Here is a 57,671-nt window from a genome sequence, read left to right on the forward strand (position 1 = left end):
CGAAGAAAGCGATTCAGGTACTGAAAAAAACGGGAATTGTAGTACAGTATGTCATCGTATTTCTGGCCATCCTGATCACATCCAGTATTCGGTGGATGTTTCGGACGTGGACAAGCCTGAATATGAATGAGCTGATGTTTCACCTGCAGTCACCGGTAGAAGGAACCGACACGGGAATCATCAAAAGCTATATCGTATCCTGCCTGCTGGTTTCGGTTGTACTGACCGCAGTTCTGGTTTTTCTTTACATAAAAATCAAAAACAGACGGCGCATTGTTCTGGGAATCAGCCTGGGCTGTATGATCTGCATTGCAGCTGTTACGATTAGATATATGTGGGAACGTCTTGGAATCACAGCCTATGCAAAAAACCAGACAACAAGTTCCAGATTCATCGAGGATAATTACGTAGATCCCAATTCGGTTTCGCTGACATTTCCGGAGAAAAAGAGAAACCTGATCTATATTTTTCTGGAATCGATGGAAAATACCTATTCCTCGGAGGAATACGGCGGAGCTTTTCCGGAAAATACGATTCCGGAGCTGACAGAGCTTTCCCTCGAAAATGAAAATTTTTCCGGCGATCAGGAAACCTTAAACGGAGGGGTTCCGCTGACGGGAGCAACCTGGACGGTGGGGGCGATGTTTGCGCAGACTTCCGGCCTTCCGTTAAAGATTCCGATTGAAGGAAACTCTATGGATACGCAGAAAGAATTCTTCCCAGGTCTTACGACACTTGGAGATATCCTCGATGATGCCGGATACGACCAGACGCTTCTGATCGGATCCGATGGTACATTCGGCGGAAGAAAGCTGTACTTTGAAGAACATGGAAATTATGACGTAATGGATTATAATTACTGCGAACAAAACGGGCTGATTCCGGAGGGATACCGTGTATTCTGGGGATTTGAGGATAAAAAGCTGTTTGATATTGCAAAAGATACCCTGAAAGAGAAAGCAGCATCCGATGAACCGTTCAACCTCACGATGCTGACGGTCGATACCCATTTTGAGGATGGCTATGTGTGCGACGAGTGTGACGACACATTTGGTGAAAATCAGTATGCAAACGTCATGGCGTGCTCAAGCAGACGCGTGGCAGAGTTTGTGAAGTGGGTGCAGAGCCAGGATTTCTATGAGAATACAACGATCGTAATTTCCGGAGATCATCTGACGATGGACAGTGATTTCTGCGAGGATGTGCCGGATACGTATGAGAGAAAAGTCTTTACGACGTATATCAATGCGCCAGTGCAGCCGACCGACACCACGAAATACCGGGAATATTCTACCTTTGATCAGTTCCCGACAACGCTGGCAGCACTTGGCGTTTCTATCGAGGGAAACCATTTGGGTCTTGGAACCAATCTGTTTTCGAGTGAAATTACGCTGATTGAAAAATATGACAAAAATGTAGTAGATGATGAGCTGGAAAAACAGTCTGACTTTATGGATGAGATGACGAAGAACATCAAACAGGTAAAGAAAGAAGAAACATCGGATAACGATGATACGACAGAGGAAACAGAACAGACAGAACAGACAGAAACGCAGGATCAGCCACTGGCTGAGATTGAGGTAACGCCATACGATTACCACAAGGGCTACTATACCATCACCGTACAGAATATTGTGCCGGATGATGTCCACACCGTGCGGTGTGCCATCTGGCAGGAAGAAGACCAGAGCGATCTGATCTGGTATGAGGCAGAGCACGAGTCAGATAATACGTATGTTGTAAACAGCATGGCGAGAGATTTCGGCTATCGGCCGGGAGAGTATCAGATCCATGTTTACGGTGTTACAGATGAAGGAGATCCTGTTTTGCTGGGAAGCTCGATGGGAGAAATTGTAAAATAAAAAGAGGCGGTCGCTCTTATGATCTGATATGCTCCCTTCCGGGAAGACAAGTAATAGAATAAAAACTTGTTACCCGGGAGGGAGCATATCCATTTTTGACGGCAGAAAAATTTTACCGGCAGAGGAAGTTTGTGCTTTTTTGATGGCCTGTTTGGCAGGAGAGGTTCACATTTTCGGAACGCTTTGTCAGGAACATCTTTCTTTCCGGTAATAGAAGAGGATGAACAAAAGAAAAATCAGAAACAGGATAGCGTCCGAACATGTATAGGCAAGTGCGGTGCCCATCAGTCCCATGCTTTTTACGAGAACCGGGGAGAGTACAGTGGCAAAAAGGCTGGCAAGACCAAAGCCCCAGAGCATAGCATATTGATGACGCATGATGGTAAGAATTACCTGGTCGATCACGGCAAGGGCAAAGAAACCGCCGCCGATCAGAAGTACATCCAGAACGGCAGAATACGAATTCAAATTCACACCGAAAACAAGAGAGAGAACCGGGCAGCCAAGAATTGCGCCACCAAGAAGGATCACAAGAGAGATTCCAAGTGCGGCAAGATGCATCAGAAAACAGTATTTTAAAAAGGCCTGATTTTTTTTCTGTTCCCAGAGAACCGTGAGCTTTACCAGCACCGGCTGAAGAACGAAGCCCACCAGCAGGTTGATGACAAAGCATGGCATGAAAAGATAGGTGTAATATGCCTGCATTGTACTGCTCAGGTACGAGTCAATCGCATATTTCGGTGCATTTCCAAGATAGATCAGCAGAAAAGCGCCGAGGCAGAGCGGGAAGCATTCCACCAGAAGGCGACCGATCGAAGCCATGGAAAAGGAGCGGACGGAAAAAGAAAAGGCATCTTTTGTAAGGAGCAGAAGAAAAACCAGCATCAGCACCGAGACCAGAATGGAAGCGAGGATGGCTGTCATAACATTTCCGGAAATCAGCAAAACGACAAGAAAAGCGGTGCAGTACGCAAAAACACGCAGGAAAAGAAGCTTTCCGCTGATATCAAGACGTCCGTTCCGCTGGAAGAAGCCTCCGTATAAATCATCCACTGCGTCAGTTACCTTCAGAAGGCATAAGAAGACAACAATCAGTGCCTTTTCCGGATAATAGCCCTTGACGATGACAAACAGAATCGAGATGATCATCATGGCAGTGCTTGTCAGAATACGGGAACCCAGATAAGTGCCAAATGCGTATTTGTCTTTGATGTCTGTTGACTGAAAGTTGCGCATGCCGTAGTTTCCGATACAGAGCATCATTTGTGCAGTGGAAAATCCGAGCGAAAAAATACCGGCGTCCTCGGTGCCGGCGATTCTGGTGACAAACAGCAAAAGAATAATGGAGACGACCGAGTTCAGACCGCTGGCCATCAGATTCCAGAAGACAGCAGCTTTTTCCGTCCCGCTTTTCGGGTATAATAGAAATTTTTTCATATGAAAATCTCCTGTGAAGTTGTTTTTGATATCATCTGGCATTTTAACATATCCGGTGTGCAAAGTAAATACAGGAAAGTTGTGATGGAACATTATTGACTACTTTGCATGGGCATGATATGCTAAAAAGCGATTACACGATTAAGGAAAGGAAGGCAGATGAACAGGTGAAGGTTCAAAAAGGAAGGCTGATAAAGGAAATTATTATTGTACTGCTGTGTATGGTTCTTGGAAGTACATTAATAGAACTGGGGGCGAATATCAGATCCATTGGAAAGGGAAAACAAAGTACAGTAATTCCAGATGAAAGTATAACATTAGAAGGCTTTGCCAGCGAGGGCGGTGGATATTATTTACAAAGTGGTGAGGGAGTATTAAGATGCGAGTTAAATGGTGAATATCTTAAAAAGTTCATCTATGATTTCGATAGCAAAGATTTAGTTGATGCTAAGATTACGGTCGGATACGATAATTCGATGGGAAAAGAAGAAACCATAACAATAGAGGACAAAAATCCGATTTTGCTGACCAGATCTGTTGTGAATGTTGGGAAAAAGGCAAAGTGGATTCAGATCTCGTTGTCAAATATTGAAAGCGGATTCTTTATCAGAAATATAGAAGTAAGCAATTCGTTTGAGCTGAATAAATATAGAGTTTTCAGCAGTAATATTCTGATTCTGGGAATTTGTCTGCTCGTTATTTTTAGAAAAAAAATAGGAAAAGAAATAGAGTATGGGTTTGCTATTATAGCATTAGCTCTTGGAATTGTTTTTGTGATTTCTATTCCGACAAATAAAATCGGATGGGATGAAGAAACACATTTCAAACGGGCGTATGAGATGTCTTTATATCCGGGGGAAGAACAGGTTTCAAGCGAAATAGCAGCTCAGTTCCGCGCAGATACCGTTTATAACTATCCATATTTTCAGCCGCAGTCCTATGAGGAAAAGCAGAATCTGAATGGGCTTATGAATTATTATTATCAGGATGGTGATCATGCAGTAACAGTAAAAGGCAAACTGTGTGGAGTATACACGCCGGGACTGGTACTGCAGGCACTGGCAATGAAAATTGCACGGGCGATGGGAATGCCGTTTGACTGTATTTTTCTGGCTGGAAGATTTGCGGAATTGCTGCTTTATGTTTTTGTTATGTTTTTTACGATCAGGATCATTCCAATGGGAAAAAGAGTACTAACTTTTATTTCACTTACTCCAACATCGCTTTTTCTGGCTGTGACTTACACGTATGATACAGTTGTTTTCTGTTTTATTTCGCTGGCGTTTGCAATTATGATGAGGGAATGGCTGGTTGAAAAAGAAAATGTGAATATGAAACGGATGTTTCTTGCGAATGTATTTCTGATCATTGGATGTCTGCCGAAAGCGATTTATGCACCGGTAGCTCTGATCCAGACATTAATTCCGACAAAACGATATGAAAATAAGAAAAAGAGAAATCAGATGATGGTGGTGGCAGGTATTGTGTTCCTGCTTTTACTGGCATCGTTTGTTATCCCGCAGATGTTAAATCCGAGTGCGATGGAAGACGTAAGAGGGGGAGCAAATGTGGATTCCGGCCAGCAGATGAGTCTGATTTTGACGCATCCGTTTGCATATGCAGGGATTGTATTAAAGAACATTTGGACCAGTTTTGCAGATTATGCTTTTGCAGAAGCATGTTACAGACTTCTGGGCCATCTGGAGCCGGCACCGTTTCGGTATCTTATTCCAATTCTGGTGGTCTTTCTGATTGCAACAGACTATACAGAAAAACTGAACAGGAAGATAAACTGGAAACAGAAAACGGGAATCTTAATTTTCATTGGAATGTCAGTGGTTCTTATCTGGACGGCACTGTACGTTGCGTTTACTGCGCTGGGAAGTACCAGTATAGGTGGAGTTCAGGGAAGATACTACAGACCATTACTATGGATGCTGTATCTGGTTTGCAGCAGTAATTTCGTTGAAATAAAGGCATCGAACAGACAGTATAATCGCTTTGTGTTAGGAGCAGGTATGCTGGTCTCGGGAGTTACGATCTGGCGGATTTTTCATATGTTCTGCATTTGAGAGATCATAAATCAGGGGGAGGGGAACAGGTAACCTCCCTCTGTTTATGCTATTTGGAAATATGGGGATTCTTGACAAAATCAGAAAAATACGTTAAAGTATGCAAAGAGTTAATGAAAAAAATAATGTGAGGGTAGTTTTTATGCAGTATAAAGGATCAGATCATACACTTGTTATTTGCGCTTACAAAGAAAGTCCGTTTCTTGAGGAGTGCATCGTGTCCCTGAAAAAACAAAACATACAGTCTCATATCATTCTTGTCACATCGACGCCGAATTCGCTGATACAATCACTGACAGACAAATATGAAATCCCATTTTACATTAACACGAAAGAAAAAGGAATTACACAGGACTGGAACTTTGGTATGGAGTGTGCCAGGACAAGCCTTGTCACAATTGCTCATCAGGATGATACGTATGAGCCGCAGTATGTAGAGACGATGCTACGTGAGGTCAACCGGGCAAAGCAGCCGCTTATTTTTTTCTCTAATTATGGGGAATTGCGTGAAGGAAAAAAGGTAGATGAAAATAAACTTTTGAAAGTAAAGCGTTTGATGCTGAAGCCGCTGGAGGTGTCCGCATTCTGGAACAGCATTTTTGTCCGCAGAAGAATTTTAGCGTTGGGCGCACCGATCTGCTGTCCCTCTGTGACATATGCAAAAAATAATCTGAAGCTCCCGGTATTTCAGGCAGGCTTTCGAAGCTGTGAAGACTGGGAAGCCTGGGAGAAACTTTCCAGAGAAAAGGGTTCGTTTGTGTACAGTAAGGAAATTCTGATGCACCACAGGATTCATGCGGGATCCGAAACATCTATTATTCTCGGGGATTCTGCCCGCAAAGCAGAGGATTATCAGATGTTCTGCAAATTCTGGCCGGAATTTCTGGCGAAAATCCTGGTCAGAATTTATTCCACAAGTGAAAAATCAAACGAATTGGAGAAAAAATGAAAAACCTGATTATTATTCCTGCCTACAATGAGCAGGAGAGCATTGAAAAAACGGTAGAAGACATCAAGGCAAATGCGCCGAGATTTGATTATATTGTGGTCAACGACTGCTCGAAAGACAATACGGGAAAGATTTGCAGAGAAAAGAAATACAATGTTATCAATCTGCCGGTTAATCTTGGAATTGGCGGTGCAGTACAGACCGGATATCGGTATGCCTGGAAGAACGGCTATGAAACAGCTGTGCAGGTGGACGGCGACGGACAGCACGATCCGAAGTTCCTGGAAATGATGCTGACATATCTGGAAAAGGAAAATGCCGATATGGTGATCGGATCCCGCTTTATTACCAAAGAAGGATTTCAGTCATCAGGGCTCCGACGCATGGGAATCCGGTATTTTACCTGGCTGATTCATCTGTTGACAGGAAAAACGATTACAGATCCGACTTCCGGTCTGCGCATGGTAAATCGTTCTGTGATCCAGCAATATGCATCCTGCTATCCGAAAGACTATCCGGAGCCGGAGAGCGTTGTAACAATCCTGAAAGAAGAGAAAAAAGTGAAGGAAGTTCCTGTCATCATGCGGGAGAGAGCCGGAGGTGTTTCATCGATTTCTCCAATGAAATCCATTTATTATATGATTAAAGTTACACTTGCGATTCTGATAGAAAAAATAAGATAAAAAGAAAATACAACGAGGAGGAAACTATGCAAGTTCGATTACAGATTGTATTTGGAGTTGTTCTGTTGCTGTTCATGATTGCGGTTGTGCACATGATTCGAAAAAGATACTTGGAAATTAAATATACACTTTCCTGGTTTATGACATTAGTGTTTTTGATGATTGTGGATGTTTTTCCTGGAATTCTTTCTTTTATAACAGCATGGGTTGGTGTAGAATTGCCATCGAATATGCTTTTTATTTTAGGCTTTTGCTTCTTGATGGGAATTGTATTAAATTTGACGGTGGAATTGTCAAAACTTTCTGTTCAGAATAAGACATTGATACAGGAAATGGGAATTATGGAAAAGAAAATTCGTCAATTGGAAGAAATTTGAAATACTTATATCGGTATGAAAAATCCCGGATTCACAATAGAGTCCGGGATTTTTCAAAGTCAAAAATTTTTATTTTCTGTGGTTTTTCCTGCGTCTGCGTTTCCGTTTCTTTCTGCTGCGCTGAATCACTGCAAAGATCAGAACCAGAATAGCGGCAGCATTCAGACCGAGCAGAATATAAAGCGGGGAAGAAAGGGAACCGGTGGAGGAAGCGTCATCTCTGTTGGCTTCCGGTGTCACGATTCCGGTTGGAGCTGTTTCGGAAGAAGAGGAGGAGCTGTCGGAAGAAGAGGCTTTTTTGGAAGAAACCTCTGCGGTTCCGATCGGATGGCCGTCGTAAAAATACTGACGGGTGAAGCTTTCCAATTCTGCGGCATCATCCGGGTCTGTGTAGGTAGCACTTTTTAGATTGGCATCTTTTGGAAGCGATATCGTTCCGGAAAGCGACTCCTTTTTGGTGTCTTTTAAGGTATGGTGCGTAAAATGCTGGAATCCGTAATCAAACAGAGAACGGGTGTCGGTAATATAATCGAGGTTATCGCACGTTAAAACAACGCAGATTAAAGTAACGTTATTTCTCTTTGCAGCAGTAACCAGGGTATTGTGTGCCTCATCGGTATAACCGGTTTTTCCTGCAAAAGCACCCTGATAGCCATAGGTAGGATCCTCCTGAAACAGCATAACATGATGATTCTGAAGCGGACGCGGAGAAGCGGTCATATTGGTCGGCGGAATCGTATAGGACAGATCGGATTCCACGCGGAGAAAGGTTTCGTTTTTAATTGCTTCCTGCATAATCAGGGCCATGTCGTGTGCTGTGGTATAATGATTCGGATCCGGCAGACCATTTGGATTGGTAAAGTGCGTATTTGTGCAGCCAAGTGCGGCAGCACGCTCATTCATCATGTCGGCAAATGCTTCCACGCTTCCGGCAATATCAATGGCAAGCTGGGTACAGACTTCGTTGGCAGAGGCAAGAAGAATGGCATGAAGCGCATCTTCTACGCTGATCGTTTCTCCAAGCTGAACGTTGATTCGGGCATTTCCCGGAATGGATTCGCTGACGGCCTGTTCTCCAAACGTGACCTGATCGGCAGGCTGTTTGTTTTCGGCGACAAGTAATGCAGTCATGACCTTTGTGATGCTCGCCGGATAGCGCTGCTCGTCCATGTTGGCGCCGAAAAGAATGGCGTTGGTGTCGGCATCCATCAGACAGGCGGCACCGGAATTGATGGCAGGGGCTTCCGGCCAGGCGACGGAAGGCTTCTGATCCGAAGCGGCGAGAAGCGGCTGTGCTGAAAAGACAGTCATAAAAACAAATGTGAGCAGCAGACACAGGAACGTGCGCACTGCATGGGATTTTCTGTACATAATCACTCCTTCTGATCCGGCAGGCCGGAGATTGCGTCCGGCGGCAGATCTTTCTAAAGATATAAGACACACTTTCTTCATTATAACATAAATCGAATAGGGAAGAAATACATAATTTCTTAATATTTTCAGTCGGGATTTGCAAAATGCAGTAAAATAGAGTATAATGCGAACGAGTTCATACGGAAAAAACAAAAAAACTGAAAAACAAAAAACAAAAACCCCAAGGAGTTAAAAAAGTGTCAGATATGAAATGGCTCCGTTTGATACGGAAACTGAAACCATATAACATACAAAAGGGACTGCGTTACTTAAAACATTACGGAGTAAAAGAATTTCTGATCCGTCTTTCGGAGCGGATGGAGCCGGAGGAAGTTCCATACGGGCCGTGGCGGGAGCAGTACTGTGTAAAAGAGGAGGATCTGGTACGTCAGAGAAATCACAGATTTTCCTGCAGTCCTAAAATCAGTGTCGTCGTTCCTGCTTACCGTACGCCGGAAGTTTTTCTCCGCCAGATGATAGAATCACTGGAACGGCAGAGCTATCCGAACTGGGAGCTGGTGATCGGAAATGCCAGCCCGGAGGACGAGACAATGGCGCGTGTGCTGAAAGAGTATACCGAAAAGGATACTCGCGTGAAAAATATTCTGATTCCGGAAAATATCGGTATTGCTGAGAATACGAACGCAGCGCTTGCTGCAGCGACAGGAGAGTTTGTCGGATTTATGGACCATGATGATCTGCTTTCTGCGGATGCGCTCTTTGAGATTGCGATCCGTCTGGAAAAGGATCCGTCCATTGATGTTTTTTATACCGATGAGGACAAGGTACGGACTGATCTTTCCGAATATTTCCAGCCGCATTTCAAACCGGATTTCAATCTGGATCTTTTGCGATCCAACAATTATATCTGTCATTTCTTTGCTGTACGTCGGAAAATTGCAGAAAAAACCGGTGGTCTCCGTCCGGAGTACAACGGTGCGCAGGATTATGATTTTATTTTCCGCTGTACGGAGATGGCGGGAAAGATCGTACACGTTCCGCGGGTACTGTACCACTGGAGAGTCCACAGTGCTTCTACGGCAGACAACCCGGCGAGCAAACTGTACGCGTACGAGGCGGGAAAAAAGGCGATCGAGGGCAATCTCCTTCGCTGTGGCGAGACGGGAACCGTTACACTGCGGTCGGATTACGGCTTTTATGATGTGGAGTATCAACTGCAGGGAACGCCTCTGGTTTCCATTCTGATTCCGAATAAGGATCAGGCCGATACCTTACGCACCTGTATAGAATCCATCCGGAAAAAATGTACGTATCCGACGTTCGAGATTCTTGTCATCGAGAATAACAGCACGGAGGAAGCAACGTTTTCGTATTACAAGGAGCTTGAAGCACAGGGGATCCGCGTTTTACAATATCCGAAACAGGGCTTTAACTATTCTGCGATCAATAATTTCGGCGTCCGGGAGGCGAAGGGAGAGTATCTCCTGTTTCTGAACAATGACATGGAAGTGATCACGCCGGATTTTATGGAAAAAATGGTATCCAATCTGCAGAGACCTCAGATCGGGGCGGTCGGCGCAAAGCTGTATTACCCGGACAATACGGTGCAGCATGCGGGTATCATCCTTGGCATCGGCGGTATCGCAGGTCATGCCTTTTTAGGGCTGGCACGTGGAAGAAGCGGCTATCTGCATAAGGCATCACTCCAGATGAATGTAAGCGCGGTGACGGCAGCATGCATGATGATGAAGAAGGAAGTATTTGAGAAGATCGGCGGCTTTGAGGAAGAACTGTCTGTCGCATTCAATGATGTAGATCTCTGCCTTCGGATCGGAAAAGCGGGCTATAAAATTGTATACAATCCGCACGTGGAGCTCTACCACTATGAATCAAAGTCCAGGGGAGCTGAAGACGATGAAAAAAAGGTACGCCGTTTCCAGTCGGAGATTGAGTTTATGCGCAGCCGCTGGATTGGGCTGTTAAAGGCAGGAGATCCCTGCTACAATCCAAATTTAACACTGGCATCGTGGAACTACGGACTGCGTGCCGACGGCAGGGGAGTAAAACCATGGACAAAGTAGCAGTTGTAATACCAAATTATAATGGGTACCGATATCTGGAGACATGCTTTGCAGCACTTGCAAAACAGACCTTTACCGAATTTACTACCTATTTTGTGGATAACGGTTCACAGGATGAAAGCTGTGCATTTGTGCGGGAGCATTATCCAAAGACAAAAATCATCCGGCTGGATGACAATTACGGCTTCAGCCGTGCGGTCAACGAAGGGATCAGCCGGTCAGAAGAGCCGTATGTGATTCTTCTGAACAATGATACGGAGGTGTTTCCTGATTTTATTGAACGGCTGTATGAGGGTATCAGCAGACGGAAAAATGCATTTGCATGCAGCGCAAAGCTGATTTCCTACCAGGAGCGTGATAAAATCGACGATGCCGGAAATTACTATAATATGCTTGGATGGGCGTTTGCCAGAGGAAAGGGAAAACCGGTCAGCGAGTTTGAAAAAGCAGACCGCATTTTCGCAGCCTGTGCCGGTGCGGCGATCTACCGTCGCGAATTTCTGGAAAAAACAGGACTTTTTGATGAAGAGCATTTTGCGTACCTTGAGGATACCGATATTGGCTACCGCGCGCGGCTCTTCGGATATGAGAACTGGTACGAGCCGGCGGCAAAGGTTTACCACGTTGGAAGCGGAACGAGCGGTTCACGGTATAATCTCTTTAAAATCCGCTATTCGTCCCGAAACAATATTTATCTGATCTATAAAAATATGCCGGTTCTGCAGATTCTGTTTAATCTGCCGGCTTTTGTCCTGGGCTTTACGGCAAAGCTGGTCTTCTTTGCATCGAAGGGATACGGAAAAGAGTATCTGGCAGGAATCAAAAATGGTTTTTCTATCTGCAGAAAACCGGAAAACAAAGCGAAAAAAATCCGTTTTTGCTGGAAACGCCTCGGTACGTATCTGGTGATTGAATGGGAACTGTTTCTCAATGTGTTCCGCAGATTTCTGGACCGTGCGTAAGACAGAACGCGCACGAGAAGGAGAACCAAAGATTACAAAATGGTTAAAAATTTTACAAAAATAATAAAATTGTTAGAAAAACAGGATTGCTCTTTTTTATAACTTATTGTATAGTTAACAATAAGGGAATTTTTAAGTTCCGAAAAAAACAGATAAGGTGAACAAATTTGATCAACGATAATCAGAAATATTTTGACCGGATGCATGTCCTGATCGATGCTGTTGTACTTGCACTTTCCTACGTACTTTCCTGGTACTGTTATGTAAGGCTCGGTGTTATGAATACGCATCCGGAAAGGGGAATTCTGCCGCCGGCGACGTATATGATGGCATTGCTCTATATCGTGCCAGGCTATCTGCTGCTTTACTATGCATTCAATCTCTATGCATCCAAACGTTTACAGGGAAGACGTCTGGAGTTTGCAAATATTTTAAAAGCGAATACGGTTGGATTTCTGGTCTGGCTGGCCATGCTTTACATGGTTCGCCAGGTGCACTTCTCCCGTGGTATGCTCTGCATTTTCTTTGTGTTAAACGTTTCTCTGGAAACGATCGTAAGAAATCTGATCCACTATATCTTAAGCAATATGTGGAAGCACGGCCGCAATCAGAAACAGATTCTGATGGTCGGCTACAGCCGTGCGACCGAGGAATATATTGACAGGATCATTGCCAATCCGGAGTGGGGCTATCTGGTCCGCGGAATTCTCGATGACCACGTGAAAGCCGGAACGATGTACCGCGGAGTTAAGGTACTTGGAAGAATCAATAATCTGTCGGTCATTCTGCCGGAAAACAAACTGGATGAAATTGCCATTACGCTTGGACTGAACGAATACTTCCGCCTGGAAGAAATTGTTGCCATGTGTGAAAAATCCGGTGTGCATACGCAGTTTGTACCGGATTATCACAACATCATTCCGACCAAGCCTTACACAGAGGATCTTCAAGGTCTTCCGGTTGTGAATATCCGTTACGTGCCGCTTTCCAATACATTCAATGCAATGCTGAAACGAATTGTAGATATTTTCGGCGCGTTGGTGGCAATTGTGCTGTTCTCACCGGTGATGCTGTTTTCCTGCATCATGATCAAGCTGACCTCACCGGGCCCGCTGATTTACCGTCAGACGCGCGTCGGCCTGCACAATAAGCCATTTGAAATGTATAAATTCCGTTCTATGGCGGTTCAGACGGAAGAAAAGGAAAAGAAGGCATGGACCGTGAAAAATGACCCACGTGTAACAGGGTTTGGAAAATTTATGCGTCATACCAGTATCGACGAGCTTCCGCAGCTCTTCAACATCTTAAAAGGCGATATGAGCCTGGTCGGACCGCGCCCGGAGCGCCCTTTCTTTGTGGAAAAATTCCGGGAGGAAATCCCGCGTTATATGGTAAAACATCAGGTGCGTCCCGGTCTTACGGGGTGGGCACAGGTGAATGGATACCGGGGAGACACTTCCATCCGAAAGCGTATTGACTGTGACCTGTATTACATTGAAAACTGGACACTGGGACTTGACTTTAAAATCCTGTTCCTGACCTTTTTCAAAGGGTTTGTGAACAAAAACGCTTACTAAAAGATAAGGGGAAAAAAGATGGCGAAGAAGAATTACAAAAAGAGCAGAAGATATAAAAAGATGCGCCGGAGAAAAATTATTTTTGGAATGGAGATCGCTGTACTGCTGATTCTTTCCGGGATTCTTTTTGTTTATGCGTGGATCAACCGTTCTATGGACAAGATGAACCAGGACACGCTGGACACCTCTCAGATTCAGATCAACAGTGAGGTCAAGGCAAATACCGATCTTTCGCAGCTGTCCGGTACACAGGTGATCGCGCTGGTCGGCGTGGACGCCAGAGGTGTGAAAGGGTCCGAGCTGGCAGAAAGCATGAACAGTGACACCATTATCCTCTGCTGTATTGATCACGACAAGCAGGAAATCCGTATGGTGTCGATTATGCGTGACAGCTGGATGAATATGGCGAAGTATACCGACGAATATTATGAGTTTGACAAAGCCAATTCCGCCTATAACCGCGGTGGCCCGGAGAGTATGCTTTCCATGCTGAATACCAATCTGGATCTTGCGCTGACCGATTATGTCACCGTAAACTTCAAGGCACTCGCCGATGCGATTGATGTTCTGGGCGGTCTCGATATTGAAATGTCAAATGCGGAATGTGTGCATGCAAACAATTACAACATGGAAGTATCCGAGGCACAGGGCGTGGAGTATGAAAAGATCCCATATGATGAGGAACTTGGGGATGACTACACGGAAGTTCGCCATGTCAGTGGTGCTCTTGCCACCTCCTACGCACGAATCCGTTACGGTGGCGGTGACGATGCAAAACGTACGAGCCGTCAGCGTATTGTGATTAACCTGATGGTACAGAAGATCAAACAGAATCCGACAAAAATTCCGGAAATTCTGGATAAGGTTATGGGAAATGTCAGCACCAGCCTCACTAAAAACGAAATTCTGGAGCTTGGTATGCATGCTGTCACGTATAAGATGGGAACCTCGTACGCATATCCGTTCCAGCTGTGCTACGGGGAAAACGTGGAAAATGCACTTGGCGTGGACGTTGTTATACCGGTTACGCTGGAGCACAACGTAAAAGAACTGCATGCGTATCTGTATCCGGAGCTTGGATACGATCCTTCGGCAGCCGTAACAGAGTACAGCGATTATATTGCAAGAAAGAGCGGCTATGATGAGACAATGATCGAATATGTGCTGAATCAGGGACCGGGCGCAGCAACAGATTCTGTGGTTGCAGGAGAATAAAACACAGGGAGAAGACGATAAAATGAGTCAATATACCGTTGATGTCATGATACCAACGTATAAACCAGGGCAGGAGTTCGCAGAGCTTCTGCCCCGCCTTTTGGAACAGACTTACCCGATCCGGTCGATCCGGGTTGTAAACACAGGGAAAAAGTTCTGGAACCCGGCGTGGGAGCAGTTATCGGATAAAATTATGGTAGAGCATATCCGGCCAAGCGAATTTGACCACGGCGGAACGAGAAGGGCGATGGCAGAAAGTTCAGATGCGGATCTTCTGCTTTTTATGACCCAGGATGCCATGCCGTACGATAATGCGTGCGTGGAACATCTGGTGGAAAAATTTTCACTGCCGCATGTGAAGGCGGCCTATGCGCGGCAGCTTCCGCGGGATGACTGCCGTACACTGGAACGGTTTACGAGAGGCTTTAACTATCCGGACGAGAGTGATATCAAGGATGCCGGTGATCTGCCAAAACTTGGTGTTAAGACTTTTTTCTGTTCCAATGTCTGTGCAATGTATGACCGCAGGACATATGAAGAGCTGGGTGGATTTGTAGAAAGCACCTTGTTTAACGAAGATATGATCTATGCCGGGCATCTTGTGCAGGCGGGCTATGCGATTGCCTATGCGGCAGATGCGAAGGTGGTACATTCCCACAATTACGGTTGTCTGGCACAGCTTCACCGCAATTTCGACCTCGGTGTATCCCAGGCACAGCATCCGGAGATCTTTGATGCGTATCCGTCTGAGAGTGAGGGAATCCGTATGGTGAAAAAATCGGCATCCTACGTCTGCGAAATTCATAAGCCGTGGCTGCTCGTCACGTTATTCTTTCAAAGCGGATTCAAATATGTGGGCTACTTCCTCGGAAAACGATACAAAAGCCTTCCGGACAGTGTAATCCGCTGGTGTACCTCAAACAAAACATGGTGGGAATATCACGGAAAGATACGAAAAAAACGAAATAGAAGATAAGTGAAAGTAAAAAACAAAAATAAAAAGATCTTGTAAGTAAATACGAAATGCTCCATAAGGTTGACAGAGAACGGAGCAGCGTGGTAAAAAAGTAAAGAACAAGAAATTAGAAGGCGGCATAACCTGAAAACAGAACAAGGGTGCCGCCTTTTACTGTTAGGAGGAAAAAATCTATGTGTGGAATTGTTGGATATATTGGAACCTGCCAGGCTGCCCCGGTGCTGCTGGACGGATTGTCAAAGCTGGAGTACCGCGGATACGATTCGGCCGGAATTGCTGTATACGATGGAAACAAAATTCAGATGCAGAAAGCAATGGGCCGTCTGAAGGTGCTTGAGGAAATGACACAAAATGGAGCGACACTTCCGGGTACCGTAGGAATCGGACATACGAGATGGGCAACGCATGGGGCACCTTCCGATCTGAATGCACATCCGCATTTCAATAAAGACCACTCGATTGTCGTTGTACACAATGGAATTATTGAGAATTATCTGAAATTAAAGAAAAAACTGATGTCCAAAGGATATGAGTTCCTTTCGGAGACAGATACCGAGGTAATTGCCCATATGCTGGATTACTATTATAACGGCGATCCGCTTGCAACGATCACAAAGGTTATGCACCGTATGGAGGGATCGTATGCACTGGGTATCCTGTTCCGCGACCATCCGGATGAGGTGTATGCGGTCCGTAAAGACAGCCCGCTGATCGTTGGTACAAGTAAGAGCGGAAACCTGATTGCATCCGACGTTCCGGCTGTACTGAAATATACAAGAGATGTCTATTTTCTGGAAAATGAGGAGATTGTCAAGCTGACCCGAGACGGCCTTCATTTTTACAATATCGATGAGGAGGAGCTGCAAAAGGAGCCTACGCACATCGAATGGGATATGAATGCCGCAGAGAAAGGCGGCTATGAGCATTTTATGCTGAAAGAGATGCATGAGCAGCCAAAAGCCGTAAAAGATACGCTGACCCCACGCATCAAGAATGGTGACGTAGTGATCGAGGAGCTTGGCATGACGGACGAAGAGATCCGTACAATCAGCAAGATCTTTATCGTTGCCTGCGGTTCCGCATACCACACCGGTGTAACCGCAAAATACATCTTCGAAAAGCTGGCAAGAATCCCGGTTGAGGTAGATCTGGCAAGCGAATTCCGCTACTGTGATCCGATTCTGCCGGAAAATACGCTCGTGGTCATCGTCAGCCAGTCGGGTGAGACGGCCGATACCCTCGCGGCTCTCCGCCTTGCAAAAGAAAAGGGCGTGCGTACCCTTGGCATCGTAAACGTAGTTGGAAGTTCGATTGCAAGAGAGGCAGACAATGTCATGTACACCTGGGCCGGTCCGGAGATCGCTGTTGCGACAACGAAAGCGTACAGCACACAGCTTATCGCGCAGTATCTTCTGGCGATGAAGTTTGCCAAAGTACGCGGAACCGTTTCACAGAATGACTTCGATGCAATGATCCAGAGCCTTGAGCGCCTGCCGGAGCAGATTTCCCTGCTGCTGTCCCACAAGGAGAACGTACAGCGTTTTGCCAACCGTTATCTTGCGGCAGAACACGTCTTTTTCATCGGACGCGGCATCGACTATGCAATCTCGATGGAGGGCTCCCTGAAGCTGAAAGAGATTTCCTACATCCATTCCGAGGCGTATGCAGCCGGTGAGCTGAAACACGGAACCATTTCCCTGATTGAGGACGGACGCCTTGTCGTAGCCGTGCTGACCCAGCCGGAGCTCTACAAGAAAACGATCAGCAATATTCAGGAAGTGAAGACACGAGGCGCGTTTGTCATGGCGGTAACGACCGTTGGCAATACAGAAGTGGAAAAAGTAGCCGACTACGTAGTTTACCTGCCGGAGACAAATCCGATTTTTGCAAACTCCCTGGCGATCATTCCGCTGCAGCTCTTTGGCTACTACGTATCGATCGGCAGAGGCCTCGATGTGGATAAACCGAGAAACTTGGCGAAATCCGTTACGGTAGAATAAAAACCGCAGCATAAAATTCCTCTTTTTTCAAAATTATCACAGTTTCAACACAATTCTAACGTACAATAGGCAGTAGAAAATGAAGAAAGAAATAAGAGCACTGTGTATTGGTGCCTGAGATAGAAAAGAGAAAGAGGGATCAGCCATGAGTGAAGAATTCAAAAAAGAAGAAATAAATGGTGAGGCAGCAGAGGAAACCAAAGCTGCAGAGCATACAGAAGAAGTAAAAGCAGAAACGACAGCAGAGCAGAGTGCGGCAGAGACGGAAAAACCGCAGGAAACCGCAGAAGCGCCGAAGGCGGAAGAAAAGAAAACGACAACCTACAGCTGGGTGAATCCGAAAATCAGCGGAAAGACCGGCGAGGAGAATAACAGCGCTTCCTACACCGGAAAACCGGAGCCGTCGGAGGCAAAGGCAGAGCAGACATCTTCTGCAAAGACAGAACATTATCAGTACCAGTCACAGACACAGAGTGCTCCGAAGCAGGAAAAACCACAGTTTTCTGCCGTTCCGCAGCCGCAGGATCACAAAAAGAAAGCGAAAAAACCAATGTCAGCCGCAAAAAAATGGGGCATGACACTTGCCATGGCAGCGTGCTTCGGACTCGTGGCAGGCGGTGTTTTCATTGGGACTGCAGCAGTCGGTACGAAAGTGATCGGTACAGCAACAGAGCAGAAGCAGGAAGTTACAATTCCGACGACCACCACAACAACGGCAGCAGACAGCAGTGATACCTCCGATACCGTAAAAGCAACCGGCGAGATGTCCGTGAAAGATGTTGCATCGAGTGCGATGCCGTCTCTGGTAGCAATTTCTACGACAACGGTGGAAGAAGTTGAGACATTCTTCGGAACCACAAGCCAGGAAGTTCCTGCAAGCGGAACCGGAGTTATTGTCGGACAGAACGACGATGAGCTCCTGATTGCGACAAACAACCACGTTGTCAGCGGTGCAACGTCTCTTTCCGTCAGCTTTATCGACGATGAGACGGTAGAAGGCCAGATCAAAGGTACCGATGCGGACAATGACCTTGCTGTTGTTGCAGTAAAACTTTCCGACATCAAGGACGAGACAAAGAGCCAGATCAAAATTGCCGTGATGGGAAATTCCGATGACCTTGAGGTCGGTGATCAGGTTGTGGCAATCGGAAATGCACTGGGAACCGGCCAGTCCCTGACGAGCGGATATATCAGTGCAAAAGACCGTACGATCTCCAGTCAGGATGAGAGTACCGGCGAGACGATTACTTCTGAGGGACTGATCCAGACCGATGCAGCCATCAACCCTGGAAACAGCGGCGGCGCCCTTCTAAACATGAACGGTGAGCTGATCGGCATTAACGAAGCAAAATACAGCTCCACACAGGTCGAGGGCATGGGCTTTGCGATCCCGATTTCGAAAGCGGAGCCGATTCTGCAGAACCTGATGAACCTGACAACAAGATACAAAGTCAGCGATGATGAGGCCGCTTATATCGGAATCAACATGGCGGATGTCAGCGCAGATGTTTCCCAGAACTACGGTATTCCGACCGGTGTCTGCATCATGAGCGTTGTGGACGGCAGCCCGGCAGCCGATGCGGGCTTCAAGAAAGGCGATGTTATCACCACGTTTGATGGAAGAAGCATCTCGAACGCCAAAGGCTTAAAAGAGACACTGACCTATTATGCGGCAGGCGAGACTGTAGATGTCACCGTACAGCGCGCGGACAACGGTGAGTACAAAGAAGTAACACTGACGCTGACCCTTGGCTCTGCAGCAGATATGCCGCAGACGAGCGGAAGCAGCAACGGAACCACAAACGACGGAACCGGAAGCTCCGATCAGAATGACCAGGGTATTCAGAATCCGTTTGGCAACAGATAAAAACTCGAAATAACTATTTCCTAAGAGAAAAAAGACGGACAGCACAGGAATATGAACGCCTGGCTGTCCGCCTTTTTCTGCATTTTTTGATATAATTTTTTGAATTTGTAAAATTCTTAAAAAAGTTGGTAATTTTTAAGAAAGTTTTTACTTGTGACCCTATGGCTTTTGGGCTATAATCAAGCTAGACCAAGCGATCTATTACAGAAAGGAATTTGAAAAATCATGTCAGAAGAGAAAGACAGAGTGGACGGTACCGCGGACGAAACGAAGGCGGAAACAAAAAGCTCTGACCATCATACAGAAGATACCTATGAAAAAGTCTGCTTCATGTGCCGCAGACCGGAGAGCAAAGCCGGAAAGATGATTACCCTTCCGGGAAACATCAATATCTGCCCGGACTGCATGCAGAAGAGCTTTGATACCATGAACCAGAACCCGGGCCAGATCAATGAGATGATGAATAATATGAACAACATGCCGAATATCGGCATGTTCGATCTCTCCGGGCTTTCCAACCAGATCCCGAACCGGCAGCGGGTAAAGAAAAAAGAAGAAAAGAAGAAAACAAAAGAATTTTCCATCAAGGACATTCCGCCGCCGCACCGGATCAAGGCGATGCTTGACGAATACGTCATCGGCCAGGAACGTGCAAAGAAAGTCATGTCGGTTGCCGTTTATAACCATTACAAACGTGTCTTTGCACCGCAGGACGGAAATATCGAGATCGAAAAATCCAACATGCTGATGATCGGACCGACCGGTTCCGGAAAAACGTATCTGGTGCAGACACTGGCACGCCTCTTAGATGTGCCGCTTGCCATCACGGACGCCACATCCCTTACCGAAGCGGGTTATATCGGTGATGATATTGAAAGCGTGGTATCTAAGCTTTTAGCGGCCGCAGACAACGATGTGGAGCGCGCGGAGCACGGTATCATCTTCATCGACGAGATCGACAAGATTGCGAAAAAGAAAAATACAAACCAGAGAGATGTCAGCGGAGAAGCTGTACAGCAGGGAATGCTGAAGCTCCTCGAGGGCAGCGACATCGAAGTTCCGGTGGGAGCCAACAGCAAAAATGCGATGGTTCCGCTCGAGACCGTCAATACCAGAAACATTCTCTTTATCTGCGGCGGTGCCTTCCCGGATCTGACGGACATCATCAAGGAGCGTCTGAACAAGACAGCTTCCATTGGCTTCCAGGCGGATCTGAAGGACAAGTATGATGGGGATAAGAACCTGCTGTCACAGGTGACCTTAGAAGACCTTCGGACTTTCGGTATGGTGCCGGAGTTCCTTGGCCGTCTGCCGATCGTATTTACGCTGGAGAGTCTCAATGAGGATATGCTGGTCGAGATCTTAAAAGAACCGAAAAATGCGATCCTGAAGCAGTATAAGAGACTGCTCGAACTCGACGAGGTGAAACTGGAATTTGATGATGATGCACTTCGCTCTATTGCAAGAAAAGCGCTGGAAAAAGATACCGGTGCGAGAGCACTCCGTTCGATCATCGAGGATTTCATGCTGGATATCATGTATGAGATTCCAAAGGACAGCAGCATCGGAGAGGTTATCATCACAAAAGACTATATTGAAAAGACCGGCGGGCCGACGATTCTCCTGCGCGGTCAGGAAGTTCCAAAGTTAGAGCAGAAATAAGGTAACTGGAAAACACAGCGGAGCAGACGTGAAACTGGCGTTTTCTTGAAATAAGAGATAAGAAAGAGAGGGTTTTAACTATGGCAGAGGATTTTTTTGGAAATTTAAGTAAAACACTGAAAAAAACAGTGGATACTGTGGGAAAGAAAACAGATGAATTCGTAGAAATTCAGAAGATCCGCACCCGTCAGCATGCGCTCGAGGATCAGATTGAGAAGAATTACCAGGATATCGGACTGATCATCTACAACCGCTATCTGAACGGCGAAGCATTCGACGAGAATCTTGCCGGCATCTGCAAAGATATCACCGATCTGGAAAAAGAGATTGCAGACTGCAAGGAAGATGTGGCAAACAAGAGAGGCCGCATCGTATGCCCGGCCTGCGGCGCAAGTGTTCCGAAAGATGCAGCTTTCTGCATGCGCTGCGGTGCTGCTATGCCGGAGAAGGAAGATGAGCCGGAGGATGCCGAGTTTGTACACGTAGAACCGGAAGAAAAAGCAGAAGAAACCGAAGCAGCAGCGCCGGAAGAAGAGCCTGAAAAAGAAGCAGAGGTACCGGAAGAGGAATGATCTGGACCCTGCTGCCGGGAGCGGTTTTCCTTGCAGACGGATGCCTGAAAAAGAAGGCAGAAGAGGAGTTAAAGGAAAATGAGCAGATCCCGGTCTGCAAAGGACATATTGTCCTGCGGAAATGTCATAACCGCGGCGTAGCGGGCGGCGGCTTCGCGGACAGCACGAAGAAGGTGGAATTTCTCACCTTCTTTTTGCTGTCCGGACTGTGGGCGCGTCTCGGAGCGCTGGCGGGCAGACGTAAGTGTAAGGCGAAGAAGCTTGGGCTTGCGCTTACGATTGGCGGCGGCATGTCGAACTGGTATGACCGGCATAAGAGAGGTTACGTGACCGACTATGTCAGCTTCCGGTTTGGACCGGAGAAGTTCCGCAGACTTGTGTTCAATGTTTCTGATTTCTGTATTTTCTTCGGACTTGCGCTGCTAACGGCAATTTCCTGCCGGGAGTCCAGGTGATGCAGAATCTCCCGAAAAGCCCTGCGGATGGCGGGCTTTTCGGGGCAAAAAAGAAAATTTGAAATTTTTTGAAAAAATTTGAAAAAAGCTGTTGACAGATTCGAAATCATCTGGTAATATATGTTTTGTTGAGCGGCACATGAGAGCTGCAAGACAAGAAATGCAGGAGTGGCGGAATTGGCAGACGCGCAGGCTTCAGGTGCCTGTGGTCGCAAGATCGTGTGGGTTCAAGTCCCATCTCCTGCATTATTTTTTACCCTGCCTGGAATGATGCAGAAACTTCCCGGCAGGGTCTTTTTATTTCTGTGCGGAGAAGATGTGCAGACGGGGAAAGAAAAACAGACGAATCTCAGACAGTGTAAAATTGTTTAAAATTATCGCTATTATCCATATTTTTCATAAAATCAAAAAAATTAAAATTTTTTCAAAAAAGTGTTGACTTTTCTTTAGAAAGCTGTTATTATCTATCTTGTCAAGCGGACAACCGCTAAGACAACTAAGAAATGCAGGAGTGGCGGAATTGGCAGACGCGCAGGCTTCAGGTGCCTGTGGTCGCAAGATCGTGTGGGTTCAAGTCCCATCTCCTGCATTATTTTTTTGCTTTGCGTATCAAGAATTGGTCCGGTGGACCAATTCGGATTGCCCTGATGGGAAGTGTGGAAACTTTCCGTCAGGGTATTTTTATTTTTCCAGAAAAGAAATTTCCGTAATTCGACAAAAATAGTTGAAATGTTTCCCTGGTTGTGATAGAATCTGAAAGATTAAAGTATGAGATGCATATTTCATACAAACTCAAAACCGAACGAAAAAGAAAGGAAAACGGTGGAATGATGAAAGCTTTTCTAATCTTAGAAGACGGGCATGTCTTTACCGGAACCAGCATTGGTTCACAAAAAGAAGTGATCAGTGAAATCGTATTTAATACATCCATGACTGGATATCTCGAAGTGCTGACCGACCCATCCTATGCGGGACAGGCAGTATGTATGACGTATCCTCTTATTGGAAACTATGGAATTTGTTATGATGATCAGGAGTCCTTAAGACCCTGGCCGGATGGCTATATTGTAAGAGAATTATCCCGTCTCCCCAGCAACTTCCGTTGCCAGGACACCATTCAGAATTTCCTGAAAAAGTTCGATATTCCCGGAATCGCCGGAATCGATACTCGTGCTCTTACCAAAATTCTTCGTGAAAAAGGTACCATGAACGGTATGATCACGACCAACGAAAATTATCACCTCGATGAAATTATTCCAAAATTAAAAGCGTATAATACCGGAAAAGTTGTAGAAAAGGTAACCTGCTCTGAAAAATCAGTTTTAAAAGGAGAAGGCCTTAAAGTTGCACTTCTGGATCTTGGCGCAAAGAACAACATCGCACGTTCCTTAAATGAGCGCGGATGCGAAGTGACCATTTATCCGGCGCTTACTACAGCAGAAGAGATCCTCGCCGCAAATCCGGACGGAATCATGCTGTCCAACGGCCCTGGAGATCCGAAAGAGTGCGTATCCATTATCAAAGAGATTAAAAAACTGTACGATTCCAATGTACCGATCTTTGCAATCTGTCTTGGACATCAGCTGATGGCACTGGCTACCGGCGCAGATACCCACAAGATGAAATACGGCCACCGCGGCGGAAACCACCCGGTCAAGGACCTTGCAACCGGAAGAGTTTACATTTCTTCCCAGAACCACGGCTATGTCGTAGATACCGATACCCTGGATCCGAATGTGGCAGTTCCGGCCTTTGTGAACGTCAACGACGGCACCAACGAGGGACTCAAATACGTCGGCAAAAACATCTTTACCGTACAGTTCCATCCGGAGGCATGCCCTGGCCCGCAGGATTCCGGATACCTGTTTGATCGATTCCTTGAGATGATGGGAGGTAACAAATAATGCCAAAGAATCCGAATATTAAAAAAGTTCTGGTTATCGGTTCCGGTCCGATCGTCATCGGACAGGCAGCAGAGTTCGACTACGCAGGAACACAGGCGTGCCGTTCCCTGAAAGAAGAGGGAATGGAAGTTGTTCTTCTGAACTCCAACCCGGCAACCATCATGACCGATAAAGACATCGCAGACCGCGTTTACATCGAGCCGCTGACCGTAGAAGTGGTAGAGCAGCTCATCCAGAAGGAAAAACCGGACAGCGTTCTTCCGACTCTGGGAGGCCAGGCAGGACTGAACCTTGCGATGGAACTCGAAGAAAAAGGCTTCTTAAAAGAAAACAACGTACGCCTGATCGGTACCACAGCACAGACCATCAAAAAAGCAGAGGACCGTCAGGAATTCAAAGATACTATGGAAAAAATCGGCGAGCCGGTAGCGGCATCCCTGGTTGTCCATGATGTACAGGCTGGTATCGATTTCACCAACAAGATCGGTTATCCGGTTGTACTGCGTCCGGCTTACACCCTCGGCGGAAGCGGCGGCGGTATCGCTTACAACGAAGAAGAGCTGATCGAGATCCTCTCGAACGGACTCCGTCTTTCCCGTGTCGGCGAAGTACTCGTTGAAAGATGTATCGCCGGATGGAAAGAGATCGAGTACGAGGTAATGCGGGACAGCGCAGGAAACTGCATCACCGTCTGCAACATGGAGAACATCGACCCGGTCGGCGTTCACACCGGAGACAGTATTGTCGTAGCACCGTCCCAGACCCTGGGAGATAAAGAGTATCAGATGCTGCGTACTTCCGCACTCAACATCATCACCGAGCTCGGCATCACCGGCGGATGCAACGTACAGTATGCGTTGAATCCGGACAGCTTCGAGTACTGTGTTATCGAGGTAAATCCGCGTGTCAGCCGTTCTTCCGCACTGGCTTCCAAAGCGACCGGTTATCCGATTGCAAAGGTTGCTGCAAAGATCGCACTTGGCTACACTCTGGATGAGATCCCGAACGCCATTACCGGAAAAACCTACGCAAGCTTCGAGCCGATGCTGGATTACTGTGTTGTAAAAATCCCGCGTCTGCCGTTCGATAAGTTTATCAGTGCAAAACGTACCCTGACCACACAGATGAAGGCGACCGGTGAGGTCATGAGTATCTGCAATAATTTTGAAGGTGCGCTGATGAAAGCAATCCGTTCCCTGGAGCAGCACGTAGATTCCCTGATGTCCTATGATTTCAGTCATCTTTCCAAAGATGAGCTGATCGAAGAGCTTCACATCGTAGACGATATGAGAATCTGGAGAATCGCAGAGGCGATCCGTCAGGGCATCTCCTACGACGAGATCCACGAGATCACCAAAATCGATGTATGGTTCATCGATAAGCTGGCTATCCTCGTTGAGATGGAGCAGGCATTACGGGCCAAAGAGCTGGATGAGGATCTGCTGCGCGAAGCAAAACGCCTTGAGTTCCCGGATTACCTGGTGGCAAAACTGGCAGGAAAGACCGAAGAAGAAGTAAAAGCGTTAAGAAAACAGTATGATATCACCGCAGCTTACAAGATGGTAGATACCTGTGCCGCTGAGTTCGCAGCAACCACACCGTATTACTATTCCGTATACGGCGGCGAAAACGAAGCTGTCGAGACAAACGACAGAAAGAAAGTCCTCGTCCTTGGTTCCGGCCCGATCCGTATCGGACAGGGTATCGAGTTTGACTTCTGCTCCGTACATTGTACCTGGGCATTCAAGAAAGAGGGCTATGAGACCATCATCATCAACAACAACCCGGAGACCGTCAGCACCGACTTCGATATCGCAGATAAACTGTATTTCGAGCCGCTGACACCGGAAGATGTAGAAAATATCGTCAACATCGAGCATCCGGACGGAGCCGTTGTACAGTTCGGCGGCCAGACCGCGATCAAGCTGACCGAAGCACTCCTGAAAATGGGTGTGCCGATCCTTGGAACATCTGCAGAGAACGTAGATGCCGCAGAGGACCGTGAGCTGTTCGATGAGATCCTGGAGCAGTGTGAAATCCCGCGTCCGAAGGGACACACCGTATTCACCGCAGAAGAGGCGAAAAAAGCAGCCAACGAGCTCGGCTATCCGGTACTCGTCCGCCCGTCCTACGTCCTTGGAGGACAGGGTATGCAGATCGCCATCAGCGATGAGGACGTCGATGAATTTATCGGCATCATCAACCGGATCGCACAGGAGCATCCGATCCTGGTTGATAAATATCTGCAGGGCAAGGAGATCGAGGTTGATGCAGTCTGCGACGGCACCGATATTCTGATTCCTGGTATCATGGAGCACATCGAGCGCGCCGGCGTTCACTCCGGAGACAGTATCTCCGTTTATCCGGCACAGAGCATCAGCCAGCATGCAAAAGACACTATCGTAGAGTATACGAAACGTCTGGCAAGATCCCTGCATGTCATCGGTATGATCAACATCCAGTTCATCGTATGCGGTGAGGATGTTTACGTCATCGAGGTCAACCCGCGTTCTTCTCGTACCGTGCCATACATCAGCAAGGTAACCGGAATCCCGATCGTGCCGCTGGCAACGAAAGTCATCCTCGGCCACACGATCCGCGAGCTTGGCTACGAGCCGGGACTGCAGAGAGAGGCAGATTACATTGCCATCAAGATGCCGGTATTCTCCTTCGAGAAGATCCGCGGCGCAGATATCGCCCTTGGACCGGAGATGAAATCCACCGGTGAGTGCCTTGGTATTGCAAAGACCTTCAACGAGGCTCTTTACAAAGCATTCCTCGGCGCCGGAATCAACCTGCCGAAATATAAAAACATGATCATCACCGTAAAGGATGAGGATAAAGAGGATATCGTTCCGATCGCACAGAGATTCCAGGCTCTCGGCTACAAGATCTATGCGACGAGAAATACCGCGAAAGCCCTGAACGAGAACGGCGTCAATGCGATCCGCACCAACAAGATCGAGCAGCCGTCCCCGAACCTGATGGACCTGATCCTCGGCCACAAGATCGATCTCGTCATCGATACTCCGTCCCAGGGTGTTGAGCACTCCAAAGACGGATTCGTCATCCGCCGGAACGCGATCGAGACAGGTGTCAACGTACTGACCTCTCTGGATACCGCAACCGCACTCGTAACCAGTCTGGAAAATACAGATGTGAAGAAGCTGACCCTGATCGATATCGCAACGATCGACAAGAGATAAGCATGATAGAAGCATAAAGCAAAGAAAAGCTCTCTGCTGCAGAAACAAAGCGGCAGAGAGCTTTTTTGGCCGAATGTGGGTTTGAATGGATTTTACAAAAAAAGAAAACGTGACGCGCTTGTGTTTTTAGCATAAGTATGATAGATTTTTAATAGAATGCCAGAAAAGGGCATCCAATTCAAAAAGAGAAAGGTACATATCGTATGAACATCATTGAGTGGTTAAAGGTTATCCTGCTGGGTATCGTAGAGGGCATTACCGAGTGGCTTCCAATCAGCAGCACCGGCCACATGATTCTGGTAGATGAGTTTATTAAGCTGAATGTGACAGCTGATTTCAAGAATGTTTTTGAAGTTGTCATCCAGCTCGGTGCAATCCTTGCGGTTGTCGTCATCTATTTCTGGGATCTCTGGCCGTTTCATGGCAAAAGCAAAGCGAAAAGCAAGAGCTATTTTGCCAATCCAAGCGACAACAAGGTCTTTGCAGGTATTCAGAACTTTGTAGACAATTACTGTTATCTGGACAAAATTATCATGTGGTTCAAGATCGTCGTATCGTGTCTGCCGGCAGCCGTGATCGGACTGGCATTCAACGACTGGATCGAGGCCCATCTGATGAATTACGTGATCGTAGCACTGATGCTGATCATCTATGGTGTCCTCTTCATCATCATTGAGAATTACAACAAGACGAGAACACTGTCTGCAACAAAAATCAAAGAGATTACCTGGAAAAATGCGCTGTATATCGGGGTTTTCCAGCTCCTTTCCATCGTACCGGGAACTTCCCGTTCGGGAGCAACCATCATCGGCGGTATCCTGCTGGGATGCTCGAGAGAGCTGGCATCGGAGTACACGTTTTTCCTTGCCGTTCCGGTTATGTTCGGCGCGAGCCTTTTAAAACTGGTAAAACACGGCTTTGCCTTTACCGGTGTTGAGGTGGCGATCATGATCGTCGGCATGCTGGTGGCATTTGCGGTATCGATTTTTGCCATCAAATTCCTGATGCAGTACATCAAGAAGCACGATTTCAAAGCCTTCGGCTGGTACCGTATCGTACTCGGTGTGATTGTGCTGCTGTATTTCGTAATCAAAACCGTAATTTTGAAAGCATAAAATTGAACAATTCCGAAAATTTACCGGGAAAAATAGAAGAAGTATCGTAAAATGAAAAAAATTGTGCGATACTTCTTTTTTTACGCGAAAATTACAAAAAACCCTGTAAAAAGTAACCAAAAGCTGATATAATAAAACATAACAGGGGCACAGACGATACAGTTCACCCGCGCCATTCGCAAAACTGCGCTTTCAGCGCTTTCCGCTGCTGCGCAGCTCCTTTTGCTCATTTCTCGGCGCTCCCTTCGTGTGTTCTTGCAAACAAATTTTCATGCAAGCATGAAATTTGCCCGCCAGAACACACGAGTGAACTGTAAATTAAAAAAAATACCGAAAATTTGCCATATTTTTATTGACTAAAGATATTCTTATGGTAAAATAAATGTGTGCGCCCGAGAATATCTTTCTTTTCGGTGCAATCAGTATAGGGTGAACGTATCATCCAGGGCAATCTGGAAATACTTTACTATAACCTATCAAAATTACAAGTAGGAGGAAAAGTAACAATGGCAAAATGGGTTTACATGTTCACTGAAGGTAATGCAGACATGCGTAACCTTCTCGGTGGAAAAGGCGCAAACCTGGCTGAGATGACAAACCTGGGACTTCCTGTACCACAGGGATTCACGGTAACAACCGAGGCTTGTACACAGTACTATGAGGATGGCAGACAGATCAACGACGAGATCATGGGTCAGATCATGGAAGCAATCGATAAAATGGAAGGAATCACAGGAAAGAAATTCGGAGACGCTAAGAATCCGCTGCTCGTTTCTGTACGTTCCGGAGCAAGAGCTTCCATGCCAGGTATGATGGATACCATCCTGAACCTTGGTCTGAACGAAGAGGTTGTTGAAACTCTGTCACAGGCTTCCGGCAACCCACGTTGGGCTTGGGACTGCTACAGAAGATTCATTCAGATGTTCTCTGACGTAGTTATGGAAGTTGGTAAAAAATACTTCGAAGAGCTGATCGACAAGATGAAAGAGGAGAAAGGCGTAAAACAGGACGTAGATCTTGACGCAGATGACCTCAAAAAACTGGCTGAGCAGTTCAAAGCTGAGTACAAAGCTAAAATCGGTGAGGATTTCCCGACCGATCCTAAGGTACAGCTGATGGAGGCTGTAAAAGCCGTATTCCGTTCCTGGGACAACCCGAGAGCAAACGTTTATCGTCGTGACAACGACATCCCGTATTCCTGGGGTACCGCTGTTAACGTACAGATGATGGCATTCGGAAACATGGGAGATGACTGTGGTACAGGTGTTGCCTTCACCCGTGATCCTGCTACAGGAGAGAACGGACTGTTCGGTGAGTTCCTTACCAACGCACAGGGCGAGGACGTAGTTGCCGGTGTTCGTACACCTATGCACATTTCTGAGATGGAAGAGAAATTCCCGGAAGCTTTCAAACAGTTCAAAGAAGTTTGCAAAACTCTGGAAACACACTACAGAGATATGCAGGACATGGAGTTCACTGTAGAGCACGGTAAACTGTACATGCTGCAGACACGTAATGGTAAGAGAACAGCAAAAGCTGCTCTGAAAATCGCTTGCGACCTTGTAGATGAGGGAATGAGAACAGAGGAAGAGGCAGTTGCAATGATCGATCCTCGTAATCTTGACTCTCTGCTTCATCCGCAGTTCGATGCAAAAGCACTGAAAGAGGCTACTCCAATGGCAAAAGCACTGGGAGCATCTCCGGGAGCTGCTTGCGGTAAAATCGTCTTCACAGCAGATGATGCTGTTGAGTGGGCTGAAAGAGGAGAAAAAGTTGTTCTGGTTCGTCTTGAGACATCCCCAGAAGATATCACAGGTATGAAATCTGCACAGGGTATCCTGACTGTTCGTGGTGGTATGACCTCTCACGCAGCTGTAGTTGCCCGTGGTATGGGAACCTGCTGCGTATCCGGCTGCGGTGATATCGTAATGGACGAGGCAAACAAGAAATTTACACTGGCTGGAAAAGAGTACCACGAGGGAGACTGCATCTCTCTGGATGGTTCTACAGGATGCATCTATGACGGACTGATCCCGACCGTAGACGCTACCATCGCTGGTGAGTTCGGAAGAATCATGGGCTGGGCAGACAAATACAGAACCATGAAAGTTCGTACAAACGCTGATACTCCGGCTGACGCTAAAAAAGCTCGTGAGCTTGGAGCAGAAGGTATTGGTCTTTGCCGTACAGAGCATATGTTCTTCGAAGGCAACAGAATCGATGCATTCCGTGAGATGATCTGCGCTGAGACCGTAGAAGAGAGAGAAGCAGCACTTGCTAAGATCCTTCCGGAGCAGCAGGGAGACTTCGAGAAGCTGTATGAAGCTCTGGAAGGCAACCCGGTTACCATCCGTTTCCTGGATCCGCCGCTTCATGAGTTCGTTCCGACTGAGGAAGAGGACATCAAGAAACTGGCTGACGCTCAGGGCAAAACTGTTGAGCAGATTAAAGCAATCATCGCTAGTCTGCACGAGTTCAACCCGATGATGGGTCATCGTGGATGCCGTCTTGCTGTAACTTATCCGGAAATCGCTAAGATGCAGACAAGCGCAGTTATCCGCGCAGCTATCAACGTGAAGAAAGCTCATCCGGATTGGAATGTAAAACCGGAAATCATGATCCCGCTTGTTGGCGATATCAAAGAGCTGAAATACGTTAAGAAATTCGTAGTAGAGACCGCTGACGCTGAAATCGCAGCAGCAGGCAGCGACCTTGAATACGAAGTTGGTACCATGATCGAGATCCCGAGAGCAGCTCTGACTGCAGATGAGATCGCAAAAGAGGCAGACTTCTTCTGCTTCGGAACCAACGACCTTACTCAGATGACTTACGGATTCTCCCGTGACGATGCTGGTAAATTCCTGAACGCTTACTATGACGCTAAGATCTTCGAGAACGATCCATTCGCAAAACTCGATCAGGACGGCGTTGGCAAGCTGATGAAGATGGCTATCGATCTTGGAAGACCGGTTAACTCTTCTCTGCACGTAGGTATCTGCGGTGAGCACGGTGGAGATCCGAGCTCCGTAGAGTTCTGCAACAAACTGGGTCTGGACTATGTTTCCTGCTCACCGTTCCGTGTGCCGATCGCCCGTCTGGCAGCAGCTCAGGCAGCTATCGCTCAGAAGAACGCTTAATTTAAGCAGAATCTGTCCGAATCAGGATTTTCATGCAGTAGCATGATTTGTGTTCAAACGTAAGGAGACCCCGGCGGTCTGTAGAAATACAGGCGCCGGGGTCTTTTTTATCAATCGTTTAAAATCAAAGTGGGAGGGAAAACGGATGCAGAATGAAACAGCCAAAGAAAACCTGCTGCGGCAGATCCGGGAATACCGTCCGTACAATGAGCAGGAAGAGCGGGATCGGGCGATTCTGCTGAAATGGATGGAGAGCGGATGCGATATTTTGACGCGGGAAAATGAGACCGCACATCTGACTGCCTCCGCCTGGGTCGTAAGCCCGGATCGGAAGCAGGTGCTGATGGCGTATCACAATATTTACCATTCCTGGGCATGGCTCGGCGGCCACGCGGACGGAGATGCGGATCTTTGCAGCGTGGCGGTAAGAGAAGTGAAGGAGGAATCCGGGATTGAAGAGGTGAAGCTCTTATCGGATCAGCCATTCTCGCTCGAAATCCTGTCGGTGGACGGCCATGTGAAGCGCGGAAAGTACGTGACGACACATCTCCATCTGAATGTGACATATCTCATGGAAGCAGACCCGGTACAGGAAATCCGCTGCAAGCCGGATGAAAACAGCGCAGTCGGCTGGATTCCGGTGGAGCAGATCGCAGAAAAATCGACAGAGCCATGGTTTGTGGAGCGTGTGTATGGCAAGCTGTGTGAGAAAGTGAAAAGAGATTTCTGTGAAGTGTAATATGCAATCCGCGTATGAACTGCCATTTAGAATAAGCATTAGACAAATGAGCTGTTAGATGTCTAAAATAGAGACAGAAAGAAAAATGGCAGGAGGGGTTTTATGTTTACAAATCAGGATTTGAAAAAGCTGATTATTCCGCTTTTCCTAGAGCAGCTTCTGGTGGCTCTGGTCGGAATTGCGGACGTGTTTGTTATCGGATTTGTCGGAGAGGCGGCGGTTTCCGGTGTGTCACTGGTCAATGCGTTCAAAAGGTAGACTTAAGCTTCCAGAAAACGATCCTCTTTTTCTGACGACAGAAAAGTTGTTGGGAAAAGGGGATTTTTGGGGTAAAAGGGATTATTTCGGCGCGTTGAAAATCGTGCCGGGGTATGGTAAAATGGACTCCGAAAAACAGCAAAAGGAGGACGTGACAGAAGATGAATGATATGAAGCGTCTGCTCTCGTATGCAGGTCCCTACAAGCGGGATATGATTTTCGGAGCAGTGCTGGTATTGGTAGAAACGTGTTTTGAACTTTTTATTCCGATTCTGATTTCCAATCTGATTGACATCGGCGTTGCGAACGGCGATATCCCTTACATTTACCGCAAGGGAATCCAGATGGGAATCTGCGCGCTCTGTGCGCTTGTGACCGGAATTTTATACGCGCACTTTGCGGCGCGGGCGACGTACGGCTGGGGAGCTGAGATCCGGAAGGCGGAGTATGAGAAAATGCAGCAGTATGCATTTTCCAACCTCGACCACTTTGCGGTATCATCCCTGATCACCCGTATGACGACGGATGTTACCGTCATCCAGAATATGGTAAGCGCCGGCTTCCGCCCGATCACGCGCGGACCGTCGCTTCTGATTATGGGAATCGGCCTTTCATTCTATATGAATCCGCGGCTGGCATTTGTATTCCTTGTATGTACCCCGCTTCTTGGCTTTATTCTCTCCCTGATTGTGCGGAGAGTTGCCCCGATGTACACAAAACTGCAGTCCATGGTGGACCGCCTGAACAACGTTGTCCAGGAGGGGCTGACCGCGATCCGTGCCGTCAAAGCTTTCGTGCGGGATGAGTACGAGGAAGACAAATTCAACGAGGTCAACACCGACCTGACCGCAGCGAGCGAGCAGACGTTCCACTACGCCGTGCTGAATCTGCCGGCATTTCAGGGCGTCATGTATACCGCGATCGTGCTGATTCTGTGGTTCGGCGGAAATATGATTCTGAAAAAACAGCTTGCCGTCGGAAACCTGACCGGATTTTTAAGCTACGTCATGCAGGTCATGAACTCGATGATGATGATTGCAAACGTCTTCCTGCTTCTGACCCGTTCCATGGCGAGCGCACACCGGATTGTCGAGGTGCTCGATGAGAAAATCGTGCTCACCTCGCCGGAAAATGGTGTAACAGAAGTGACAGAGGGCAGCGTGGAGTTTGACAACGTATCGTTTAAATACAAAGAAGAAGCAAAAGAGTACGCACTCTCCGATGTTACGCTGAAGATCAAAGCCGGTCAGACGGTAGGAATCCTCGGAGGAACAGGTTCTTCGAAAACGACGCTGGTGCAGCTCATTCCGCGTCTGTATGACACCAGCCGCGGCACCGTCCGCGTCGGCGGAAGGGATGTGCGCGCGTACGATCTTGCCGCTCTCCGCGATGCAGTCAATATCATTCTGCAGAAAAACGTGCTGTTCTCCGGAACCGTGCGTGAAAACCTGAAATGGGGCAATGCGGATGCATCCGATGGGGAGATCTGGGAAGCATGCCGCGCGGCGTGTGCAGATGAATTTTTGAACCGCATGCCGGACGGCCTCGACACCGTGCTTGAGCAGGGCGCAAGCAACCTCTCCGGAGGCCAGAAGCAGCGTCTCTGCATCGCGCGTGCGCTGATCGGAAAGGCAAAAATCCTGATCTTCGATGATTCGACAAGTGCGGTCGACACGGCAACGGAGAAAAAGATCCGCGAGGCACTGGCGGCGCGGAAGGATGTCACAAAAATTATCATTGCGCAGAGAGTAACATCCGTCATGAATACGGATCAGAGCATCATTCTTGATGACGGAAAAGTACACCGGATCGGCACGCACGCTGAACTGCTGGCGGATGACCCGATTTATCAGGAAATTTACGCCTCACAGATGAAAGGAGGAGACGAAAATGGCAGCGAGAGCTTATAGCGGAAAGAAACCAAAGAACCTGAAACACACGCTGCGCGTCTTCCTGTCTTATCTGGGACGGCACAAAAAAATGCTCGCAGTCGTAGCGGTACTGGTAACAATCAGCGCGGGAGCCAACCTCCTTGGAACGTATATGATCCGCCCGGTTGTCAACGGACTGGCGGACGGAGATGTGCACACACTGCTGCGCGGCGTGCTGATTACGGCACTTATTTTCGGGTGCGGCGCACTCGCAGCATACGGCTACACGCAGACCATGGTAAAAGCAGCACAGCAGGTTGTCTTTGATATCCGCCGCGATCTGTTCGAACACGTCCAGACACTGCCGCTGCAGTTCTTCGACAGCAGACGCCACGGCGATATCATGAGTCTTTTCACGAACGATATCGACACGATGGCAGATGCCCTGAACAACAGTTTTGCGATGGTTATCCAGAGCTTCATCCAGATTGTGGGAACACTGACCTTGCTGTATATCCTAAACTGGCGGCTCTCGCTGATTGTAACGGTGTGCTACGGTATCATGTTCTGGTATATCAAGTTCAGCGGAAAGCGCAGCAAGGGTTATTATACGAAGCAGCAGAACAGCCTCGGAGAACTGAACGGCTATATTGAGGAGCTGATCACCGGACAGAAAGTCGTCAAGGTGTTCCACCACGAAGAAGAGAGCTTTACGGAATTCTGCAAAAAGAATGAGGAGCTCCGGAAAGCGGGAACCGGCGCGCAGGGGTATGCGGCGACGATGGTTCCTGTCGTTGTCAGCATTTCGTATGTCAATTATGCGATTGTGGCAGTGCTCGGCGGCCTTCTCGCCCTGCACGGAAAAGCCGATATCGGAAGCCTGGCAAGCTACCTTGTCTTTGTCCGCCAGGCGGCGCTTCCGATCAACCAGTTCACCCAGCAGAGCAACTTCCTTCTCTCAGCACTCGCTGGTGCGGAGCGTGTCTTCGACGTGATGAGCCTGGAGCCGGAAATCGATGAGGGAAAAGTGGAACTGGTCAACGTAAAAGAAGAGAACGGCGCACTTGCCGTCTGCGAAGAGACAACAGGCCGCTGGGCATGGAAGCGCCCGGACGGAACGATGACGGAATTAAAGGGCGATGTGCGTTTTGAAAACGTGGATTTCGGCTACACGGCAGACCGTCTGATCTTAAAGAACATCAACCTGTATGCCAAACCAGGCCAGAAAATTGCTTTTGTCGGTTCCACAGGAGCCGGAAAAACGACGATCACGAACCTGATCAACCGTTTCTACGACGTCCAGGGCGGCGCGGTTGTCTACGACGGCATTGACGTAAAAGATATCGAAAAAGACGCTCTGCGCCACTCCCTCGGTATCGTTCTGCAGGATACCCATCTGTTCACGGGAACCGTAGCAGAAAATATCCGTTTTGGAAAACTCGATGCCACGCAGGAAGAAATTGAACGTGCGGCCAAAATTGCGAATGCGGATTCCTTCATCCGCCGTCTGCCGAACGGCTACGACACGATGCTGACCTCCGACGGAGCCAACCTCTCCCAGGGCCAGCGCCAGCTTCTCGCGATTGCCCGTGCCGCCGTTGCCGATCCGCCGGTGCTGATTCTTGACGAGGCAACATCCTCCGTTGACACCAGAACCGAGGCGCTGATCGAAAAAGGAATGGACCAGCTCATGGAGGGCAGAACCGTATTTGTCATCGCCCACCGCTTAAGCACCGTGCGAAACGCCAATGCGATCATGGTGCTGGAGCAGGGAAATATCGTAGAGCGCGGCGACCACGACGCACTTCTGACACAGAAAGGAAAATATTATCAGCTCTATCATGGAATGTTTGAGCTGAGTTAAAAAGAAAGGAGTAAAGAGTATGAGAAAATATAACCGTATTTTTCTGATCGTCCTGGATTCTCTCGGAATCGGGGCGATGGCGGATTCGGAGAAGTTTGGGGATGTCGGTGTCAATACCTTCGGCCACATCTGGGAGAGTCAGGGAGGCCTTGAAATCCCGAACCTGCGCCGTCTCGGCATGGGAAATCTCTGCGGTGTGACAGAGGATGAGGCAAAGGGTTACGCCAGAAGACTGAACGAGGCGAGCAACGGAAAAGACACCATGACCGGCCACTGGGAGATGATGGGAATTTACACGACAAAGCCGTTCGTTACGTTCACCGACCACGGATTTCCGAAAGAACTGATCGACGAGCTGGAAAAACGAACCGGCAGAAAGATCATCGGCAATAAGGCGGCGAGCGGAACGGAGATCCTCGATGAGCTGGCAGAGCGCGAGATCGAAAACGGAGAACTGATTGTCTATACCTCGGCGGATTCCGTACTGCAGATCTGCGGCAACGAGGAGACGATGGGACTGGAGACGCTGTATCATTACTGCGAGATTGCCCGTGAGCTGACCATGAAAGACGAGTGGAAAGTCGGCCGTGTCATTGCAAGACCGTACGTCGGAAAGAAAAAAGGAGAGTTCGTCCGCACCGCAAACCGTCACGACTACGCTGTCAAACCGACGGGAAAAACCGTGCTCAACGCGATGCAGGAGGCAGGATATGATGTCATCAGCATCGGAAAAATCAACGATATTTTCTGCGGCGAGGGCATCACGGAGAGTCTGAAATCCAAGAGCAGCGTCCACGGCATGGAGCAGACGATTGAGACGGCAGGAAAAGATTTTACAGGACTGTGCTTTGTCAACCTCGTCGATTTCGATGCACTCTGGGGCCACAGAAGAAACCCGGAAGGCTACGGAAAAGAGATTGAAAAATTCGATGTGAACCTTGGAAAGCTGCTGGAGCAGTTAAAAGACGACGATCTGCTCCTGATCACGGCAGACCACGGCAACGACCCGACTTATACCGGAACGGACCACACCAGAGAACAGGCGCCGCTCCTTGCGTACTCACCGTCTATGAAGGAGAGCGGCCTTCAGGAGACGAAGGACACCTTCGCTGTGATCGGCGCATCCGTTGCAGAGAACTTCGGCGTAAAAATGCCGGAGGGAACGATCGGAACATCGATCCTGGAATCGTGGAAATAAGGAAGCGATGGCGTTTTCAGCTGAGGCGGTAAGAACCTTTCGAAAGTTTCACAAGCTGTCCTTCTTCGAGCAGCTTCTTTAAAACCCGCTGGAGCTGGCGGCGGCTGCAGTGGAGCTGCATGGCCATCTTTTCCACGCCGGAAAACGTCTGATCCGGACAGCGCTCTGAGAGATAAGAGAGGAAGGATTCCTCGAGCGTGGAAAAATTCGACTGGGAGCTGGAATAAAGCATCAGCTTTTCGGTGACAGAGTTTAAAAGATATCGTAAAAAGCGGTTGTCGTTCAGCAGAAGCTCTTTCGTGGAAGCGAGCGGCAGAACAATACAAAGCGCGGTGGTGCGTGCCTCGATCTGGTGCGTATCATCGCGTTTTCCGCAGAATTCCATATCGCCGATGCAGGTAAAGCCGTCGAGATAGCCGATCGGGTAGCTCGTGCCGTCGGCGCGGTTGGCGCTGATCTCGATGGAACCGTCCACGAGGAACGAGAGGTATTCCTCCGGATTCAGCGTGTCGAGCCGTTCGCCCTTTTTAAATTGATACAGAGAAAATGCGAGATCCGGGGTATCGAAAAGAGATGGGATTTCATGTTTCTGAAGATAAAAGTCCAGCAGAGCCGGATCAAAAATTCGTTTCATAGGAAAATCCTTTCACAGAAAAATTTTTTGGAAAACTTTTTCTTTATTGTGACATATGACACAAGAAAAAGCAAGAAAGTCTGCTAAGATAAACCAGAACGAAAAAGAGGAAAGGGGAGTTTTCAAAATGGAAAACGAATTATTTGAGAAAACAAAAGTGTCCAAAGCATATATGACGCTCGCACTTCCGGTCGTGCTCGGCATGGTCGTGTCGCTGATCTATAATATGGTAGATACTTTTTTCATCGCGCGGACCGGAAACACGGCGCTGATTGCCGGCGTATCGCTCGGCACACCGATTTTCACGCTGATGATTGCACTCGGTGACATCTTCGGCGTCGGCGGCAGTTCCGTCATTTCGCGCCTCTTCGGTAAAAAAGAGTACGAGGACGGAAGACGGATCAGCGTATTCTGCTTTTACGCAGCGATTGCTGTCGGCATTGTGGTCAGCATCATCCTGCTTGCCGCCAAACAGCCGATCCTTGGCCTGCTTGGCTGTGATGAGACGACGTGGCAGTATGCGGGGGACTATTACCAGTGGATTGCACTCGGCGCACCGTTTATCATCCTGCAGCTGACGCCGAACAATCTTCTTCGGACCGAGGGCTTCGCAAAAGCCTCGATGATCGGAACAATGCTGGGAGCCGTCGTCAACATCATTCTTGACCCGATCTTTATTTACACGCTCGGCATGGGAGCAGCCGGAGCAGCGATTGCAACGGTGATTGGCAACATCTGCGGTGATATTTTCTATGTTATCTTTATGATAAAGAAATGCCGCTATCTCTCCGTCGATTTCCGAAAACTGAAAGTGACCGGAGCAGAGGTACTTGCCGTTCTTGCCATCGGCATTCCGGCATCCGTCACAAACTTTATGCAGAGCATCGGCGTGACGCTGACGAACCGATTTTTGCAGCCGTATGGAACGGACAAAGTTGCAGCGATGGGAATTGCTTTGAAAATTATTATGATTTCTGTTCTTGTGATGGTCGGTTTCGCTTTTGGCGGACAGCCGCTGGTCGGATACAATTATGGAGCGAAAAATAAAAAACGCCTCAGTGAGACGATCCGCTTTGCCTTCCTCCTGGAAGTGCTGACCGGTGCCGGAATGGCGGTTGTGCTCGGTGCGGCGGCTCCGCTTCTCGTGGGACTATTCTTAAAAGAGGCGGATGTCATTGCAGTGGCCCAGCAGATCCTCCGCGTTCAGCTCATTGGTATGCCGTTTGTTGGTATCGTACTCGCATCGACCTGTATTTTCCAGGCGATCGGAAACGGGGCAGGAGCAATGATTCTTTCGGCAGGACGTCAGGGCGTGATTTTTGCCATTGTAATTTTCTGCGCTTCGAAACTTGCCGGTTTTTCCAGTGTTATTGCCTCCCAGCCGGTTTCTGATTTTCTGACCGCATCGGTGGCTGTGATGATTCTGCTTCAGTGGAAAAAGAAAGAATTTGCAAAATAAGAAAGAACAGCAAAGCGGCTGCGGCACAGCGTTCCGGAACGGGAACCTGCCGCAGCCGCTTTTGGAGTGCGCAAAAAAACAGAATTCCTGCACAGGCGGCTGCCATGTCAAAAACACGTAAAAGTGATGAAAAAACGTCTCTTAATTCGGCAGTATTACGGGATTGCATTCTGAGAAAACAAGATATAAAATGGCATGAGATTCGACAAAAAGGGGAAGCAAAAACATACGACAATAGGGAGGACATCACATGGAAACAAAGAAAAGCGCAGCAAAAGATCTGACCAACGGCAGCCCGGTAAAACTGATTCTGGGGTTTGCGCTGCCGCTGCTGCTCGGCATGCTGTTTCAGCAGTTCTACAGCATGGTCGATACGATTATTGTAGGAAAATTTCTCGGCGCGAAAGCACTCGCGGCCGTTGGAAGCACAGGTTCGATCAACTTTATGATCGTGGGCTTCTGTATGGGAATCTGCAACGGATTTGCCATTCCGGTTGCGCAGATGTTCGGCGCAGGCGACCGGAAGGCTCTGTGCCGGTATGTGGGAAACGGAGCTGTCCTGGCAGGTCTTTTTTCGGTTGTGATGACGGTTCTTGTCTGCATCTGGTGCCGTGATATTCTGGTGCTGATGAAAACGCCGTCTGATATTCTGGACGGTGCATACGCTTATATCTTCGTCATTTTCCTTGGCATCCCGCTGATGGTACTCTATAACCAGACCTCGGCGATCATGCGAAGCCTCGGCGACAGCCGTTCCCCCTTGATTTTTCTTGGTATTTCTTCGGTACTGAATATTGTACTTGACCTTGTGCTGGTCCGCCCGATGGGAGTGGCAGGAACGGCGTGGGCGACGATTATTGCGCAGGGAATCTCCGGGTTCTTATGTCTCTTTTATATGAAGAAAAAATTCACAATTCTCACTTTCCAGAGAGAGGACTGGAAGCTGCACAAGCACTATGTGATCAATCTGTGCAACATGGGAATCCCGATGGGCCTGCAGTATTCGATCACCGCAATCGGAAGCGTTATTTTACAGACTGCCGTCAACGGCCTTGGTTCCACGGCGGTTGCCTCTGTCACGGCAGCCGGCAAAATTTCCATGTTCTGCTGCTGCCCGTTCGATGCGCTCGGCTCCACGATGGCGACGTACGCCGGACAGAACGTCGGAGCGAAAAAGATGGATCGCGTCAACACCGGAATCCTGGCGAGCTCAATCATCGGAAGCGTGTATTCTGTGGTTATTTTAGGTGTCATGTTCCTGTGGTCCCGCCAGATTTCGCTTCTCTTTGTAGATGCATCCGAGACGGTCATCCTCGACCAGGCGCGTCAGATGCTGCTGATCAACATGGTATTTTACATTCCGCTGACCCTTGTCAATGTCGTACGATTTACCGTGCAGGGCATGGGCTTCAGCAAATTTGCAATCCTTGCCGGCGTCTGCGAGATGATCGGCCGTTCGGTGGTAGCCTTTTTCCTTGTTCCGTATTTTGGTTACACCGCAGTCTGCTTCGCAAGCCCGGTGGCATGGATTCTCGCCGATCTGTTTCTCGTTCCGGCGTACCTGTACTGCGCAAAAACGCTTCGTTCTCTTTTTGAGAAAAATGCGCAGATGATGTAAGCCGTGCCGCAAGATGGACAAGCTGTTTCAATTCTGGTATAATGGAGCCTGGATTTTAGGAAAGCTGAAAAAGAATCCCATAGAAGAGAGGAAGATATCCTATGAAACAGTCGGTATTAGAATATAAGAAACTTCTGGAGCAGAAAGGCCTTCTGGTGGAATTTGCAGAGCCGGAAGGAAAAGAAGGAGAGGACAGACCCGTTACCCTCGTAACGTATTTTTCGGGCGGAGCGGATCAGGGAACGCTGTTTCTCTGCAAAGGAGCTGCATTCAAAGAGGCATACTTAAAAGACGCCGTAAACCGCGGTGCTGTTGCCTATGTAAGTGAAAAAAAATACGAAGCGGGAAAAGAAATTCCGGCGCTCATCGTCAACGATGCCAGAAAAGCACAGTTTGTGCTGGGTGAGGCGTTTTACGATTATCCGGCAAAGTCGCTGCATGTCACGGCGCTGACCGGAACAAAAGGAAAGACAACGACAGCCTACTACCTGCAGTCGATGCTCGATGCCTGCCTGAAAAAACAGGGCGGAAACGGATGTGCACTGTTAAGTTCGATTGAATATTACGACGGAAAGACGAGAGAAGCATCAACGCTCACCACGCCGGAATCCCTGGAGCTGTGCCGTCATATGCGCAATGCCGTAGATGCAGGCCTTTCCCATATGGTGATGGAAGTATCCTCCCAGGCGCTCAAATACGAGAGAGTCGGAAACACGCATTTTGATACCGCCATTTTCCTGAACATCTCCAAGGACCACATCAGCCCGACGGAGCACAAGGATTTTGATGATTATTTCCAGTCGAAATTAAAGATCTTCGACCGCTGCACCTGCGCCTGCGTGAACCTGGACAGCGACCATATCGGGGAAATCCTGAAAGCTGCGGCAAAATGTGAGCGCGTCGTTACGTTTGGATCGAAAGAAAATGCTGTAATCCGCGTGAGTGATATCAAGCCGGGCAGAGGAAAATTCTATTTCCATGTGGCAGGACCGGATTTCTCGGAAGATTTTACCCTGCCGGTGCACGGAGCCTTCAATGTGGAGAATGCCGTAGCTGCCATTGCGGCTGCCTGGTCGATGGGAATCCCGGTTTCGCTGATCAAGGAAAGCCTCCTTGGCGTCACCGTTCCGGGAAGGATGGAGACGTATGAGAGCAGCGCGGGCGAGGTCACGGCGATCGTGGATTTCGCGCACAATGGCCTGAGTTTTGAAAAAATGTTTGATACCGTAGCACTCGAATATCCGGGGAGCCGCGTAAGCGTTGTGTTCGGAACCCCGGGCGGAAAAGCATTCAACCGCAGAAAAGATATGGGTGAGATTTCCGGAAAACGGGCGGACCGGATTTTCCTCGTACCGGATGATCCGGGAAACGAAGATCCGCAGGCGATCTGTGAGGAGATCGGCGGGTACATAGCAAAGGAAGGTGCATCCTTCCAGATCCGCATGGACCGCGGAGCAGCAATCCGGGAGGCGATTCTTGGCGCCGTACCGGGAGAGGTTGTTCTGATCCTTGGAAAAGGCGCGGACGTGACGATGCACGTCGGAAACGGAAATGTGCCGTACCGGTCAGATGCCGTCTATGCAAAAGAGGCGCTTGCCGAATATGGAAATGCATTTGCCGAAGCGGCAACGGCTCGTGAAACAGAAGAATAGAAGCAAAAACAGAAAAAACAGAGCAAAAAAGACACGGAACAGAAAAATCCGTGTCTTTTTTGCGTCTGGCGGCAGCAGAAATGAAAATCAGACAGGAAATTTGGCGGATACATCCTACAAAATGTAGAAAAGAAGGACAGAAACTAGCCCGTATGACGAAAAGTTGTTAAAAATATAACGAACGAAAGTTAGACTTGTGAAACTAAACACAGAAAGCAAAAACCCGGGAACCATGCGGAAAAAGACGAATTCTGCGGGATGAAGGACAAAGCTGTAAGTTTTTGGAAAGAATTCTTGTGAAAAAGAACAAAAAATGGTATAATTGTATTGAAATATATCCAGAACACCCCTTCTGGAAGCGTACGGGCTCAGTGAGAAAAAAGATTTCACGAAAATGCTCGAAAAAAACACTTGTTAAATTCTTGTCATAGTGCTATGATAAGGAAAGTGAAAAATTTATCAATCACAAAAACCAACTAGGGGTATTTTAGAAAGGAGTATTTATGAGCAGCAAGATTACCATCATTGGAGCTGGAAGCGTTGGATCTACGATCGCCTATACACTGTCGAACGAAGACATCGCGTCTGAGATTGTTCTCATCGATATTAACAAGAAAAAAGTAGAGGGAGAGGTTATGGATATCGCGCAGGGTACCTGCTTCCGCGATCCGGTCTCCATCATCGCAGGTGAGTATGAGGATGCCAAGGACTCTGATATCGTAATTATTACTTCCGGTATTGCAAGAAAGCCTGGCCAGACCCGTATTGAGCTGACCCAGACCAACGTAAACATCTTAAAATCCATCACACCGGAAATCGTAAAAGCGGCTCCGAATGCCATCTACATCATTGTAAGCAACCCGGTTGATATCATGACCTACGTGTTTACAAAGATCTCCGGACTTCCGGAAAACCAGATCCTTGGTTCTGGTACCATGCTGGATTCCGCGAGACTTCGCTGCGGACTGTCTGAACACCTCAACATTGCCCAGAAAAACATCCACGCTTACGTATTCGGTGAGCACGGCGATACTTCCTTCATTCCGTGGAGCGGCGCTTACGTTTCCGGTGTCAGTCTGGACGAGTACTACGAGACCGTAGAAAAAATGGGCAGGAACGTAACCAAGATCGACAAAGATGCTATGCTGGAGTACGTAAGAACTTCCGGCGGACAGGTTATTGCAAACAAAGGAGCTACTTTCTATGCAGTATCTGTTGCAGTATGCAAACTGGTAGCAACCATTCTTTCTTCTTCCGATTCTGTAGCAACCGTATCTTCCATGATGCACGGTGAGTACGGCATCGAGGATGTATGCTTAAGCACACTGACCCTCGTTGGACCGAAAGGCGTACAGGGCAAGATTCCGATGCGTATGACAAAAGAGGAAGTAGAAAAACTCAAAGCAAGTGCCGACGCATTAAAAGCAGTTATCGCACAGATCGAGCACTAAGAGCGGGCAATAAGCTCAAAACATAAAATTTATGGCAGTGGCAGAAAGTGCGAAAGAGCGGTATCTCCCACTGCCTTAACGTGCGCCTGAAGAAATTTTCCGCCGGGTGTACATAAAAAGAGTACCGGAAACTTTTCCGGTGCCGGACAGAAGATACCGCAGGAAAAATGGAAACCAACAGGAGCAAGTAAGAAAGGAGCAATTCCATGACCTACAGTTATTTTCCGGGCTGTACGCTGAAGAACAAAGCAAAAGATCTGGATCATTATGCCAGAGAGTGCGCAAAAGTTCTGGGATTTGAACTGGAAGAAATTGAAAACTGGCAGTGCTGCGGAGCTGTGTATCCACAGGCATCCGATGAAATCGCCACAAAACTTTCTTCGGTTCGCGCCTTAGCAGACGCCAAAGAAAAAGGACAGGATCTGATCACAGTCTGTTCCGCCTGTCATCACGTGATCAAACGCGTAAACGATGACATGGCGAATGTAGAAGACATTCAGACAAAAGTAAACAACTACATGGCTCTTTCCGAGCCATATCTTGGCGAAACGAAAGTACTTCATTATCTGGAAGTGCTGCGTGACGTCGTTGGATTTGACAAGATCAAAGAGAAAGTGGTAAACCCATTAAAAGGAAGAAAAATCGGCGCATATTACGGCTGTATGCTGCTTCGTCCGAGCACCACAATGCAGTTTGACGATCCGGAAAATCCGACAATCATTGAAGACTTTATCAAGGCCCTTGGCGCGACACCGGTCGTATATCCGATGAGAAATGAGTGCTGCGGCGGCTACATATCCCTCAAAGAAAAGAAAATGGCATCCAACATGGTAGACCAGATCATGGTATCCGCATCCTACAAAGGAGCAGAAGAACTGATCACTGCATGTCCGCTTTGCATGTACAACCTGCGCAATAACGGAACAAAAGAAGGTCTTCCGGTTACCTACTTTACCGAGCTTCTTGCAGAAGCACTCGGCATCAAAGAGGAGGTGCAGGCATGAAAATTGCAACATCCGATGAAATCCGTGCCATCGCCGGTGTGGATACCAGAAAATGTATGAAATGCGGTAAATGTTCCGCATCCTGTCCTGCTTATAACGAAATGGACATCCGTCCGCATCAGTTCGTATCCTATGTACAGAACGGCGATGTGGAAGCACTGATGAACTCCAAGTCCATCTGGAAATGCCTCTCCTGCTTCGCATGCGTAGAGCGCTGTCCAAGAGACGTAAAACCTGCCAAACTGATCGAGGCAGTCCGTCTTTCTGTCATCCGCCAGAAAGGTGAGAATTATCTCTCCCCGGATGAAATTCCGGCACTTCTGGACGATGAGACTCCGCAGCAGCTGCTGATGAGTGCATTCCGTAAATATAGAAAGTAAAAAACAACCCATCCACAGAAAGGTGAGAGAAAAGTGCAAAGAATAGGAGTATTTGTCTGCCACTGCGGTACAAATATTGCGGCTACCGTTGATGTTAAAAAAGTTGTTGATGTCATCAGCAAAGAGCCGGGTGTTGTACATGCAGAGGATTATCAGTATATGTGTTCCGAAACAGGTCAGCAGAAAGTGATCGATGCCATTCAGAACGAGCATCTGACCGGCGTTGTTATCTGTTCCTGCTCTCCTCGTATGCATGAAGGAACGTTCCGCAAAGCAGCAGAAAAAGCGGGTCTGAACCCGTATCAGCTGGAGATTGCAAACATTCGTGAGCAGTGTTCCTGGATTCATAAAGATATGGAAGAGGCTACCGAGAAGGCCGTGATCCTGGCCCGTGCAGCCGTTGCAAAAGTTATGCTGGACACCCCGCTTACCCCGGGCGAGAGCCGCGTTGTAAAACGTGCGCTGGTGATCGGAGGCGGTATCGCAGGTATTCAGACAGCACTGGATATCGCAGATGCAGGCTATGAAGTAGATATCGTAGAGAAGACCCCGAGTATCGGCGGAAGAATGTCCCAGCTCGATAAAACATTCCCAACCCTTGACTGTTCTTCCTGTATCCTGACTCCTCGTATGGGAGAGGTAAACGCCCATGAGAAGATCAATATCTATACCTACAGTGAAGTAGAGAGCGTTGGCGGATTTGTCGGTGATTTCAAAGTAGATATCCGCAAAAAAGCAAGATACGTAGATATGGACAAATGTACCGGATGTGGTCTCTGCCAGGAGAAATGTCCATCTAAGAAAAACTTAAGTGAGTTCAACCGCGGACTGTCCACACGTACTGCAATTTACACACCGTTCGCACAGGCAGTTCCGAATGTACCGGTCATTGATACTGCAAACTGTATCCATTTCAAAACCGGAAAATGCGGTATCTGTTCCAAAGTCTGCGCAGCAGGTGCAGTAAATTACGATCAGAAAGATGAAGTAATTACAAGAGAGTACGGTGCTATCGTTGTTGCAACCGGTTTTGATACCATCAATCTGGATAAGTTTGATGAATATTATTACAACCAGAGCAAAGACGTTATTACCTCTCTTGAAATGGAACGTCTGATGAACGCTGCCGGCCCGACAGGCGGTAAAGTAGTACGTCTTTCCAATGGCGAGCATCCGAAGGATATCGTATTTATCCAGTGCGTTGGCTCCCGTGACGTAACCTGCAGAGGAAAGAGCTATTGCTCCAAGATCTGCTGTATGTACACCGCAAAACAGGCCATGCTGGTGCGTGACCATTATCCGGATGTCAATGTACATGTCTTCTACATTGATGTTCGTACCCCGGGTAAGAACTTCGATGAGTTCTATCGCCGTGCAGTAGAAGAGTTTAGCGTAGATTATATCAAGGGTCAGGTAGGAAAAGTATCTGAGGCTCCGAACGGACGTCTTCTGGTACAGGGATCCGACCTTCTGGACAACCGTCAGATCAAGATGGAAGCAGACCTTGTTGTCCTTGCAACGGCAATCGAGCCGAGTAAAGATGCAAGAAAACTGGCTACCATGCTGACTGCAAGTATGGATACCAACGACTTCTTTACCGAGGCACACGCAAAACTGCGTCCGGTAGAGTCTCCGACCGCAGGAGTTTTCCTCTCCGGTGTATGCCAGGGACCGAAAGATATTCCGGAAACCGTTGCACAGGCCGGAGCAGCTGCTGTCAAAGTAGTCGGACTGCTTGCAAAAGACAAACTGACCACCAACCCGTGTACAGCAGAATCCAATCCGCTGTTCTGTAACGGATGTGCATCCTGTGAAAAAGTCTGCCCATACGGCGCGATTTCTTACGAAGATCGTCAGGTCAACGACCACGGAATCCGCGAAACCAGACATGTGGCAGTCGTTAACGGCGCACTTTGCCATGGATGTGGTGCATGTACCGTTGCATGTCCGTCCGGTGCTATGGACCTGAAAGGATTCTCCAATAGACAAATTCTCGCGGAGGTAGATGCAATATGCCGATAGATAACAACGAAAACAAAGAATTTAAGCCAGTCATCGTGGCATTCTGCTGCAACTGGTGCTCCTACGCAGGAGCAGACCTGGCAGGTTCCAGCCGTCTTTCCTATCCGGCAGACGTAAAGATCATCCGTGTTCCATGTTCCTGCCGTGTTAATCCGCTTTTTATCTTAAGAGCTTTCCAGAAGGGTGCTGACGGAGTCATCCTCTGCGGATGCCATCCGGGAGACTGCCATTACAGCACAGGAAACTATTATGCAAGAAGACGTATGACCCTGCTGTTCTCCATGCTCGACTATCTTGGAGTTGAAAACGGACGTACCCGTGTGGAATGGGTATCCGCCGCAGAAGGTGTGAAATTCTCCCAGACCATGAACGAGTTCATTGAGCAGGTGAGAAGTCTTGGTAAAAATGTCAGATTGGAGGATTTACGATGCAAGAAAAATTAGTATCACGCGCAAAAGAGCTTCTGTCTGACGGTACCGTAGTCCGCGTTCTTGGCTGGAGAAAAGGCGATACAGATTTCAGCGCAGAGCCTGCATTTTTTGAAAGTGCCGAGAGTCTTGACGAATTTACCTATGACGGATTCTGTGGTGCCAACTTAAGCAAATACATGATTAAAGCATCAAAAGAAGAAGGAAAAACACTCGTTTTCTTAAAACCGTGCGATACCTACAGCTTTAATCAGTTAATCAAAGAGCATCGTGTGGACCGCGAGAAAACCTATATCGTTGGTGTAGGATGTGACGGAAAACTCGATATCGAGAAAATCCGTGAAGCAGGCTGCAAGGGTATTACCGCTGTAACAGAGGACGGCGATACCATCAAAGTTGCAACGGTTTATGGTGTCAAAGAGCTGAAAAGAGAGGATGTCATCCTCGAGAGATGTAAGGCCTGCAAGGGTGGAAAACATGTAGCATACGACGAGCTCGCAGAAGGCTGTGACGAGGAAAAACCGGCAAAAGAAGGCCGTTTCGAACTGGTTGAAAAGCTTGAGGCAATGGCTCCGGAAGAACGGTTCGCATTCTGGCAGAATGAGCTTTCCCGCTGTATCCGCTGTAATGCATGCCGCAACGTATGTCCGGCCTGCAGCTGTATCAAATGCGTATTTGACAATGATCGTTACGATACTGCACAGAAAGCAAACACTACGACATTTGAGGAGCAGATGTTCCACATCATCCGTGCATTCCACGTTGCCGGACGCTGCACGGACTGCGGCGAGTGTTCCCGCGTATGTCCGCAGCATATTCCGCTGCACCTTCTGAATCGTAAATTCATCAAAGATATCGATGAGTTCTACGGAGAGTATCAGGCAGGAGAAGACACTGACAGCCGTGCACCGCTCACCAACTTCACACAGGAAGATGTAGAGCCAAGTATCGTCAAGGAAAGGGGTTAAGGGATGTATCAGATTAGCAGAGAAAAAATGCCGGAGCTCCTTGCCGCTGTTGCAAAGGAGATGGATCTTTTCCTTCCGGTACAAAACAATGGAATTACCAATTTCGGTTTCTGGACCGAGGACGCGAAAGTGGATCTCGATACCTTAAAAACCGTAAAATCCCCAAAAGACGCCTTTTTCCCGCAGAGTGAAGTTCTTTACTCCTGCTATCAGAAGGCAAACAAGACCAGCATCGAGCCGGCAGCATTAAAAGATGCGCCGTTCGCTATTTTCGGCGTTCGTCCATGCGATGTCCGCGCTTTCGATGTTCTGGACCGCGTATTCTTAAGCGAGCCGGCTGACGTTTACTATGCAGCAAGAAGAGAGCACGGCATTGTGGTTTCTCTTGCATGTCATGAGCCGGAAGACAGCTGCTTCTGCAAGACCTTCGGTATCGATGCGGCAGAACCGCAGGCTGATGTTGCGATGTGGCAGGTAGCTGACGGTTATGCATGGGAAGCAAAAACCGAAAAGGGTGAGAAGCTGACAGAGCTTGTGAAAGAATACCTTACCGAGCAGGATCTTGCAAAAGAGGTTGAGGCTGAAAAAGAAGCCATCCGTACCCTGATCGACAAGATGCCAAACAGCAATCTCTCCCTCGAGGGATGGGGCGTAGGCAAGACAAAAGAGCGTTTCGATGATCCGAAATGGAAAGAGCTTTCCGATGCCTGCTTAGGCTGCGGAACCTGTACGTTCTCCTGTCCGACCTGCCAGTGCTATGATATCAAGGATTTCAATACAGGAAACGGTGTACAGCGTTACCGTTGCTGGGATTCCTGTATGTACTCTGACTTTACGATGATGGCAGCAGGAAACAACCGTACCACACAGATGCAGCGTTTCCGTCAGCGTTTCATGCACAAGCTGGTTTACTTCCCGGACAACAACGATGGAATGTATTCCTGCGTCGGATGCGGACGCTGCGTAGAGAAATGCCCGCAGTCGCTGAATATCGTAAAAGTCATCAAACGCATGGGAGGTACCAAGTAAATGTGCAATTGTAGTTGTGGAAGCGAAGAAAAGAAAAACGCTTTGCTGCCGCAGGTCGGTATCATCACAGATATCCGCCGCGAAACACCGGACGTAAAGACATTCCGTATCGTTCGTCCGGACGGCACCAAGCTGTTTGAACATATGCCGGGCCAGTGCGCAATGCTCTGCGTGCCGGGCGTTGGAGAGGCGCTGTTTTCCATTACATCCTCCCCGACAAACAAAGAGTACCAGGAGTTCTCCATCAAGGAGTGCGGTACTTTAACAAACTATCTTCATAATATGTCCGTAGGAGATGAAATCCTGGTTCGTGGACCGTACGGAAATCATTTCCCGGTAGAAACTGTATTAAAAGGACAGGACCTGCTGTTCATCGCCGGTGGTATCGGACTTGCTCCGCTGCGTTCCGTGATCAATTACGTACTGGACAATCGTGACAACTACGGTACCGTAGATATCGTTTACGGTTCCCGTTCCAAAGACGATCTGGTACAGTTAAAAGAGATCCAGGAAGTATGGGCGAAAGCAAAAGATGTCAACGTGCATCTGACGATTGACCGTGAGCAGGAAGGCTGGGACGGTCATGTAGGATTCGTTCCGAATTATGTGAAAGAACTGAACATGTCCGTTGACAAAACAGCTCTGATCTGCGGACCGCCGATCATGATCAAATTTGTTCTTCAGGGACTTCAGGAACTGGGCTATGAGAAAACACAGGTTTACACTACTTTGGAGCTTCGTATGAAATGCGGTATCGGAAAATGCGGCCGCTGCAACATCGGAGATAAATACGTCTGCAAGGACGGCCCTGTTTTCCGCTGCGACGAGATTGACGAATTACCGAACGAATATTAAACGGAGGTTGAAGAAAATGCAGGAAATGGTAAATATTTACGTTTACGGCAAAAAGTATTCCGTACCTGGCGATCTGACCATCATGACCGCTATGGAGTACGCCGGATATCAGTTAAAACGCGGATGCGGATGCCGTCACGGATTCTGCGGTGCATGTGCGACCATCTACAGAATCAAAGGAAAAAATGAACTGAAAACCTGTCTGGCATGTCAGACACAGGTAGAAGACGGCATGTATATCGCAAGCCTTCCGTTCTATCCGATCGACAAGAGAACATACGATATCGAAGAGATCAGCGCAGAGCAGAGAGTCATGATGGATCTGTATCCGGAAATCTACAGCTGCGTTGGATGTAATGCATGTACCAAAGGATGTCCGCAGAGCCTGAACGTTATGCAGTATATTGCATACGCACAGAGAGGCGACTTCAAGAAATGTGCAGAAGAGTCCTTCGACTGCATCGGCTGCGGAATCTGTGCATCCCGCTGTCCGGCTGGTATCTCCCATCCGATGGTAGGAGAGCTGGCAAGACGTCTGAACGGAAAATACATTGCTCCGAAGTCTGAACATGTAAAGAACCGTGTAGCAGAGATCAAAGAAGGAAAATTCGATGATCTGATCGAGCAGGTTATGCAGAAACCGATCGAAGAAATGCAGGAACTTTACAACAACCGTGAGATCGAGAAATAAGGAGGGAATTTCTAATGTATACACTGGCCAATATGCAGGACTCTATTAAAAAGGTAGAAGCTACCAGAGCCCAGAGAATGGCAACAGAGCCAAGAAGAATGACAGCGGATGAGAAAGATGCCCTTCTTGCAGCATATCATCCGGACTATAAAGAGGAAGGCTTCATCACCCTGAAAGTCGGCCCGAACAAAGGTGAGAAAGTTCCGACAGAGCTCGGCTATCTGCTGGAGTCCAACAGCCGTATCTTAGGTGTTGACATCGACCTTGACAAAGTAGATTACGACGTAGATGTACTCGTTATCGGTGCCGGCGGAGCAGGTTCTTCTGCAGCGATCGAGGCACATGAGGCAGGCGCTAACGTTATGATCACAACAAAACTCCGTATCGGTGATGCAAACACCATGATGGCTGAGGGTGGTATCCAGGCAGCAGACAAAGAGAATGACTCCCCGGCACAGCATTATCTTGATGCATTCGGCGGCGGACACTTTGCTGCAAGACCGGAACTGCTCCGCAAGCTCGTAATGGAAGCTCCGGATGCAATCTCCTGGCTGGAAAACCTCGGCGTTATGTTCGATAAAGATGAGAACGGCCGTATGGTAACAACACACGGCGGTGGAACATCCAGAAAACGTATGCATGCGTGCCGTGACTACTCCGGAGCAGAGATTATGAGAACTCTGCGTGATGAAGTCATCAACCGTGGTATTCCGGTCGTTGAGTTCTCATCTGCAGTAGAGCTGATCAAAGACGATAAGGGACAGGTTGCCGGTGCTGTTCTCCAGAACATGGAGACCGGAGAGTACCAGGTAGCAAAAGCAAAAACTGTCATCATCGCAACCGGTGGTGCAGGACGCCTTCACTACAACAACTTCCCAACCTCCAATCACTACGGTGCAACCGCTGACGGTCTGATCCTCGGATACCGTGCAGGTGCTCCGCTTCTGTATCAGGATACCATTCAGTACCATCCGACCGGAGCTGCTTACCCGGCTCAGATCTTCGGTGCTCTGGTAACCGAGAAAGTACGTTCTCTTGGTGCAATGCTTGTAAACGTAGACGGCGAAGCTTTCATGCATCCGCTGGAAACCCGTGACGTATCCGCAGCAAGCATTATTCGTGAATGCTCCGACGACCGCAACGAGGGCGTTGAGACTCCGCAGGGCAAGGCTGTATGGCTGGATACCCCGATGATCGATCTGCTTCACGGAGAAGGAACCATCGAGAAGAGAATTCCGGCTATGTTCCGTATGTTCATGCAGTATGGTATCGATATGAGAAAAGAGCCGATTCTGGTTTACCCGACCCTGCATTATCAGAACGGCGGTCTGGAAATCAACGGCGAAGGCTTCACCAATACGGTAAACAACCTGCTTGTAGCAGGCGAGGCTGTCGGAGGAATCCACGGAAGAAACCGTCTGATGGGCAACTCTCTGCTTGACGTTATTGTATTTGGCCGCGATGCAGGAAAAGCTGCTGCAGCAAAAGCAAAAGACGTAACGCTTGGCAAGATGAATCTGGATCACGTTGAGAAATACGCTGAGACCTTAAAAGAGGCAGGTATTGATACCGGTATGGTATCTCCGCAGCTTCTGCCGAATTATGCAGGTAAAAGACACCTGTAAAATGCAGTAACCGCGAAAAAGCGTGTCGGAAGGGGGCGGCGTTTAAAAGCCGCTTCCGGGACACGCTTTCCGTGCTGAAATCCAAAAGGTTTTTCGGTACGATAAATCATAGAAGTAAAGAAAGGTGGAGAACCCCATGCGTGAAATTCAGGCTAGTACCATTACGGATGTGGTAGAGAAACTTTGTATCGAAGCAAACTACCATCTTCCGGAAGACGTAAAATGTGCCATCACAGGCTGCCGTGCCTGCGAGGATGGCGAGATTGCAAAAGGTGTTCTGGACAAAATCGTAGAAAATTATGAGATCGCAGACGCACAGAACGTGCCGATCTGCCAGGATACCGGAATGGCATGTGTTTTCCTGGAAATCGGACAGGATGTGCACATCGCAGGAGGAGATCTTGCAGAGGCAGTCAACGAAGGTGTCAGAAGAGGATATGACAAAGGATACTTAAGAAAATCCGTTGTCAAAGATCCGGTCAGAAGAGGAAACACCGGCGACAATACACCGGCTATGCTCTACACCGAGATCGTTCCTGGCGATCAGATCAAAGTAACCGTAGGCCCGAAAGGCTTCGGAAGCGAAAATATGAGTATGATCCGTATGTTCAAACCGTCCGCAGGTCTTCAGGGAATCAAGGATTTCATCCTGGAAGTTGTTGAGACAGCAGGCCCGAACCCATGCCCGCCTATGGTAGTCGGCGTTGGTATCGGCGGAACCTTCGATAAATGTGCACTGCTTGCGAAAAAAGCACTGATGCGCCCGATCGATTCCGAGAACCCGGATCCGTTCTACGCAGATCTGGAAAAAGAAATGCTGGAGAAAGTCAACAAACTCGGCATCGGACCGCAGGGCTTTGGCGGAAAAACCACAGCCATCGGCCTCAATATCGAGACAATGCCGACTCATATTGCGGGAATGCCGTGTGCAGTCAACATCAACTGCCATGTTACCCGTCATAAAACGGAGGTGATCTGATCATGGAAAAACATATTCAGCTGCCTTTAACAGAAGAACTGGCAAAAACACTGCATGCCGGAGATACCGTATATCTGACCGGAACTATCTATACTTCCCGTGACGCCGGACATAAGAGAATGTGTGAAGCGCTCGCAAGAGGAGAAAAAATCCCGTTTGATCCGACAGACGCTACGATTTACTACGTAGGACCGACCCCTGCAAAACCAGGCCAGGTCATCGGATCTGCAGGTCCTACCACCAGCGGCCGTATGGATGCGTATGCTCCGACCATGATGTCCGTAGGCGCAAGAGGAATGATCGGTAAAGGCGCACGTCTTCCGGAAGTTGTAGAAGCCATGAAGAAATATCATGGCGTATACTTCGGAGCCATCGGCGGAGCCGGCGCACTGCTTGCAAAATGCATCAAAAAAGCAGAGCTGATCGCATACGAAGATCTTGGCGCAGAAGCACTTCGCCGTCTGGAAGTAGAAGACATGCCGCTTTTTGTTATCATCGACTGCGACGGAAATAATCTGTATGAGATGGGAAGAAAAGAATACTTAGAAGCGCATAAAGAAGACTAAAGGTTACATTTGTAACGACGAAATACAAGAGAGACCATAGACCCGTCTGATTATTTCAGACAGGTCTCAAGCTGAAAAGACATCAGGGCATTAACACTTGCAAGCGACTTTCGGCAGAAAAAGAAATGAAAGAGGAAGAAAAACATGACTGTAGAAATGATAAGCCACTTACTGGAAGCACTGATGATCCTGTGCTTTGGCCTGTCCTGGCCGCTGTCCATTTATAAATCCTGGACTTCAAGAACAGCAAAAGGAAAGAGCCTTTACTTTGAGGTGTTCATCTGGATCGGATATATTTTCGGTATTGCTAACAAATTTATCAGCTATATGAACAATCCGGACAAAGACTGGATCTTTTTCCTTGCATGGGCTTTCTATTTCCTGAACATTGCAGAGATCACCGTAGATATGGTGCTGTACTTCCGCAATGTAAAACTGGATAAGAAAAGAGAAGCAGAGAAATAAAGCAGCGGAATACAGTTAAACTTACAGAATCCCCGGCGGTGCGGCATTTGAGGCGGCATCGGCGGGGATTCTTATTTCTATACGATGACTCACACTGCGAAAAGAAAACATTGCGGGAACGCAGAAAGCAGGGTATACTTGTGTATAGAATCTGCTTGACTTAAAGTGCACTTCATAGTTTAAAATAAAGAAAGCTGGAGATTTGCGGTGTCAGAAAAGAGAAGGTTCTGACAAAGCAGAGGTTTCGGCTTTCTTTTTATGTTGTATCGTATTTGGGTGTGAAAAAAAGGAAAAAACGAAAACGAGGTGAATGCTTTGGAGGCAAGAGAGGTATTAGAAAAAGTAAAAAACAACGAAATCTCGATCGAGGAGGCAGAGAAATATTTCAAAAAAGAGCCGTTCGAGGAGATGGGATATGCTAAGCTGGATACGCACCGTGAAATCCGGAGCGGATTTGCGGAGGTCATTTTCTGTGCGCGGAAGGCGGATGAACATCTGCTGAAGATTTTTACGCGTCTGTACGAGCAGGATGGGGAGGTCTTCGGAACGAGAGCCAGTGAGCATCAGTATGAGCTGATCCGCGAAAAGTTTCCGGAAGTGGTGTATGATCCGCTGTCGCATATTTTAAAAATAGAAAAGAAAGACAAGAAGCGGATCGGAAAAATTGCGGTCTGTACGGCTGGAACTGCGGATATTTCCGTTGCCGAGGAGGCGGCGCAGACCGCAGAATACTTCGGTGCAAACGTTGAGCGTATCTACGATGTCGGTGTGAGCGGTATCCACCGCCTGCTGTCGCGTCTCGATACGATTCAGAGCGCCAACTGCGTTGTAGCCGTTGCCGGAATGGAGGGGGCGCTGGCGAGCGTGCTCGGCGGCTTGGTGGACAAGCCGGTGATTGCTGTTCCGACATCCGTTGGCTACGGGGCCAGCATGAACGGTCTTTCGGCGCTGCTTACGATGATCAATTCCTGCGCGAACGGAATTGCCGTCGTGAATATCGACAACGGCTATGGAGCCGGATATATTGCAACACAGATTAACAGAATGGGAGTACATCAAGATGAGTAAAAGTTTATATCTGGAGTGCGGGAGCGGAATCAGCGGAGATATGACCGTTGCAGCGCTGCTCGACCTGGGAGCAGACCGGGAAGTACTGGAGAAATCACTGGAAAGCCTGAAACTGCCGGGATACGAAATTGCGATTACAAGAGTGAAAAAGTCGGGGCTGGATGCCTGCGATTTCAATGTGATTCTGGATGCAGAGCATGAGAACCATGATCACGATATGGCGTATCTGCACGGGGATGGGGCGGAAGTGCATGACCATCCACATGATCACGAGCATCATCATGACCACGAGCATGCGCACAGCCATGACCACGATCACACAGGGGAGCATCATCACCATCATGAGCACCGCGGGCTGCCGGAGATTCTTGCGATTATCCGCAGCGGCGGTCTGACACCGGGAGCAAGAGCGCTGGCGGAGCGGATTTTCCAGATTCTTGCCGAAGCGGAAGCAAAAGCCCATGGCGTTCCGCTTGATCAGGTGCATTTCCATGAGGTGGGAGCTGTCGATTCCATCGTTGATATTGTGGCTGCCGCTGTCTGCCTGGATAACCTGGCGCCGGATGAAGTCATCGTGACGGGTCTCAGCGAGGGAAGCGGCTTTGTCAGATGCCAGCACGGCATGATCCCGGTTCCGGTACCGGCTGTTTTAAATATCGTACAGGCACATGGCCTGACCCTCGTTCCGACCGGAATCCAGGGTGAACTGGTCACACCGACCGGAGCAGCCATTGTTGCGGCAATCCGTACCAAAGAGACACTGCCGGCATCCTTCAAATGTACCAGAACAGGTCTTGGCGCCGGAAAACGGACGTATGAGCGCCCGTCACTGCTGCGTGCAATGATGCTCGAAACAGAAGAAAACGACGAGAAAGATACGATCTGGAAGCTGGAGTGCAACATTGATGACTGCACCGGCGAGGCGCTCGGCTACTGCATGGGAAAACTGCTGCGATCAGGCGCAAGAGATGTCCATTACATCCCGGTCTATATGAAGAAAAACCGCCCGGCTTACCAGCTGGATGTAATCTGTGATGATAAAACGCGGGAGACGTTGGAAAATATCATATTCGCCGAGACCACCACAATCGGCATCCGCCGCTGCCGGATGGAGCGCACCGTGATGAAACGCGAGTTTGCGACAATCGCAACCGAGTACGGCCATGTGACAGTCAAGATCTGCCGCCACGGCGAGATCGAAAAAATTTACCCAGAGTACGAGAGTGCCGCAGTAATTGCAGAAAAAAGCGGCATGCCGGTCGGCGAGGCTGGTGCGTGGATCGTACAGAAATATAAAGAAGGAAACAAAAAAGCATGAGATATTTAAAACCACATTTTTACGACCAGTTTGTATGCACCGCCGG

46 protein-coding genes, 2 tRNA genes and 1 pseudogene (2 of these 49 cut by a window edge) are annotated in these 57,671 nt (G+C 48.2%); 46 read left to right on the plus strand and 3 right to left on the minus strand.

Features of this window, described 5'->3' with window-relative positions; all coding sequences use genetic code 11:
- Window positions 1-1,862, plus strand: partial view of a GBS Bsp-like repeat-containing protein gene (locus DW743_RS05780; protein ID WP_117760842.1) — the 3' portion only. It extends 25 nt beyond the left edge of the window; the window shows 1,862 of its 1,887 coding nt (coding positions 26-1,887); the start codon falls outside the window, past its left edge; the stop codon is at window positions 1,860-1,862.
- 186 nt (window positions 1,863-2,048) lie between these two features.
- On the opposite strand, the gene DW743_RS05785 is transcribed toward DW743_RS05780, so the two are convergent.
- On the minus strand, window positions 2,049-3,299 hold the full coding sequence (locus DW743_RS05785; RefSeq protein ID WP_158568541.1) for a lipopolysaccharide biosynthesis protein: 1,251 nt from the start codon (window positions 3,297-3,299) through the stop codon (window positions 2,049-2,051).
- Window positions 3,300-3,418: 119 nt separating this feature from the next.
- Here DW743_RS05785 and DW743_RS05790 point away from each other — a divergent pair, with 119 nt between their 5' ends.
- From DW743_RS05790 to DW743_RS05805, 4 genes are all read left to right on the plus strand, one after another.
- Complete coding sequence (locus tag DW743_RS05790) at window positions 3,419-5,371, plus strand: DUF2142 domain-containing protein (protein ID WP_147345091.1); 1,953 nt, start codon at window positions 3,419-3,421, stop codon at window positions 5,369-5,371.
- Window positions 5,372-5,513: 142 nt separating this feature from the next.
- The gene (locus DW743_RS05795; protein WP_117760848.1) at window positions 5,514-6,320 is read left to right on the plus strand and encodes a glycosyltransferase family 2 protein; all 807 of its coding nucleotides are present in this window, start codon (window positions 5,514-5,516) and stop codon (window positions 6,318-6,320) included.
- Complete coding sequence (locus DW743_RS05800; RefSeq protein WP_117760850.1) at window positions 6,317-7,003, plus strand: glycosyltransferase family 2 protein; 687 nt, start codon at window positions 6,317-6,319, stop codon at window positions 7,001-7,003. The genes DW743_RS05795 and DW743_RS05800 overlap by 4 nt, the downstream gene beginning before the upstream one ends.
- Window positions 7,004-7,029: 26 nt before the next feature.
- Entirely contained in the window at window positions 7,030-7,380 is a 351-nt protein-coding gene (locus DW743_RS05805; RefSeq protein ID WP_117760852.1) for a DUF2304 domain-containing protein, read from the plus strand.
- 69 nt (window positions 7,381-7,449) lie between these two features.
- On the opposite strand, the gene DW743_RS05810 is transcribed toward DW743_RS05805, so the two are convergent.
- Complete coding sequence (locus tag DW743_RS05810; protein ID WP_158568542.1) at window positions 7,450-8,751, minus strand: D-alanyl-D-alanine carboxypeptidase family protein; 1,302 nt, start codon at window positions 8,749-8,751, stop codon at window positions 7,450-7,452.
- Between the two features lie 248 nt (window positions 8,752-8,999).
- Here DW743_RS05810 and DW743_RS05815 point away from each other — a divergent pair, with 248 nt between their 5' ends.
- From DW743_RS05815 to DW743_RS05920, 21 genes and pseudogenes are all read left to right on the plus strand, one after another.
- Complete coding sequence (locus tag DW743_RS05815) at window positions 9,000-10,835, plus strand: glycosyltransferase family 2 protein (RefSeq protein ID WP_117760934.1); 1,836 nt, start codon at window positions 9,000-9,002, stop codon at window positions 10,833-10,835.
- Window positions 10,823-11,797: a glycosyltransferase family 2 protein gene (locus DW743_RS05820; RefSeq protein WP_117760856.1), complete on the plus strand. Its 975-nt coding sequence runs from the start codon at window positions 10,823-10,825 to the stop codon at window positions 11,795-11,797. Before DW743_RS05815 ends, DW743_RS05820 begins: the two co-directional genes overlap by 13 nt.
- 167 nt (window positions 11,798-11,964) lie before the next feature.
- Window positions 11,965-13,374 (plus strand): undecaprenyl-phosphate glucose phosphotransferase, encoded by a 1,410-nt coding sequence (locus DW743_RS05825; RefSeq protein ID WP_117760858.1) that lies wholly within the window; start codon window positions 11,965-11,967, stop codon window positions 13,372-13,374.
- An 18-nt stretch (window positions 13,375-13,392) separates the two neighbouring features.
- Window positions 13,393-14,589 (plus strand): LCP family protein, encoded by a 1,197-nt coding sequence (locus DW743_RS05830; RefSeq protein WP_117760860.1) that lies wholly within the window; start codon window positions 13,393-13,395, stop codon window positions 14,587-14,589.
- A 22-nt stretch (window positions 14,590-14,611) separates the two neighbouring features.
- On the plus strand, window positions 14,612-15,565 hold the full coding sequence (locus DW743_RS05835; RefSeq protein WP_117760862.1) for a glycosyltransferase family 2 protein: 954 nt from the start codon (window positions 14,612-14,614) through the stop codon (window positions 15,563-15,565).
- 173 nt (window positions 15,566-15,738) lie between these two features.
- The gene (gene glmS / locus DW743_RS05840) at window positions 15,739-17,565 is read left to right on the plus strand and encodes a glutamine--fructose-6-phosphate transaminase (isomerizing) (protein WP_117760864.1); all 1,827 of its coding nucleotides are present in this window, start codon (window positions 15,739-15,741) and stop codon (window positions 17,563-17,565) included.
- Between the two features lie 145 nt (window positions 17,566-17,710).
- The gene (locus DW743_RS05845; RefSeq protein ID WP_117760866.1) at window positions 17,711-19,432 is read left to right on the plus strand and encodes a trypsin-like peptidase domain-containing protein; all 1,722 of its coding nucleotides are present in this window, start codon (window positions 17,711-17,713) and stop codon (window positions 19,430-19,432) included.
- Between the two features lie 225 nt (window positions 19,433-19,657).
- Window positions 19,658-21,094: an ATP-dependent Clp protease ATP-binding subunit ClpX gene (gene clpX, locus DW743_RS05850; protein ID WP_055219393.1), complete on the plus strand. Its 1,437-nt coding sequence runs from the start codon at window positions 19,658-19,660 to the stop codon at window positions 21,092-21,094.
- An 80-nt stretch (window positions 21,095-21,174) separates the two neighbouring features.
- Window positions 21,175-21,666, plus strand: a complete 492-nt coding sequence (locus DW743_RS05855) for a zinc-ribbon domain-containing protein (protein ID WP_117760868.1) — start codon at window positions 21,175-21,177, stop codon at window positions 21,664-21,666.
- Window positions 21,663-22,121 carry a signal peptidase II gene (locus DW743_RS05860; RefSeq protein ID WP_117760870.1) on the plus strand — a complete coding sequence of 153 codons (459 nt, stop codon included), beginning with the start codon at window positions 21,663-21,665 and terminating at the stop codon, window positions 22,119-22,121. The genes DW743_RS05855 and DW743_RS05860 overlap by 4 nt, the downstream gene beginning before the upstream one ends.
- Window positions 22,122-22,283: 162 nt before the next feature.
- Window positions 22,284-22,367 (plus strand) — tRNA-Leu (locus DW743_RS05865).
- A gap of 259 nt (window positions 22,368-22,626) precedes the next feature.
- Window positions 22,627-22,710, plus strand: a tRNA-Leu gene (locus tag DW743_RS05870).
- Between the two features lie 241 nt (window positions 22,711-22,951).
- Complete coding sequence (locus tag DW743_RS05875; RefSeq protein ID WP_117760936.1) at window positions 22,952-24,025, plus strand: carbamoyl phosphate synthase small subunit; 1,074 nt, start codon at window positions 22,952-22,954, stop codon at window positions 24,023-24,025.
- Window positions 24,025-27,231 carry a carbamoyl-phosphate synthase large subunit gene (gene carB / locus DW743_RS05880; RefSeq protein ID WP_117760872.1) on the plus strand — a complete coding sequence of 1,069 codons (3,207 nt, stop codon included), beginning with the start codon at window positions 24,025-24,027 and terminating at the stop codon, window positions 27,229-27,231. The genes DW743_RS05875 and carB overlap by 1 nt, the downstream gene beginning before the upstream one ends.
- A 203-nt stretch (window positions 27,232-27,434) precedes the next feature.
- Window positions 27,435-28,346: an undecaprenyl-diphosphate phosphatase gene (locus DW743_RS05885; protein WP_117760874.1), complete on the plus strand. Its 912-nt coding sequence runs from the start codon at window positions 27,435-27,437 to the stop codon at window positions 28,344-28,346.
- A gap of 506 nt (window positions 28,347-28,852) precedes the next feature.
- Entirely contained in the window at window positions 28,853-31,483 is a 2,631-nt protein-coding gene (gene ppdK / locus DW743_RS05890) for a pyruvate, phosphate dikinase (RefSeq protein WP_022462956.1), read from the plus strand.
- 145 nt (window positions 31,484-31,628) lie between these two features.
- Window positions 31,629-32,222 carry an NUDIX hydrolase gene (locus DW743_RS05895; RefSeq protein WP_022462955.1) on the plus strand — a complete coding sequence of 198 codons (594 nt, stop codon included), beginning with the start codon at window positions 31,629-31,631 and terminating at the stop codon, window positions 32,220-32,222.
- Window positions 32,223-32,324: 102 nt separating this feature from the next.
- Window positions 32,325-32,468, plus strand: a pseudogene (locus DW743_RS05900) (MATE family efflux transporter); the annotation flags it as partial.
- A gap of 182 nt (window positions 32,469-32,650) precedes the next feature.
- Complete coding sequence (locus tag DW743_RS05910) at window positions 32,651-34,390, plus strand: ABC transporter ATP-binding protein (protein WP_334294817.1); 1,740 nt, start codon at window positions 32,651-32,653, stop codon at window positions 34,388-34,390.
- Window positions 34,371-36,215, plus strand: a complete 1,845-nt coding sequence (locus tag DW743_RS05915; protein ID WP_117760879.1) for an ABC transporter ATP-binding protein — start codon at window positions 34,371-34,373, stop codon at window positions 36,213-36,215. The genes DW743_RS05910 and DW743_RS05915 overlap by 20 nt, the downstream gene beginning before the upstream one ends.
- 19 nt (window positions 36,216-36,234) lie before the next feature.
- The gene (locus DW743_RS05920) at window positions 36,235-37,413 is read left to right on the plus strand and encodes a phosphopentomutase (protein WP_117760881.1); all 1,179 of its coding nucleotides are present in this window, start codon (window positions 36,235-36,237) and stop codon (window positions 37,411-37,413) included.
- A gap of 16 nt (window positions 37,414-37,429) precedes the next feature.
- Here DW743_RS05920 and DW743_RS05925 read toward each other — a convergent pair whose 3' ends face one another.
- The gene (locus tag DW743_RS05925) at window positions 37,430-38,047 is read right to left on the minus strand and encodes a hypothetical protein (protein ID WP_117760883.1); all 618 of its coding nucleotides are present in this window, start codon (window positions 38,045-38,047) and stop codon (window positions 37,430-37,432) included.
- 127 nt (window positions 38,048-38,174) lie between these two features.
- On the opposite strand from DW743_RS05925, the gene DW743_RS05930 reads away from it, so the two are divergent.
- From DW743_RS05930 to fliB, 20 genes are all read left to right on the plus strand, one after another.
- A complete protein-coding gene (locus tag DW743_RS05930) occupies window positions 38,175-39,506 on the plus strand; it encodes an MATE family efflux transporter (protein WP_117760938.1) in 1,332 nt (443 codons plus the stop codon).
- Window positions 39,479-39,790, plus strand: a complete 312-nt coding sequence (locus DW743_RS17875) for a hypothetical protein (protein WP_147345092.1) — start codon at window positions 39,479-39,481, stop codon at window positions 39,788-39,790. The genes DW743_RS05930 and DW743_RS17875 overlap by 28 nt, the downstream gene beginning before the upstream one ends.
- Window positions 39,757-41,124, plus strand: coding sequence for an MATE family efflux transporter (locus DW743_RS05935; RefSeq protein ID WP_117760885.1), 1,368 nt, complete (start codon window positions 39,757-39,759; stop codon window positions 41,122-41,124). The genes DW743_RS17875 and DW743_RS05935 overlap by 34 nt, the downstream gene beginning before the upstream one ends.
- A 101-nt stretch (window positions 41,125-41,225) precedes the next feature.
- Complete coding sequence (locus tag DW743_RS05940; RefSeq protein ID WP_117760887.1) at window positions 41,226-42,776, plus strand: Mur ligase family protein; 1,551 nt, start codon at window positions 41,226-41,228, stop codon at window positions 42,774-42,776.
- A gap of 503 nt (window positions 42,777-43,279) precedes the next feature.
- Window positions 43,280-44,227, plus strand: a complete 948-nt coding sequence (locus DW743_RS05945) for an L-lactate dehydrogenase (RefSeq protein WP_055219369.1) — start codon at window positions 43,280-43,282, stop codon at window positions 44,225-44,227.
- 206 nt (window positions 44,228-44,433) lie between these two features.
- Window positions 44,434-45,231, plus strand: coding sequence for a CoB--CoM heterodisulfide reductase iron-sulfur subunit B family protein (locus DW743_RS05950; RefSeq protein ID WP_117509214.1), 798 nt, complete (start codon window positions 44,434-44,436; stop codon window positions 45,229-45,231).
- Window positions 45,228-45,611 carry a 4Fe-4S dicluster domain-containing protein gene (locus DW743_RS05955; protein ID WP_117509213.1) on the plus strand — a complete coding sequence of 128 codons (384 nt, stop codon included), beginning with the start codon at window positions 45,228-45,230 and terminating at the stop codon, window positions 45,609-45,611. The genes DW743_RS05950 and DW743_RS05955 overlap by 4 nt, the downstream gene beginning before the upstream one ends.
- Window positions 45,612-45,644: 33 nt before the next feature.
- Window positions 45,645-47,633 carry a CoB--CoM heterodisulfide reductase iron-sulfur subunit A family protein gene (locus tag DW743_RS05960; protein WP_022461170.1) on the plus strand — a complete coding sequence of 663 codons (1,989 nt, stop codon included), beginning with the start codon at window positions 45,645-45,647 and terminating at the stop codon, window positions 47,631-47,633.
- Entirely contained in the window at window positions 47,624-48,076 is a 453-nt protein-coding gene (locus tag DW743_RS05965) for a hydrogenase iron-sulfur subunit (RefSeq protein ID WP_022461171.1), read from the plus strand. The genes DW743_RS05960 and DW743_RS05965 overlap by 10 nt, the downstream gene beginning before the upstream one ends.
- Window positions 48,061-49,029 (plus strand): 4Fe-4S dicluster domain-containing protein, encoded by a 969-nt coding sequence (locus DW743_RS05970; RefSeq protein WP_117509212.1) that lies wholly within the window; start codon window positions 48,061-48,063, stop codon window positions 49,027-49,029. Before DW743_RS05965 ends, DW743_RS05970 begins: the two co-directional genes overlap by 16 nt.
- Before the next feature lie 3 nt (window positions 49,030-49,032).
- The gene (locus DW743_RS05975; protein ID WP_055227522.1) at window positions 49,033-50,058 is read left to right on the plus strand and encodes a 4Fe-4S dicluster domain-containing protein; all 1,026 of its coding nucleotides are present in this window, start codon (window positions 49,033-49,035) and stop codon (window positions 50,056-50,058) included.
- Window positions 50,059-50,913, plus strand: a complete 855-nt coding sequence (locus DW743_RS05980) for an FAD/NAD(P)-binding protein (RefSeq protein ID WP_022461174.1) — start codon at window positions 50,059-50,061, stop codon at window positions 50,911-50,913.
- A 16-nt stretch (window positions 50,914-50,929) separates the two neighbouring features.
- Window positions 50,930-51,604 carry a 2Fe-2S iron-sulfur cluster binding domain-containing protein gene (locus DW743_RS05985; protein WP_055265389.1) on the plus strand — a complete coding sequence of 225 codons (675 nt, stop codon included), beginning with the start codon at window positions 50,930-50,932 and terminating at the stop codon, window positions 51,602-51,604.
- Window positions 51,605-51,618: 14 nt separating this feature from the next.
- A complete protein-coding gene (locus tag DW743_RS05990) occupies window positions 51,619-53,229 on the plus strand; it encodes an FAD-binding protein (RefSeq protein WP_117509211.1) in 1,611 nt (536 codons plus the stop codon).
- Between the two features lie 136 nt (window positions 53,230-53,365).
- Window positions 53,366-54,208, plus strand: coding sequence for a fumarate hydratase (locus DW743_RS05995; protein WP_055265393.1), 843 nt, complete (start codon window positions 53,366-53,368; stop codon window positions 54,206-54,208).
- A gap of 2 nt (window positions 54,209-54,210) precedes the next feature.
- Entirely contained in the window at window positions 54,211-54,774 is a 564-nt protein-coding gene (locus tag DW743_RS06000) for a Fe-S-containing hydro-lyase (protein WP_117509210.1), read from the plus strand.
- Window positions 54,775-54,918: 144 nt separating this feature from the next.
- Window positions 54,919-55,239, plus strand: a complete 321-nt coding sequence (locus DW743_RS06005; RefSeq protein ID WP_022461179.1) for a hypothetical protein — start codon at window positions 54,919-54,921, stop codon at window positions 55,237-55,239.
- Between the two features lie 315 nt (window positions 55,240-55,554).
- Window positions 55,555-56,307, plus strand: a complete 753-nt coding sequence (gene larB / locus DW743_RS06010; protein ID WP_055219567.1) for a nickel pincer cofactor biosynthesis protein LarB — start codon at window positions 55,555-55,557, stop codon at window positions 56,305-56,307.
- A complete protein-coding gene (gene larC / locus DW743_RS06015; protein WP_117509209.1) occupies window positions 56,300-57,625 on the plus strand; it encodes a nickel pincer cofactor biosynthesis protein LarC in 1,326 nt (441 codons plus the stop codon). The genes larB and larC overlap by 8 nt, the downstream gene beginning before the upstream one ends.
- On the plus strand, window positions 57,622-57,671 hold the beginning of the coding sequence (fliB, locus tag DW743_RS06020; protein ID WP_055265399.1) for a flagellin lysine-N-methylase. 1,126 nt of this gene lie beyond the right edge of the window; 50 of the gene's 1,176 nt are visible here — the first part of the coding sequence; it begins with the start codon at window positions 57,622-57,624; the stop codon falls past the right edge of the window. The genes larC and fliB overlap by 4 nt, the downstream gene beginning before the upstream one ends.

Source organism: Blautia sp. AM28-27, assembly GCF_003480905.1.
Taxonomy (GTDB): Bacteria; Bacillota; Clostridia; order Lachnospirales; family Lachnospiraceae; genus Fusicatenibacter; species Fusicatenibacter saccharivorans.

Excerpts from the sequence above, each read along its gene's own strand:
- DW743_RS05795 (WP_117760848.1), top strand. The coding sequence starts at position 5,514 with ATGCAGTATAAAGGATCAGATCATACACTTGTTATTTGCGCTTACAAA.
- DW743_RS06000 (WP_117509210.1), top strand. The coding sequence starts at position 54,211 with ATGGAAAAACATATTCAGCTGCCTTTAACAGAAGAACTGGCAAAAACA.
- DW743_RS05785 (WP_158568541.1), bottom strand. The coding sequence starts at position 3,299 with ATGAAAAAATTTCTATTATACCCGAAAAGCGGGACGGAAAAAGCTGCT.
- DW743_RS05790 (WP_147345091.1), top strand. The coding sequence starts at position 3,419 with ATGCTAAAAAGCGATTACACGATTAAGGAAAGGAAGGCAGATGAACAG.
- DW743_RS05930 (WP_117760938.1), top strand. The coding sequence starts at position 38,175 with ATGGAAAACGAATTATTTGAGAAAACAAAAGTGTCCAAAGCATATATG.
- DW743_RS05990 (WP_117509211.1), top strand. The coding sequence starts at position 51,619 with ATGTATACACTGGCCAATATGCAGGACTCTATTAAAAAGGTAGAAGCT.
- DW743_RS05810 (WP_158568542.1), bottom strand. The coding sequence starts at position 8,751 with ATGTACAGAAAATCCCATGCAGTGCGCACGTTCCTGTGTCTGCTGCTC.
- DW743_RS05820 (WP_117760856.1), top strand. The coding sequence starts at position 10,823 with ATGGACAAAGTAGCAGTTGTAATACCAAATTATAATGGGTACCGATAT.
- DW743_RS05855 (WP_117760868.1), top strand. The coding sequence starts at position 21,175 with ATGGCAGAGGATTTTTTTGGAAATTTAAGTAAAACACTGAAAAAAACA.
- DW743_RS05995 (WP_055265393.1), top strand. The coding sequence starts at position 53,366 with ATGCGTGAAATTCAGGCTAGTACCATTACGGATGTGGTAGAGAAACTT.
- DW743_RS05910 (WP_334294817.1), top strand. The coding sequence starts at position 32,651 with ATGAAGCGTCTGCTCTCGTATGCAGGTCCCTACAAGCGGGATATGATT.
- DW743_RS05925 (WP_117760883.1), bottom strand. The coding sequence starts at position 38,047 with ATGAAACGAATTTTTGATCCGGCTCTGCTGGACTTTTATCTTCAGAAA.
- DW743_RS05830 (WP_117760860.1), top strand. The coding sequence starts at position 13,393 with ATGGCGAAGAAGAATTACAAAAAGAGCAGAAGATATAAAAAGATGCGC.
- DW743_RS05975 (WP_055227522.1), top strand. The coding sequence starts at position 49,033 with ATGTATCAGATTAGCAGAGAAAAAATGCCGGAGCTCCTTGCCGCTGTT.
- DW743_RS05875 (WP_117760936.1), top strand. The coding sequence starts at position 22,952 with ATGAAAGCTTTTCTAATCTTAGAAGACGGGCATGTCTTTACCGGAACC.
- DW743_RS05895 (WP_022462955.1), top strand. The coding sequence starts at position 31,629 with ATGCAGAATGAAACAGCCAAAGAAAACCTGCTGCGGCAGATCCGGGAA.
- DW743_RS05940 (WP_117760887.1), top strand. The coding sequence starts at position 41,226 with ATGAAACAGTCGGTATTAGAATATAAGAAACTTCTGGAGCAGAAAGGC.
- DW743_RS05920 (WP_117760881.1), top strand. The coding sequence starts at position 36,235 with ATGAGAAAATATAACCGTATTTTTCTGATCGTCCTGGATTCTCTCGGA.
- DW743_RS05945 (WP_055219369.1), top strand. The coding sequence starts at position 43,280 with ATGAGCAGCAAGATTACCATCATTGGAGCTGGAAGCGTTGGATCTACG.
- DW743_RS05805 (WP_117760852.1), top strand. The coding sequence starts at position 7,030 with ATGCAAGTTCGATTACAGATTGTATTTGGAGTTGTTCTGTTGCTGTTC.
- DW743_RS05980 (WP_022461174.1), top strand. The coding sequence starts at position 50,059 with ATGTGCAATTGTAGTTGTGGAAGCGAAGAAAAGAAAAACGCTTTGCTG.
- DW743_RS05885 (WP_117760874.1), top strand. The coding sequence starts at position 27,435 with ATGAACATCATTGAGTGGTTAAAGGTTATCCTGCTGGGTATCGTAGAG.
- DW743_RS05970 (WP_117509212.1), top strand. The coding sequence starts at position 48,061 with ATGCAAGAAAAATTAGTATCACGCGCAAAAGAGCTTCTGTCTGACGGT.
- DW743_RS06005 (WP_022461179.1), top strand. The coding sequence starts at position 54,919 with ATGACTGTAGAAATGATAAGCCACTTACTGGAAGCACTGATGATCCTG.
- DW743_RS05935 (WP_117760885.1), top strand. The coding sequence starts at position 39,757 with ATGGAAACAAAGAAAAGCGCAGCAAAAGATCTGACCAACGGCAGCCCG.
- DW743_RS05835 (WP_117760862.1), top strand. The coding sequence starts at position 14,612 with ATGAGTCAATATACCGTTGATGTCATGATACCAACGTATAAACCAGGG.
- carB (WP_117760872.1), top strand. The coding sequence starts at position 24,025 with ATGCCAAAGAATCCGAATATTAAAAAAGTTCTGGTTATCGGTTCCGGT.
- DW743_RS05915 (WP_117760879.1), top strand. The coding sequence starts at position 34,371 with ATGGCAGCGAGAGCTTATAGCGGAAAGAAACCAAAGAACCTGAAACAC.
- DW743_RS05800 (WP_117760850.1), top strand. The coding sequence starts at position 6,317 with ATGAAAAACCTGATTATTATTCCTGCCTACAATGAGCAGGAGAGCATT.
- larC (WP_117509209.1), top strand. The coding sequence starts at position 56,300 with ATGAGTAAAAGTTTATATCTGGAGTGCGGGAGCGGAATCAGCGGAGAT.
- DW743_RS05950 (WP_117509214.1), top strand. The coding sequence starts at position 44,434 with ATGACCTACAGTTATTTTCCGGGCTGTACGCTGAAGAACAAAGCAAAA.
- DW743_RS05965 (WP_022461171.1), top strand. The coding sequence starts at position 47,624 with ATGCCGATAGATAACAACGAAAACAAAGAATTTAAGCCAGTCATCGTG.
- DW743_RS05845 (WP_117760866.1), top strand. The coding sequence starts at position 17,711 with ATGAGTGAAGAATTCAAAAAAGAAGAAATAAATGGTGAGGCAGCAGAG.
- glmS (WP_117760864.1), top strand. The coding sequence starts at position 15,739 with ATGTGTGGAATTGTTGGATATATTGGAACCTGCCAGGCTGCCCCGGTG.
- DW743_RS05955 (WP_117509213.1), top strand. The coding sequence starts at position 45,228 with ATGAAAATTGCAACATCCGATGAAATCCGTGCCATCGCCGGTGTGGAT.
- ppdK (WP_022462956.1), top strand. The coding sequence starts at position 28,853 with ATGGCAAAATGGGTTTACATGTTCACTGAAGGTAATGCAGACATGCGT.
- clpX (WP_055219393.1), top strand. The coding sequence starts at position 19,658 with ATGTCAGAAGAGAAAGACAGAGTGGACGGTACCGCGGACGAAACGAAG.
- DW743_RS05815 (WP_117760934.1), top strand. The coding sequence starts at position 9,000 with ATGAAATGGCTCCGTTTGATACGGAAACTGAAACCATATAACATACAA.
- DW743_RS05860 (WP_117760870.1), top strand. The coding sequence starts at position 21,663 with ATGATCTGGACCCTGCTGCCGGGAGCGGTTTTCCTTGCAGACGGATGC.
- DW743_RS05985 (WP_055265389.1), top strand. The coding sequence starts at position 50,930 with ATGCAGGAAATGGTAAATATTTACGTTTACGGCAAAAAGTATTCCGTA.